This window comes from Klebsiella sp. 7-CIP_Kleb., assembly GCF_050378655.1.
Taxonomy (GTDB): Bacteria; Pseudomonadota; Gammaproteobacteria; order Enterobacterales; family Enterobacteriaceae; genus Klebsiella; species Klebsiella quasipneumoniae.
The window spans coordinates 391,661-447,722 of the sequence record NZ_JBNRLJ010000001.1; the positions used below are offsets into that span (position 1 = coordinate 391,661).

54 protein-coding genes and 1 riboswitch (2 of these 55 cut by a window edge) are annotated in these 56,062 nt (G+C 60.5%); of the genes, 28 read left to right on the forward strand and 26 right to left on the reverse strand.

Annotated features, from left to right (window positions below; all coding sequences use genetic code 11):
* Both ACQUTI_RS01925 and ACQUTI_RS01930 read left to right on the forward strand, forming a co-directional pair.
* On the forward strand, positions 1–1,330 hold the 3' portion of the coding sequence (locus ACQUTI_RS01925; protein ID WP_025999270.1) for a pyridoxal phosphate-dependent decarboxylase family protein. It extends 152 nt beyond the left edge of the window; 1,330 of the gene's 1,482 nt are visible here — the last part of the coding sequence; its start codon lies beyond the left edge, outside the window; the stop codon is at positions 1,328–1,330.
* Positions 1,331–1,539: 209 nt separating this feature from the next.
* Complete coding sequence (locus ACQUTI_RS01930) at positions 1,540–2,433, forward strand: LysR substrate-binding domain-containing protein (protein ID WP_122542943.1); 894 nt, start codon at positions 1,540–1,542, stop codon at positions 2,431–2,433.
* A 228-nt stretch (positions 2,434–2,661) separates the two neighbouring features.
* Here ACQUTI_RS01930 and ACQUTI_RS01935 read toward each other — a convergent pair whose 3' ends face one another.
* The 4 genes from ACQUTI_RS01935 to ACQUTI_RS01950 form a co-directional block, all read right to left on the reverse strand.
* Positions 2,662–3,852, reverse strand: a complete 1,191-nt coding sequence (locus ACQUTI_RS01935) for a cytochrome c biogenesis protein/redoxin (protein WP_254465538.1) — start codon at positions 3,850–3,852, stop codon at positions 2,662–2,664.
* A 102-nt stretch (positions 3,853–3,954) separates the two neighbouring features.
* A complete protein-coding gene (locus tag ACQUTI_RS01940) occupies positions 3,955–5,298 on the reverse strand; it encodes a sensor histidine kinase (protein ID WP_064177790.1) in 1,344 nt (447 codons plus the stop codon).
* Positions 5,295–6,035 (reverse strand): response regulator, encoded by a 741-nt coding sequence (locus tag ACQUTI_RS01945; protein ID WP_428923184.1) that lies wholly within the window; start codon positions 6,033–6,035, stop codon positions 5,295–5,297. Before ACQUTI_RS01945 ends, ACQUTI_RS01940 begins: the two co-directional genes overlap by 4 nt.
* An 86-nt stretch (positions 6,036–6,121) precedes the next feature.
* Positions 6,122–7,114 (reverse strand): alpha/beta fold hydrolase, encoded by a 993-nt coding sequence (locus ACQUTI_RS01950; protein ID WP_254465539.1) that lies wholly within the window; start codon positions 7,112–7,114, stop codon positions 6,122–6,124.
* Positions 7,115–7,356: 242 nt separating this feature from the next.
* Between ACQUTI_RS01950 and ACQUTI_RS01955 the strand changes: the two genes are divergently transcribed.
* The 7 genes from ACQUTI_RS01955 (at position 7,357) to pqqF (ending at position 14,009) form a co-directional block, all read left to right on the forward strand.
* Positions 7,357–8,376 carry a dipeptidase gene (locus tag ACQUTI_RS01955; protein ID WP_428923185.1) on the forward strand — a complete coding sequence of 340 codons (1,020 nt, stop codon included), beginning with the start codon at positions 7,357–7,359 and terminating at the stop codon, positions 8,374–8,376.
* 136 nt (positions 8,377–8,512) lie between these two features.
* Positions 8,513–8,584 (forward strand): pyrroloquinoline quinone precursor peptide PqqA, encoded by a 72-nt coding sequence (pqqA, locus tag ACQUTI_RS01960; RefSeq protein ID WP_002905689.1) that lies wholly within the window; start codon positions 8,513–8,515, stop codon positions 8,582–8,584.
* A 54-nt stretch (positions 8,585–8,638) separates the two neighbouring features.
* Positions 8,639–9,565, forward strand: a complete 927-nt coding sequence (pqqB, locus tag ACQUTI_RS01965; protein ID WP_064189658.1) for a pyrroloquinoline quinone biosynthesis protein PqqB — start codon at positions 8,639–8,641, stop codon at positions 9,563–9,565.
* Positions 9,559–10,314, forward strand: a complete 756-nt coding sequence (pqqC, locus tag ACQUTI_RS01970) for a pyrroloquinoline-quinone synthase PqqC (RefSeq protein ID WP_004143685.1) — start codon at positions 9,559–9,561, stop codon at positions 10,312–10,314. The genes pqqB and pqqC overlap by 7 nt, the downstream gene beginning before the upstream one ends.
* 2 nt (positions 10,315–10,316) lie before the next feature.
* Positions 10,317–10,595 (forward strand): pyrroloquinoline quinone biosynthesis peptide chaperone PqqD, encoded by a 279-nt coding sequence (gene pqqD, locus ACQUTI_RS01975; protein ID WP_004202592.1) that lies wholly within the window; start codon positions 10,317–10,319, stop codon positions 10,593–10,595.
* A complete protein-coding gene (pqqE, locus tag ACQUTI_RS01980) occupies positions 10,582–11,724 on the forward strand; it encodes a pyrroloquinoline quinone biosynthesis protein PqqE (RefSeq protein ID WP_023318333.1) in 1,143 nt (380 codons plus the stop codon). Before pqqD ends, pqqE begins: the two co-directional genes overlap by 14 nt.
* Positions 11,724–14,009: a pyrroloquinoline quinone biosynthesis protein PqqF gene (gene pqqF / locus ACQUTI_RS01985; protein ID WP_428923186.1), complete on the forward strand. Its 2,286-nt coding sequence runs from the start codon at positions 11,724–11,726 to the stop codon at positions 14,007–14,009. The genes pqqE and pqqF overlap by 1 nt, the downstream gene beginning before the upstream one ends.
* Here the strand turns inward: pqqF and ACQUTI_RS01990 are convergent.
* The 3 genes from ACQUTI_RS01990 to ACQUTI_RS02000 all read right to left on the reverse strand — a co-directional run bounded on the left by ACQUTI_RS01990 (position 14,006) and on the right by ACQUTI_RS02000 (position 17,618).
* The gene (locus tag ACQUTI_RS01990) at positions 14,006–14,743 is read right to left on the reverse strand and encodes a glutamine amidotransferase (RefSeq protein WP_049092213.1); all 738 of its coding nucleotides are present in this window, start codon (positions 14,741–14,743) and stop codon (positions 14,006–14,008) included. The two genes, pqqF and ACQUTI_RS01990, sit on opposite strands and share 4 nt — an antisense overlap.
* 110 nt (positions 14,744–14,853) lie before the next feature.
* Positions 14,854–16,764, reverse strand: a complete 1,911-nt coding sequence (mrdA, locus tag ACQUTI_RS01995; RefSeq protein WP_017900544.1) for a penicillin-binding protein 2 — start codon at positions 16,762–16,764, stop codon at positions 14,854–14,856.
* A gap of 221 nt (positions 16,765–16,985) precedes the next feature.
* Positions 16,986–17,618: a LysE family translocator gene (locus ACQUTI_RS02000; protein ID WP_004202603.1), complete on the reverse strand. Its 633-nt coding sequence runs from the start codon at positions 17,616–17,618 to the stop codon at positions 16,986–16,988.
* 17 nt (positions 17,619–17,635) lie between these two features.
* Positions 17,636–17,715: riboswitch (ZMP/ZTP riboswitch) on the reverse strand.
* A 343-nt stretch (positions 17,716–18,058) separates the two neighbouring features.
* Here ACQUTI_RS02000 and katG point away from each other — a divergent pair.
* Complete coding sequence (katG, locus tag ACQUTI_RS02005; protein WP_243826956.1) at positions 18,059–20,236, forward strand: catalase/peroxidase HPI; 2,178 nt, start codon at positions 18,059–18,061, stop codon at positions 20,234–20,236.
* Between the two features lie 33 nt (positions 20,237–20,269).
* Here katG and zapE read toward each other — a convergent pair whose 3' ends face one another.
* Together zapE and ACQUTI_RS02015 are read right to left on the reverse strand one after the other, a co-directional pair.
* The gene (gene zapE / locus ACQUTI_RS02010) at positions 20,270–21,331 is read right to left on the reverse strand and encodes a cell division protein ZapE (RefSeq protein WP_243826957.1); all 1,062 of its coding nucleotides are present in this window, start codon (positions 21,329–21,331) and stop codon (positions 20,270–20,272) included.
* A gap of 96 nt (positions 21,332–21,427) precedes the next feature.
* Complete coding sequence (locus tag ACQUTI_RS02015; RefSeq protein WP_004202612.1) at positions 21,428–22,108, reverse strand: MgtC family protein; 681 nt, start codon at positions 22,106–22,108, stop codon at positions 21,428–21,430.
* A gap of 599 nt (positions 22,109–22,707) precedes the next feature.
* On the opposite strand from ACQUTI_RS02015, the gene ACQUTI_RS02020 reads away from it, so the two are divergent.
* Positions 22,708–24,114: an MFS transporter gene (locus tag ACQUTI_RS02020; RefSeq protein ID WP_043519626.1), complete on the forward strand. Its 1,407-nt coding sequence runs from the start codon at positions 22,708–22,710 to the stop codon at positions 24,112–24,114.
* A gap of 8 nt (positions 24,115–24,122) precedes the next feature.
* Here ACQUTI_RS02020 and ACQUTI_RS02025 read toward each other — a convergent pair whose 3' ends face one another.
* The 4 genes from ACQUTI_RS02025 to ACQUTI_RS02040 form a co-directional block, all read right to left on the reverse strand.
* Positions 24,123–25,004 (reverse strand): LysR family transcriptional regulator, encoded by an 882-nt coding sequence (locus ACQUTI_RS02025; RefSeq protein WP_004202617.1) that lies wholly within the window; start codon positions 25,002–25,004, stop codon positions 24,123–24,125.
* 146 nt (positions 25,005–25,150) lie between these two features.
* Positions 25,151–27,451: an FdhF/YdeP family oxidoreductase gene (locus tag ACQUTI_RS02030; RefSeq protein ID WP_064177782.1), complete on the reverse strand. Its 2,301-nt coding sequence runs from the start codon at positions 27,449–27,451 to the stop codon at positions 25,151–25,153.
* Positions 27,452–27,772: 321 nt separating this feature from the next.
* Positions 27,773–28,690: a bestrophin family protein gene (locus ACQUTI_RS02035; protein WP_017900541.1), complete on the reverse strand. Its 918-nt coding sequence runs from the start codon at positions 28,688–28,690 to the stop codon at positions 27,773–27,775.
* 242 nt (positions 28,691–28,932) lie between these two features.
* Entirely contained in the window at positions 28,933–29,874 is a 942-nt protein-coding gene (locus ACQUTI_RS02040; RefSeq protein WP_017900540.1) for a cation diffusion facilitator family transporter, read from the reverse strand.
* Positions 29,875–30,096: 222 nt separating this feature from the next.
* On the opposite strand from ACQUTI_RS02040, the gene ACQUTI_RS02045 reads away from it, so the two are divergent.
* On the forward strand, positions 30,097–30,783 hold the full coding sequence (locus ACQUTI_RS02045) for an ABC transporter substrate-binding protein (RefSeq protein WP_049116415.1): 687 nt from the start codon (positions 30,097–30,099) through the stop codon (positions 30,781–30,783).
* A gap of 1 nt (position 30,784) precedes the next feature.
* On the opposite strand, the gene ACQUTI_RS02050 is transcribed toward ACQUTI_RS02045, so the two are convergent.
* From ACQUTI_RS02050 to ACQUTI_RS02065, 4 genes are all read right to left on the reverse strand, one after another.
* Positions 30,785–31,654: an oxygenase MpaB family protein gene (locus ACQUTI_RS02050; protein ID WP_017900538.1), complete on the reverse strand. Its 870-nt coding sequence runs from the start codon at positions 31,652–31,654 to the stop codon at positions 30,785–30,787.
* A gap of 113 nt (positions 31,655–31,767) precedes the next feature.
* A complete protein-coding gene (locus ACQUTI_RS02055; RefSeq protein ID WP_004202630.1) occupies positions 31,768–32,199 on the reverse strand; it encodes an OsmC family protein in 432 nt (143 codons plus the stop codon).
* A 114-nt stretch (positions 32,200–32,313) separates the two neighbouring features.
* The gene (locus tag ACQUTI_RS02060; RefSeq protein ID WP_017900537.1) at positions 32,314–32,460 is read right to left on the reverse strand and encodes a hypothetical protein; all 147 of its coding nucleotides are present in this window, start codon (positions 32,458–32,460) and stop codon (positions 32,314–32,316) included.
* 15 nt (positions 32,461–32,475) lie between these two features.
* A complete protein-coding gene (locus tag ACQUTI_RS02065) occupies positions 32,476–32,880 on the reverse strand; it encodes a YdeI family stress tolerance OB fold protein (RefSeq protein WP_004202632.1) in 405 nt (134 codons plus the stop codon).
* Positions 32,881–33,024: 144 nt separating this feature from the next.
* On the opposite strand from ACQUTI_RS02065, the gene ACQUTI_RS02070 reads away from it, so the two are divergent.
* From ACQUTI_RS02070 to ACQUTI_RS02080, 3 genes are all read left to right on the forward strand, one after another.
* Positions 33,025–33,528, forward strand: coding sequence for a hypothetical protein (locus ACQUTI_RS02070; protein ID WP_428923187.1), 504 nt, complete (start codon positions 33,025–33,027; stop codon positions 33,526–33,528).
* Positions 33,529–33,536: 8 nt separating this feature from the next.
* On the forward strand, positions 33,537–33,983 hold the full coding sequence (locus ACQUTI_RS02075; protein WP_004202634.1) for a DUF421 domain-containing protein: 447 nt from the start codon (positions 33,537–33,539) through the stop codon (positions 33,981–33,983).
* Positions 33,984–34,303: 320 nt separating this feature from the next.
* Positions 34,304–35,299 carry an SDR family oxidoreductase gene (locus ACQUTI_RS02080; RefSeq protein WP_065904322.1) on the forward strand — a complete coding sequence of 332 codons (996 nt, stop codon included), beginning with the start codon at positions 34,304–34,306 and terminating at the stop codon, positions 35,297–35,299.
* Here the strand turns inward: ACQUTI_RS02080 and ACQUTI_RS02085 are convergent.
* The 5 genes from ACQUTI_RS02085 to ACQUTI_RS02105 form a co-directional block, all read right to left on the reverse strand.
* Positions 35,296–36,921 carry an alpha-amylase family protein gene (locus ACQUTI_RS02085; RefSeq protein ID WP_428923188.1) on the reverse strand — a complete coding sequence of 542 codons (1,626 nt, stop codon included), beginning with the start codon at positions 36,919–36,921 and terminating at the stop codon, positions 35,296–35,298. The genes ACQUTI_RS02080 and ACQUTI_RS02085 overlap by 4 nt on opposite strands.
* Positions 36,922–36,960: 39 nt before the next feature.
* Entirely contained in the window at positions 36,961–37,134 is a 174-nt protein-coding gene (locus tag ACQUTI_RS02090) for a hypothetical protein (RefSeq protein ID WP_043519631.1), read from the reverse strand.
* A 16-nt stretch (positions 37,135–37,150) separates the two neighbouring features.
* Complete coding sequence (locus ACQUTI_RS02095) at positions 37,151–37,657, reverse strand: ferritin-like domain-containing protein (protein WP_004202639.1); 507 nt, start codon at positions 37,655–37,657, stop codon at positions 37,151–37,153.
* 23 nt (positions 37,658–37,680) lie between these two features.
* Complete coding sequence (locus tag ACQUTI_RS02100) at positions 37,681–37,896, reverse strand: hypothetical protein (RefSeq protein WP_004202641.1); 216 nt, start codon at positions 37,894–37,896, stop codon at positions 37,681–37,683.
* A 366-nt stretch (positions 37,897–38,262) separates the two neighbouring features.
* Positions 38,263–38,448, reverse strand: coding sequence for a general stress protein (locus tag ACQUTI_RS02105; RefSeq protein WP_004143718.1), 186 nt, complete (start codon positions 38,446–38,448; stop codon positions 38,263–38,265).
* Between the two features lie 658 nt (positions 38,449–39,106).
* On the opposite strand from ACQUTI_RS02105, the gene ACQUTI_RS02110 reads away from it, so the two are divergent.
* Together ACQUTI_RS02110 and ACQUTI_RS02115 are read left to right on the forward strand one after the other, a co-directional pair.
* Positions 39,107–40,021 (forward strand): SDR family oxidoreductase, encoded by a 915-nt coding sequence (locus ACQUTI_RS02110; RefSeq protein ID WP_004202642.1) that lies wholly within the window; start codon positions 39,107–39,109, stop codon positions 40,019–40,021.
* A 190-nt stretch (positions 40,022–40,211) separates the two neighbouring features.
* A complete protein-coding gene (locus tag ACQUTI_RS02115; RefSeq protein WP_004202643.1) occupies positions 40,212–40,457 on the forward strand; it encodes a YmjA family protein in 246 nt (81 codons plus the stop codon).
* A gap of 67 nt (positions 40,458–40,524) precedes the next feature.
* On the opposite strand, the gene ACQUTI_RS02120 is transcribed toward ACQUTI_RS02115, so the two are convergent.
* The gene (locus ACQUTI_RS02120; RefSeq protein WP_153245162.1) at positions 40,525–41,418 is read right to left on the reverse strand and encodes a LysR family transcriptional regulator; all 894 of its coding nucleotides are present in this window, start codon (positions 41,416–41,418) and stop codon (positions 40,525–40,527) included.
* 114 nt (positions 41,419–41,532) lie between these two features.
* Between ACQUTI_RS02120 and ACQUTI_RS02125 the strand changes: the two genes are divergently transcribed.
* Both ACQUTI_RS02125 and sra read left to right on the forward strand, forming a co-directional pair.
* A complete protein-coding gene (locus ACQUTI_RS02125; protein ID WP_428923189.1) occupies positions 41,533–42,384 on the forward strand; it encodes a Vmh family MBL fold metallo-hydrolase in 852 nt (283 codons plus the stop codon).
* 177 nt (positions 42,385–42,561) lie between these two features.
* Entirely contained in the window at positions 42,562–42,702 is a 141-nt protein-coding gene (sra, locus tag ACQUTI_RS02130; RefSeq protein WP_004202647.1) for a stationary-phase-induced ribosome-associated protein, read from the forward strand.
* Here the strand turns inward: sra and ACQUTI_RS02135 are convergent.
* Positions 42,699–42,806: a hypothetical protein gene (locus ACQUTI_RS02135; RefSeq protein WP_032425875.1), complete on the reverse strand. Its 108-nt coding sequence runs from the start codon at positions 42,804–42,806 to the stop codon at positions 42,699–42,701. The genes sra and ACQUTI_RS02135 overlap by 4 nt on opposite strands.
* Positions 42,807–42,884: 78 nt before the next feature.
* On the opposite strand from ACQUTI_RS02135, the gene ACQUTI_RS02140 reads away from it, so the two are divergent.
* From ACQUTI_RS02140 to ACQUTI_RS02155, 4 genes are all read left to right on the forward strand, one after another.
* The gene (locus tag ACQUTI_RS02140; protein WP_004202648.1) at positions 42,885–44,582 is read left to right on the forward strand and encodes an NAD-dependent malic enzyme; all 1,698 of its coding nucleotides are present in this window, start codon (positions 42,885–42,887) and stop codon (positions 44,580–44,582) included.
* A gap of 183 nt (positions 44,583–44,765) precedes the next feature.
* Positions 44,766–45,473, forward strand: coding sequence for a glycosyl transferase (locus ACQUTI_RS02145; protein ID WP_200592553.1), 708 nt, complete (start codon positions 44,766–44,768; stop codon positions 45,471–45,473).
* Entirely contained in the window at positions 45,474–46,160 is a 687-nt protein-coding gene (locus ACQUTI_RS02150) for a hypothetical protein (RefSeq protein WP_153245161.1), read from the forward strand.
* Between the two features lie 359 nt (positions 46,161–46,519).
* A complete protein-coding gene (locus tag ACQUTI_RS02155; protein ID WP_428923190.1) occupies positions 46,520–48,232 on the forward strand; it encodes an ABC-F family ATP-binding cassette domain-containing protein in 1,713 nt (570 codons plus the stop codon).
* Positions 48,233–48,267: 35 nt separating this feature from the next.
* On the opposite strand, the gene ACQUTI_RS02160 is transcribed toward ACQUTI_RS02155, so the two are convergent.
* Both ACQUTI_RS02160 and ACQUTI_RS02165 read right to left on the reverse strand, forming a co-directional pair.
* Entirely contained in the window at positions 48,268–49,221 is a 954-nt protein-coding gene (locus ACQUTI_RS02160) for a bifunctional helix-turn-helix transcriptional regulator/GNAT family N-acetyltransferase (protein ID WP_154041073.1), read from the reverse strand.
* 143 nt (positions 49,222–49,364) lie between these two features.
* Complete coding sequence (locus ACQUTI_RS02165; protein ID WP_428923191.1) at positions 49,365–49,964, reverse strand: inorganic diphosphatase; 600 nt, start codon at positions 49,962–49,964, stop codon at positions 49,365–49,367.
* Positions 49,965–50,217: 253 nt separating this feature from the next.
* Between ACQUTI_RS02165 and adhP the strand changes: the two genes are divergently transcribed.
* The 5 genes from adhP to ACQUTI_RS02190 form a co-directional block, all read left to right on the forward strand.
* Positions 50,218–51,228: an alcohol dehydrogenase AdhP gene (adhP, locus tag ACQUTI_RS02170; protein WP_004202657.1), complete on the forward strand. Its 1,011-nt coding sequence runs from the start codon at positions 50,218–50,220 to the stop codon at positions 51,226–51,228.
* A gap of 157 nt (positions 51,229–51,385) precedes the next feature.
* Positions 51,386–53,008 (forward strand): TIGR04028 family ABC transporter substrate-binding protein, encoded by a 1,623-nt coding sequence (locus tag ACQUTI_RS02175; RefSeq protein WP_048324359.1) that lies wholly within the window; start codon positions 51,386–51,388, stop codon positions 53,006–53,008.
* A gap of 10 nt (positions 53,009–53,018) precedes the next feature.
* Positions 53,019–53,963, forward strand: a complete 945-nt coding sequence (locus ACQUTI_RS02180) for an ABC transporter permease (RefSeq protein WP_004202661.1) — start codon at positions 53,019–53,021, stop codon at positions 53,961–53,963.
* A complete protein-coding gene (locus ACQUTI_RS02185) occupies positions 53,960–54,808 on the forward strand; it encodes an ABC transporter permease (protein WP_017900524.1) in 849 nt (282 codons plus the stop codon). The genes ACQUTI_RS02180 and ACQUTI_RS02185 overlap by 4 nt, the downstream gene beginning before the upstream one ends.
* A protein-coding gene (locus tag ACQUTI_RS02190; RefSeq protein WP_017900523.1) for a dipeptide ABC transporter ATP-binding protein crosses the window boundary here: on the forward strand, positions 54,805–56,062 show its 5' portion. It continues 359 nt past the right edge of the window; only the first 1,258 of its 1,617 coding nucleotides appear in the window; the start codon lies at positions 54,805–54,807; its stop codon lies beyond the right edge, outside the window. Before ACQUTI_RS02185 ends, ACQUTI_RS02190 begins: the two co-directional genes overlap by 4 nt.

Consider the following 56,062-nt stretch of genomic DNA (forward strand, 5'->3'; position numbering starts at 1 on the left):
TGAGCGTATCTCCCTTGAGTTTAACGAACAGGGTTTGGGTAACCAGGCGGCGATTGACCGTGCAATCGAGTACTTCCTGAAAGACAGTCTGTCGGTGCATCACCCGCAGTGCGTGGCGCACCTGCACTGCCCGAGCCTGGTGATTAGCCAGGCGGCGGAAGTGTTGATCAACGCCACCAACCAGAGCATGGACTCCTGGGACCAGAGCCCGTCGGCGACCATCATTGAGATGAAGCTGATCGAGTGGCTGCGCGCCCGGGTCGGCTATCCGGCAGGCGACGCCGGCGTCTTCACCAGCGGCGGCACCCAGAGCAATCTGATGGGGCTGATGTTGGCGCGCGACGCCTTCTTCGCCCGTCAGGGACACTCCATCCAGCAGGATGGGCTGCCGGGGGATATCCGCAAGTACAAAGTACTGTGCTCCGAAAACGCCCACTTCTCGGTGCAGAAGAACATGGCGCTGATGGGGCTCGGCTACCGCTCGGTCACGCTGGTGAAAACCGACGAATTCGCGCGGATGGACGTGGCCGATCTGCAGGCGAAGATTGCGCAAGCGCAGGCTAACGGCGAGCAGATCATGGCGATCGTCGCCACCGCCGGGACCACCGACGCGGGGGCTATCGACCCGCTGCGCGACATCGCCGGTATCGCCGCGGAGCATCAGATCTGGCTGCACGTTGACGCAGCCTGGGGCGGCGCGCTGCTGCTGTCTGAGCAGTATCGCGACTATCTTGACGGTCTGGAGCTGGTGGATTCCGTTACCCTGGACTTCCACAAGCAGTTCTTCCAGACCATCAGCTGCGGCGCGTTCCTGCTGAAGGATGCCCGCCATTACGAGCTGATGCGTTATCAGGCGGCCTATCTCAACTCCGAGTTCGATGAAGAACACGGCGTGCCGAACCTGGTGTCCAAATCGCTGCAGACCACCCGCCGCTTCGATGCGCTGAAGCTGTGGATGGGCCTCGAAGCGCTGGGCCAGAAGCAGTATGCGGCGATCATCGATCACGGCGTCACCATGGCGAAAAACGTCGCGGAGTACGTGAAGTCTCAGCCGACGCTGGAGCTGGTGATGCAGCCGCAGCTGGCGAGCGTGCTGTTCCGTTCCCGTCCGGCGCAGATGGCGCAGAGCGACGCGGCGGCAATTGCCCTGCTCAACCAGCGCGTCGGCGACGCCCTGCTGGCTTCCGGCCGCGCTAACGTCGGCGTGACCGAGCACAACGGCGTTACCTGCCTGAAGCTGACCCTGCTGAACCCGGTGGTGACGCTGGATGATGTGAAGGTCCTGCTGAGCCTGGTGGAGCGCACCGCTCAGGAGCTGCTGGCGCAATAATCTGCCTGAGCGAGGCGGCGCCTGTCGCCCCGCTCAGCGGCCAGCCCAGCCTGCACTAAGCCGATAAGTTCTCTTATCGGCTTTTTTATGCCCGCCTGCGCTACCGACGCGCTTCTACGCTTCTCGCCGTAGGTCCGTTGACGCCTGCCCGCCGCGATGCCACAGTATGGTCCCGATAATGGCAATCGCCAGAATCTAACGTCCCGGTAATAAGGATGATAATGGAAAAACGCTTACCCGGCCTCGATCTCGACGCCCTGCGCAGCTTTGTGACCGGCATGGAGTGCGGCAGCTTCGCCCTGGCGGCGCAGCGTCTGGCGCGCTCCACCTCCGCCGTCAGCGCCCAGCTTAAAAAGCTGGAGGGCCAGTGCGGCGCCGCGCTGGTGGTTAAGCAGGGGCGGCACCTGGCGCTGACCGCGGAAGGCGAAAAGTTAATGAGCTACGCCAGACGGCTGCTGGCGCTCAATGATGAAACCCTGCGCGCGCTGCAGGGCGAGCGGCTCACCGGCGAAATTCACCTTGGCATGCAGGAAGATTTTGGCGAATCGCTGATGCCGGGGATCCTTGGGCAGTTTACCCGCCACCATCCGCAGGTACGGATAGTCGCGAGGGTGGATCGCAATAGTCCGCTGCGCCAGGCGCTGGCGGAGGAGACGCTGGATCTGGCGCTGCTGTGGCAAACCGAAGATCAGGGTCCGCGGCTGGGCCGCTGTCCGCTGGCGTGGATTGCGCATCCTGACTTTGACGTTCGCGCGCTGCTGGCGTCCGGCGAGCCGCTGCCGCTGGTGATGTTCGACAGCCCGTGCCTGATGCGTTCCCGCGCCATTGCCTGTCTCGATGCCGCTGGGATCCCCTGGCAGGTGGTGTTCGTCAGCCACAGCCTGAGCGGCATCTGGGCGGCGGTGCAGGCTGGCCTGGGGCTGACGGTTCGCACCCGCATCGGCATGCCCGGCAATCTGCGCCCCGCCGGCGGACTGCTGCCATCCCCTGGCAGTCTGGCCGTCAGTCTGCAACAAACCCCGCGTCAGGAACCCCATTCCGCCGCGGTCGCGCTGCTCGGCGAACTGATGACCGAGGCCCTACAGGAGTGGGTTGAAAGGTGACAGTGTCACGATAACTCCCCTAACCCTCTCCCGAAGGGAGAGGGAACCGTTCGGCAGTCACCGGCAAGGGGTATTCTGCGCCGTTCCCGCTTCAGTGCCCGGTGGCGGCTGCGCCTTACCGGGCCTACATTCTTCCTACGCGCTCCCGTAGGCCGGGCAAGCGCAGCGCCGCCCGGCATCAGGTATAAGGCCTGGAGGGATCCATCCGCCAGAGGCCTGCGCCGCGGGTCAGGCTCTGCTCTCCTGCAACAGCTGCTGGATCACCTGCTCCTGGCGGGCATAATCCCCTTCGCCGAAGGCGGTATAGCGAAGCTGCCCGCGAGCGTCGAAAATGTAATGCGCCGGCCAGTATTGATTGCCGAAGGCGTTCCAGATGCTGTACTCATTATCCGCTACCACCGGGTAGGTTATTCGCCACTCCTTCACCGCCTGGCGCAGCATCGGCAGCGAACGCTCCCAGGGATATTCAGGAGTATGCACGCCAATCACCACCAGCCCGGCCGCGCGGTATTTGTTCGCCCAGTCGCGCACGTAAGGCAGGGTATGCTGGCAGTTGATGCACTCCCGGGTCCAGAAATCCACCAGCACCACTTTGCCCTTCAGACGCTCCGGGGTTAACGCCGGGCTATTGAGCCATGCGCTGCCCCCCACCAGCGAAGGCATGGCGCTGCTGGGCTCGGGCATAGCGATCGGTTGCAGAACCGTTTTCTGCGTCGGCTGCGGCAGACGGGCGGCCAGCCGCTGCTCCAGCGCCTGACTCCACCCTCCCGCGCTTTGCAAATAGCGGTCGCCGCCGCTGGCGATCAGCGCCACCGAGGCCAGCATCGCCACCCCCGCCAGCCGGCGCAGCCGTTCGCCGAACGCCAGCCCGCGACGCAGACGGGCAATCAACGCCGCGCCGCACCACCCGAGCAGGAATAACATCACCGCCCCGCCGCTGCCGTAGGCCAGCAGCAACCCGCCGGTGGTCGCCTGGCCCGGATGCACAAAGCCCAGGCTCAGTATCGCCCCCAGTACCGGCCCGGCGCACGGCGCCCACAGCAGCCCCACCGCCAGCCCGGCCAGCAACGAACCGATCCAGCCGCGCTGGCGTGAGCTGGCGTCGTTAAGCTGATTCCCCAGCGCCACCAGCGGTGAAGTCAGCCGCTGTGCGATGCGCTGCGAAAGCAGACTCAGCCCGACAAGGGCGAAGAACGCCAGCGCCAGGCTGCGCCCAACCAGAGTCAGATTGACCACCCAGCCGCTGGCGACCGTCACCAGCCACGAGACAGCGCCGAACATCAGCGCCATTCCCGCCAGCATGATCGCCAGCTGCCCCCGGCGGCCCCGGACGCTGGCGAACAGCAGCGGGATCACCGGCAGCGTACAGGGGCTCAGTAGGGTTAACATCCCGCCGAAAAATGCAATTAATATCGACATCGCCTTCTCCTCATTGTGTCGTCGCTGCCGGGAGTGGCAGCCACGACATTACAGCAAGGAGATGTAGGGCGGATGTGTCAGGAAAGCGGGAGAATTGTCGGCTTAGTTTTCCAACTGCGCCGGAGATACAGCAGGATACAATCCCTGCGCGGCGAGACGCACGCTGGCGTCCAGGCCGCCCTGCGGGCGGTTGGACAGGCGCAGCGTGCCGTTCATCTGCCTGACCAGCTGCGCGGCGATCGCCAGTCCCAGACCGGTGCCGCCGGTATCGCGATTGCGCGAGTCCTCCAGGCGAAAAAAGGGCTGCAGCACCGCCTGCAGCGACGCCTCAGGGATCCCCGGCCCCTCATCCAGCACATGGATAGTGATATCCCCGGCGGCGTCGCGGGTCAGGGTTACCGTTACCGTGGCGCCGAATTTCAGCCCGTTATCGATAAGGTTAGTCATCACCCGGCGCAGGGCCTGCGGTGGGATCCACACCACCCCGGCGCTCTCCTCGGGGCAAAACCGCACCGGCCGGCCAACGTCGGCATAATCGCAGGCGATACTGTCGAGAAAGGCGTCAAGGTTCAGCCGCTGGCGCGCCTCCGCCAGCGGCTGCGAGGTGCGGGCGAAGGCGATACCTTCGCGCACCAGGCGGGTCATATTGTCGAGATCCTGCAGCAGTTTGTCGCGCAGTTCCGGCTGGTCGGCCATCTCCACCCGCAGCTTCATCCGGGTGATCGGCGTTTGCAGATCGTGGGAGATGGCGGCGAGGATCCGCGCCCGCTCCTGCAGATGATCGTGGATGCGGGTCTGCATCGCATTAAACGCGCGGGCGGCACGGCGCACCTCCTCCGGCCCCTGCTCGGCCATGGTTCCCGCCGTGTCGCTGGCCGGCTCAAGCGCATTCACCGCATGGGTAAAACGGGTGATGGGCAGCAGTACCTGGCGAACCGCGTACCAGGCGCAGGCCAGCAGGAGGACAAACTGAGCGATCAGCACCACCGGTAGCCAGCGGGCGATGGGCGGTAGCTTTGGCCACAGGTCGAGGGTCAAGGGGGCGCCATCGTGGAGGGTAATATGGGCCTGGATATGCTGACGCGGACCGGGGATCGCCACAATACTCACCGGATATTGCGCGCTCAGCGCCTCCTGCAGGGAGCGCGCCGCGTCCCGGGCGCGCCAGCTGTCCGGGTAGTCGCCGCGTTCGCCGGCGTCCAGCTGATAGCGGTAGTTGCCGCGCGCCAGCTTCGGCAGCCATTGCGGGCGTTCAGCGGGCGGCAGACGGTCGAGGATCGCCACGCTGGTGGCGACATCAGACGCCAGATTGCCCAGCATCACACTGCGGGCGCTGCTCATTCGCTCATAAAACAGCAGCGACAGGGTTAAGGTGTTCGCCAGCAGCAGCGCCAGAAACAGCAGCGCCATCAGCCTCGACTGCAGCGAGACGGGCCAGAACCTCATTCATGCCTCTCGCGGATGGAGACCGGGACCGACAGCACATAGCCTTCGCTGCGCACCGTCTTAATATAGGCCGGCTCCCGGGCATCCTCCCGCAGGCGCTGACGCAGTCGGCTCACCAGCAGGTCGATTGACCGTTCGAACAGTTCGGCGTCGCGTCCCTGGGTCAGATTGAGCAGCTGATCGCGGTTCAGCACCCGCTGGGGATGGTCGAGAAACACCCGCAGCAGTCGATATTCCGCCCCGCTGAGGGCGACAATCGCCCCGCTGTCGTCCAGCAGATGGCGGGCGGCGGTATCGAGCAGCCAGTCGCCAAACGCGATCAGCCTGCCCGCCTCGGTGATCTGCAGGTTGGGCGGCAGCGCCCGGGTGCGGCGTAAAATGGCCTTGATGCGCGCCAGCAGTTCGCGGGCCACAAAGGGCTTCACCAGATAGTCGTCCGCCCCCATCTCGAGGCCGAGGATCCGGTCGCTGTCGTCGGTGCGGGCGGTGAGCATCAGCACCGGAATGTCCTGCTGCGGGTTAGCGCGCAGCTGGCGACAGAGCGTTAAGCCATCCTCGCCCGGCATCATGATATCCAGCACAATCAGGTCGATTTGATGGTTTTTGAGCACCGACCACATGGTTTTGCCGTTCGCCGCGCCGCTGGCGCGGTATCCCGATTTTTCCAGATAGTCGACAATCAGTTCCCGGATGTCGCGGTCGTCATCGACGACCAGGATGTGGTCAATACGCTCCAAAGGCTGCTCCTGCGGCAAAATAAACTCTTCACAAGCATAAGCCGTGTTGCCGGAAGCGCAACGTCGCGCCGCCGGCAAGTCGCGGGTTACAACCGATCGGCGTCCACCACCGCATGCACAAACGCCGTCGGATCCTCCTGCGGCGGGTTATGGCCTACCGCCCCCGGCAGATCCCGGTGCTCATATTTACCGGTAAATTTGGCCCGGTAGCTGGCCGGAGCCGGATGCGGCGCGCCGTTATTCGCCCCTTCCAGAGTGATGGTGGGCACGGTTATCGGCGGCAGCGCCGCCAGCCGTTGTTCATAGCCGGCATACTTCGCTTCCCCCTTCTCCAGCCCCAGGCGCCAGCGGTAGTTGCTGATGGTGATCGCCACGTGGTCCGGGTTATCCAGCGCCCGGGCGGTTTTGGCAAAGGTCGCGTCGCTGAATTGCCACTGCGGAGACGCCTGATGCCAGATAAATTTCGCAAAGTCGTGGGTGTTCTGCCGGTAACCGGCTTCGCCGCGCGGGGTGGCAAAATAGAACTGATACCACCACGACAGCTCCGCCTGCGGCGGCAGCGGTTTTTCGCCAATCTGCTGACTGCTGATCAGATACCCGCTCACCGAGACCAGGGATTTCACCCGCTGCGGCCACAGCGCGGCGACGATATCCGCCGTGCGCGCCCCCCAGTCAAAGCCGGCCAGATCTGCCTGCCTGATGTTCAGGGCGTCCATCAAATGGACAATATCGGCCGCCATCGCCGACGGCTGACCATTACGCGGCGTTTTCGCCGACAGGAAACGGGTGGCGCCGTAGCCGCGCAGATACGGCACAATCACCCGGTAACCCTTCTGCGCTAAAGCCGGCGCCACCTGGGCATAGCTCTGAATATCGTAGGGCCAGCCGTGCAGCAGAATCACCGGCTGGCCGTCCCGCGGACCGATATCCACGTAGCCAATATTCAGATCGCCAGCGTGGATCTGGTGGATTTTGTCGAACGCCCCCGCGTCTTCAGCGGCGCAAATGGCGGCGGACCACAGGGTGGATAACCCCAGCGCCGCGGCGCTGGTATACCGGATCAGGGATAATCTGTTCATCGCTTTCTCACCTTTTATCTTCATCAAGAGAGTACGTGACCAGTTAAGCGGAAATTTGTATCCGCCATGTGCCCGACCGGGGCCATTTTTATCTCTTAATGTCAGGAACCCGCCGCGGGATACAGTGTGATACACCGTTCACGTTGGCAATTGTTGCGGGCTTGTGAATTTCTGCTTGCCCCCGGGCATAAATCCGCTACCGTGTCAGCCATTTTTACCACCTGATAACCCAGGAGCCCGCTATGGCGATTTTTGATGGTCACAATGACCTGCTGCTGAATCTCTGGCTTCACCATCGCGAGGATCCGGTGACCGCCTTCTTTGCCGGGATAGAGAACGGCCACCTCGATTATCCGCGTATTCTCCAGGGCGGTCTGGCCGGCGGCCTGTTCGCCCTCTTTGTGCCGCCGCAGGAGTACATCGCCCGTATGGCGCCGCAGTACGCCAGCCAGGCGTGGGATCCCTTAACGATCCTCTGGCAGCAGCTGGCTATTCTCAAGGCGATTTGCGCCCATGACGCCAGCCGCGCGCGGCTGTGCCTGAGCGCGGCGGATATCGAACGCTGTCGTCAGGATAAGGCGCTGGCGATGGTGGCGCACATCGAAGGCGCCGGCGGGTTCGACGCCCAAGGCGACGATCTGCAGGCCTTTTATCGCGCCGGGGTGCGCAGCATCGGTCTGTTCTGGAATATCGCTAATCGCTTCGGCTGCGGGGTCACCGGCGCCTTTCCCGGCAGCCCGGACAGCGGGCCGGGTCTTACCGGCGAGGGCATCGCGCTCATCGCCCAGGCCAACGCCCTGAAGATGCAGATCGATGTTTCGCACATGAATGAACAGGCTTTTTGGGATACCGCCCACCATTCCCCCGCCCCGCTGGTGGCCACCCACTCCAATGCCCACGCCCTGTGCCCGCAGCAGCGCAACCTGACCGATCGGCAACTGCGGGCGATCCGCGACAGCGGCGGCGTAGTGGGCGTCAATTTCGGCAACGCCTTCCTGCGCGCCGACGGACGGCGCGATAGCGACACGCCCATCGCCACCATCGTCCGGCATATCGACTATCTTATTAACATAATGGGTGAGGATCATGTGGCCCTCGGTTCGGATTTTGACGGCGTCACCCTGCCGGACGCGCTGGGGGATGTGGCCGGCTTACCGCTGCTAATCAATGCTTTGCGTGACAGCGGCTATGATCAATTGGTGCTGGATAAGCTGCTGTGGCGTAACTGGCTGCGGGTATTAAAACATGTTTGGCAACAATAGGTTATATTGTAAACATAAAGTTAAATCCTTACAGATTCCGGGTTGATCTCTCACCCGGTGAAGCGCAATATGCGGCGGCCGTCACAGATCCTGCATTATCCGTGAGGCCTGTCGTTATTTTTAAGAGGAACAAAACATGTGGAAGAAACCTGCTTTTATCGATTTACGTCTCGGTCTGGAAGTGACGCTGTACATTTCTAACCGCTAATCGCCCCGCCCGCCGTTCGCGCGGGCATCTTTTTACATTACCCGGTCCGTCTTCATGTTCATTAAAGTCCTCGGTTCCGCCGCCGGCGGCGGTTTCCCGCAATGGAACTGCAACTGCGCCAACTGCCAGGGTCTGCGCGACGGCACGATCCAGGCCAGCGCCCGCACCCAGTCGTCGATCATCGTCAGCGATAACGGTCAGGAGTGGGTGCTGTGCAACGCCTCGCCGGATATCAGTCAGCAGATCGCCCACACGCCCGAGTTAAATAAAGCCGGCGTGCTGCGCGGAACGCATATCGGCGGCATTATTCTCACCGACAGCCAGATCGACCACACCACCGGGTTACTGAGCCTGCGCGAAGGCTGCCCGCACCAGGTGTGGTGCACCCCGGAGGTCCATGAGGATCTCTCCACCGGTTTCCCGGTGTTTACCATGCTTCGACACTGGAACGGCGGCCTGGTGCATCACCCCATCGCGCCGCAGCAGCCTTTTACCGTTGACGCCTGTCCTGATTTGCAGTTTACCGCGGTGCCTATCGCCAGCAACGCGCCGCCCTATTCGCCGTATCGCGACCGGCCGCTGCCGGGCCATAACGTGGCGCTGTTTATCGAAAACCGCCGCAACGGGCAGACGCTGTTCTACGCACCGGGGCTCGGTGAACCGGATAAGACCATTCTGCCATGGCTGCAAAAAGCGGATTGTCTGCTGATCGATGGCACCGTCTGGCAGGATGACGAACTGCAGGCCGCCGGCGTTGGGCGCAATACCGGCCACGATATGGGCCACCTGGCGCTCGGTGATGAGCACGGGATGATGGCCCTGCTGGCCTCCCTGCCGGCAAAACGTAAAATTCTTATTCATATCAATAACACCAACCCGATCCTTAACGAGCGGTCTCCCCAGCGCCAGGCGCTGACGCAACAGGGGATTGAAGTGAGCTGGGACGGGATGGCTATCACCCTTCAGGATACCGCATGCTGATCACCGACACGCTGTCGCCGCAGGCCTTTGAAGAGGCCCTGCGGGCCAAAGGCGCCTTCTACCATATTCACCACCCTTACCACATTGCCATGCATAACGGCGACGCGACCCGCGAGCAAATTCAGGGCTGGGTGGCGAACCGGTTCTACTACCAGACCACCATTCCGCTGAAAGACGCGGCGATCATGGCCAACTGCCCGGACGCGCAGACCCGGCGCAAATGGGTACAGCGGATCCTCGACCACGATGGCAGCCATGGCGAGGACGGCGGGATTGAAGCCTGGCTGCGGCTGGGAGAAGCGGTCGGTCTGAGCCGCGACGATCTGCTCAGCGAGCGCCACGTCTTGCCCGGCGTGCGCTTCGCGGTGGATGCCTATCTTAACTTCGCCCGTCGCGCCTGCTGGCAGGAGGCGGCCTGCAGCTCTCTGACCGAGCTGTTCGCCCCGCAGATCCATCAGTCGCGCCTCGACAGCTGGCCGCAGCACTACCCGTGGATCAAAGAGGAAGGCTATTTTTACTTCCGCAGCCGTCTGAGCCAGGCCAACCGCGACGTGGAGCATGGCCTGGCGCTGGCGAAGGCCTACTGCGACAGCGCTGAAAAACAGAACCGGATGCTGGAGATCCTGCAGTTTAAGCTCGACATTTTATGGTCGATGCTTGACGCCATGACCATGGCCTATGCCCTGCAGCGCCCGCCCTATCATACGGTCACCGACAAGGCGGCCTGGCACACGACCCGACTGGTGTAACCATGCAAAAAACCTCCATCGTCGCCTTTCGTCGCGGCTACCGTCTGCAGTGGGAAGCTGCCCAGGAGAGCCATGTGATCCTCTATCCGGAGGGAATGGCCAAACTCAATGAGACCGCCGCGGCGATCCTCGAGCTGGTCGATGGCCGGCGCGACGTCGCGGCAATTATCGCCGTGCTCAACGAACGCTTCCCGGAAGCCGGTGGCGTCGATGACGACGTCATCGAGTTCCTGCAGATAGCCTGTCAACAGAAGTGGATCACCTGCCGTGAGCCAGAGTAAACCCGCCGTCAATCCGCCGCTGTGGCTGCTGGCGGAGCTAACCTATCGCTGCCCGCTGCAGTGCCCCTACTGTTCGAATCCGCTGGACTTCGCCCAACAGGACAAGGAGCTGACCACCGAACAATGGATCGAGGTCTTTCGCCAGGCGCGGGCGATGGGCAGCGTACAGCTGGGCTTTTCCGGCGGCGAGCCGCTGACCCGTAAAGATCTGCCAGAGCTGATCCGCGCCGCGCGCGACCTCGGATTCTATACCAACCTGATCACCTCCGGCATAGGGCTGACGGAGAGCAAACTTGACGCCTTCAGCGAGGCCGGGCTGGACCATATCCAGATTAGCTTCCAGGCCAGCGATGAGGTGCTCAACGCTGCGCTGGCCGGTAACAAAAAAGCCTTCCAGCAGAAGCTGGCGATGGCCAGGGCGGTAAAAGCGCGCGACTACCCGATGGTGCTCAACTTCGTTCTTCACCGGCACAACATCGATCAGCTGGATAAAATTATCGCGCTGTGCATTGAGCTGGAAGCGGATGACGTTGAGCTGGCCACCTGCCAGTTCTACGGTTGGGCGTTCCTCAATCGCGAGGGGCTGCTGCCGACCCGGGAACAGATCGCCCGCGCCGAGCAGGTGGTCGCCGACTACCGGCAGAAAATGGCCGCCAGCGGCAATCTCACCAACCTGCTGTTTGTCACCCCGGACTATTACGAAGAGCGGCCGAAAGGCTGCATGGGCGGCTGGGGATCGATTTTCCTCAGCGTTACCCCGGAAGGCACCGCCCTGCCGTGCCACAGCGCGCGTCAGCTGCCGGTGGCGTTTCCGTCGGTGCTGGAGCAGAGCCTGGAGTCGATCTGGTATGACTCGTTCGGCTTCAATCGCTACCGCGGGTATGACTGGATGCCGGAGCCGTGCCGCTCATGTGATGAAAAAGAGAAAGACTTCGGCGGCTGCCGCTGCCAGGCCTTTATGCTGACCGGCAGCGCCGATAACGCCGACCCGGTGTGCAGCAAATCGCCGCATCATCACAAAATCCTCGACGCCCGGCGCGAAGCGGCCTGCAGCGACATAAAAGTCAGCCAGCTGCAGTTCCGCAACCGTACCCGCTCGCAGCTGATCTACAAAACCCGGGACCTGTAATGACGCTGGCGACACGCACCGTCACGCTGCCGGGCGGCCTGCAGGCCACCCTGGTCCATCAGCCGCATGCCGATCGCGCCGCGGCCCTGGCGCGGGTCGCCGCCGGCAGCCACCACGAACCATCGCGCTTTCCCGGTCTGGCGCACCTGCTGGAGCATCTGCTGTTTTACGGCGGTGAGCGCTACCGGGATGATGACCGGCTGATGGGCTGGGTGCAGCGCCAGGGCGGAAGCGTGAATGCCACCACCCTGGCCCGCCACAGCGCGTTCTTTTTCGAGGTCGCCGCCGATGGTCTGGCTGACGGTGTCGCGCGTCTACAGGAGATGCTGCAGGCGCCGCGGCTGCTCAGGGAAGATATTCAGCGTGAAGTGGCGGTGATTGACGCCGAGTACCGCCTGATCCAGCAGCATGAGCCGTCGCGCCGGGAAGCCGCCGTGCGCCACGCCGCCAGCGCGCCCGCGGCCTTTCGCCGCTTTCAGGTAGGCAATGCCGACGCGCTGGCGGGCGATCTCCCTGCACTGCAGGCGGCGTTACGTGATTTTCACCGAGCCCATTACGTCGCCCGGCGGATGCAGCTCTGGCTGCAAGGGCCGCAGTCGCTGGAGGCGCTCGGCGAGCTGGCGGCCCGTTTCGCCACCGGGCTTGACGCAGGCGAGGCTCCGCCGCCGGCGCCGCCGCTGCGCCTGGGCGAATCCACTGCACTGCAGCTGGCGGTCTCCAGCCAGCCCGCGCTGTGGCGCTGCCCGCTGATCGCCTTAAGTGACAACGTCACGTTAGTGCGCGAGTTTTTGCTTGATGAAGCCCCTGGCAGCCTGATGTCCGGGCTGCGCCAGCGTGGCCAGGCGCAAGAGGTGGCGCTGAGCTGGCTGTATCAGGATCGGCACGTCGGCTGGCTGGCGCTGGTCTTCGCCAGCGACCGGCCGGAACAGGTCGACCAGCAGATAACCCACTGGCTGCAGGCGCTACGGCAGACGACGCCAGACCAGCAGCAACACTACTATCAGCTGTCCTGGCGCCGTTTTCAAACGCTGTCGCCCCTCGATCAGCTGCGCCAGCGGGCATTCGGCTTTGCCCCCGGCGGGCCGCCCGTCGGGTTCACCGATTTTTGCGCCGCCCTGCAGGCCGCCCCCACGGTCAGCCTGGCCTGCCAGACCATTTCCCCAGGGGAGCCTGTTGCCACCCAGGGCTTTAGCCTGCCGCTTAGCCGGTGGTGGCGCCGCCCGGTCTCTGACCCGGCGCTGGAATTCGCTTTTTATCCGCAAGCCGCTGGCGGCCTCGCCGCGGAAAACCCGGAGAAAGCTGCGCCGCTGCTCCATCTCCCGTCACCGGGCGAGCCGCCGAGGCTCCTGCTCCGACCGCCCTTCTACTGCTCGTCCGATCTGGCCGAAGGGCTGGCGCGCGGGGAACAGCTGCGCCCGCTGCTCGCCGCGCTGCGCCACGCCGGGGGCCGCGGCGAGTGGCATCGCGTCGACGGCAGCTGGCAGTTGCTCCTGCAGTGGCCAGCGTCCGGCCAACGGCCGGCGGCGATTCTGCAGGCCATTGTGCGGCAGCTCGCGCTCCCGGTCGCCCCGCTGGCCCCGCCGCCGGAGAGTATTGCTATCCGTCATCTCATGGCTTTGCTCCCCGATCGGTTGGGCGCATCAGAGCATCAGGAAGGTTGGCTGGCGGCCCTGACCGGCGGCAGCGCAGAGGATGCGCAGTGGATCGCGCGCCAGCTGAGCCTGCTTAGCGCCCGGGTTAACCCGCCGGGCAACCTCTCTGGCCCCTGCCGCCGCGGCGTCGAACGGCTGACTTTCCCCGGAGGCGATACAGCGCTGCTGGTCTTTATTCCGCTGCCGGAAGGCGCCTCGCTGGCGGCCCTGCGGGTGCTGGCGCAGCGCTGTGAGCCACTCTTTTTCCAGCGCCTGCGGGTGGAGCAGCAGATCGGCTATGTGGTGAGCTGCCGCTATCAGCGCGTCGCCGATCGCGACGGGCTGCTGATGGCGCTCCAGTCCCCGGATCGCCGCGCCGTGGCGCTGCTGCGCTGTTGCAACACCTTTTTGCGCCAGCTGCCGCCGCTGGATGAAGCGACCTTCAGGCCGCTACAGCAGCGCCTGGCCGCACAGGTTCGCACCCGGACGCCGCCCGAGGCGCAAGCGCTGGCCGTCCTGCGTCAGAAGTATGGTTTAGCGGAGCTGACGCCGCAGGCGGCTGACGCGCTGCGCGTTGAAGAGGTCGACGACCTGGCCTACGAGATGTCCCGCCGTCGTCGCCGCTGGCGGGTACTGTTCACTGCCGGGGATTAATGGCCGGGGGCATCAGGGGTCAGATAGGCACTGACGAAGCGCGAGAGGATCGCCGCGGCCTGCGGGCTCTCCTGCACTTCATCGTGTAATCGCTTCGCGTCGATGCCCTCCGTCTGCAGCACCGCCTCCCGGTAGCGGATCAGCGAGCGGGCAATCGGCGCGGTGAATTCCGGGTGAAACTGCGTGGAGACCGCGTGCGGCCCGTAGCGCACGATCTGGTGGGGATCGTGGGAGGATGCGGCCAGCACCGTGGCCCCCTCCGGCAGACGGGTCACGGTTTGCAAATGGCTCAGATGCGCGGGAAATGCGGCCGGCAGGCCCCGCAGCAGCGGGTCGTCGACACCCCACGGCGATAGCGAAACGGTCTGGCTGCCGCTTTCCCGTCCGGCGGAATGATACGCCACCTCGCCGCCCAGGGCATGAGCCATCAGCTGATGGCCATAGCAAACGCCGAACAGCGGCATGCCGATAGCCACCGCCTGACGGACCCAGTCGGCGGTCCGTTCGCTCCATACCAGACGGTCGGTCACCATCGCCCAGGAGCCGGTCAGCACCGCCACCGTCTGGCGATCCGGCGCCGGCAGCGGCTCGTCCTCAAACACCCGTACCGCGGTGAGCTGCGCCTGCCACGGCGCCAGCAGCGTGCGGAACCAGCGCGGCAGATCGCCATGCTCCTCACGGATGGCTGCCGGCGGCGTCCCGGTCTGAACCAGCAATAATCGGTTACGTGTCACCCTTCCTCCTCGCTCGTCATGTTCCCTGGAAAATACTATGCCGCCTGGAAGATGACGGGACAAATAACCAATTTCTATGAACGATGCGCCTGCGGAATAAGTCCAGCCGCTTACTGGGCGTCCGCGCTCTCCCGCTGCGGCACGTCGGCTGCGGCCGCCGGCGCCTGCTGCGGGACAAATATATGGTCCAGAATGGCGCGCGCCGTCGGTCCGGCCACCACCCCATCCCCGCCGCCGTTCTCCAGGATTAGCGCCATCGCCACCTTCGGATGCTGATAAGGGGCAAACAGCGTATAGAAGATGTGATCCCGCAGACGCACCGGGATCATTTTGGCGTTATAGGTCTGGTTTTGCTTCAGACTGAACACCTGCGAAGTCCCGGACTTCGCCGCAATCTGGTACGGCGCGGTATGGAACAGCTTGTAGCCGGTGCCGTTGGGCAGATTCGCCATCCCATACATACCGTTGCGCACAATGCCCCAGTACGGGGATTTTGGATCGCCCACCTGCGGCAGGTTCGCCGGCTGCTGATAGCGTTCCACATGATTGCCCTGCTTCATCGAATAGAGCAGATGCGGGTCCTGCACCTTACCGTTGTTCAGGAGCGTGGTGAGCGCTTTCACCATCTGGATGGGGGTGGCGATCCAGTATCCCTGGCCGATACCGACGGAGATGGTATCCCCCTGGTACCAGGGCTTTTTATGCACTCGCTGTTTCCACTCCCGGCTGGGCAGCACCCCGCTATACTCCTCATTGAGATCGATGCCGGTGGACTGGCCGTAGCCGAATTTGCTCAGCCACTCATGGATCCGGTCGATGCCCATCTCGAAGGCAACCTGGTAGAAAAAGGTGTCCGCCGACTCTTCAATGGCTTTGGTCACGTTGAGCATGCCGTGGCCGGTTTTCAGCCAGTCGCGGTAGCGACGCTGCGTGCCCGGCAGGGTCCACGTCGGCGCCCCGAAGAAGGTGGTGTTCGGCGTGATCACGCCGGCGGAGAGCGCCGACAGCGCCATATAGGGCTTCACCGTCGAGGCCGGGGGATACAGCCCCTGGGTGACGCGGTTGATCAGCGGCCGGTCCGGGTTATCCAGCAGCGATTTATAGGCCTGATAGCCGATACCTTTGACGAACGGGTTAGGATCATAGCTGGGGCTGGAGACCATCGCCAGCACCCCGCCATCCCGGGGATCGACCACCACCACCGCCGCGCGCTGCCCCTTCAGCACCGACTCAATATACTGCTGCAGGTGCAGGTCAAGGGTCAGGTAGAGGTTTTTCCCGGCCACCGGCGGTACTTCTTTCAACAGACGCACCACCCGGCCGTGGTTGTCCACTTCCACCTCCTGGTAGCCGGTGGTGCCGTGGAGCGCTTTTTCGTAATAACCCTCGATCCCCTGCTTGCCGATATTGTGGTCGGCAGCATAGTTCTCCTCTTCGCCATCTTTCGCCAGCCGCTGCAGGTCGCTGTCGTTGATTTTCGACACATAGCCCACCACGTGCGCCAGCTCTGCGCCGTAGGGGTATTCACGCTGCTGATAGCTCTCCACCGTCACCCCGGGGAAACGGAATTCGTTGACCGCGAAGCGGGCCACCTCCACGTCGCTGAGGTCGGATTTGAGGGTAACCGCTTTATAGCGGCTGCTGTGGTGCATATCGTCGCGGAAGCTGGCGATGTCGTCCGGCGTCAGGTCGACAATCGGCGTCAGGGTTTGCAGCAGCGCGGCCATATCGGGAATTTTGCTCGGGATCACCTGCAGGCGATACAGGGTAATATTCTGCACCAGCGGTATGCCGTTGCGATCGAATATCAGCCCGCGGCTGGGGGCGATGGGCAGCATTTTAATATCGTTTTGGTTGGAACGGGTCTGGTAGAAATCGTGCTGCTCCACCTGCAGATGGTAGAGGTTGAAAATCAGCACGCCAAAGCAGACCACCACCAGCAGAAAGGCGATTGCGGCCCGGCGGATAAACAGCATCTCTTCCGCGGAGTGGTCGCGAATTTCATCTCTCAAAAGGGGCATTAGCGGTACATCACCTGGATCACGGGAAAAGCCAACGGCGTAACGGCCGGGAAGCATAGCCTTATCGCGGCGTTAGCCCTACTGAAAGGTTGCTAATGATCTGGCAGAAATGTTTCAGCATGTTAGAGCCTGGAGAGCCTTTCTCTGTGGCAGAAAGGCATCAGGGTGCGAGGTTAGCCAGCGACGGATATCGCTGGCCTCCCTTTTCCCGACAAACCCGGTTATTTTCTGGCCTCAAAAGCGATCTTAACCGCCATTCCGGCCAGTACCGTCGCCATCAGCCAGCGTTGAAATTGTTGCCAGCCCGGCCGCCGGCTAAGAAATAACGCCACCTGCCCGGCCAGCAAGATAATCAGGCCGTTCACCGCCACACTGATTAATACCTGAGTACAGCCTAACATTAACGACTGGCTGAGCACGCTACCGAGTCCGGGGGTGATAAACTGCGGCAGCAGGGACAAATAGAGGATAGCAACCTTGGGGTTCGCCAGGCTGGTGATAAATCCCATCAGAAACAGCTTACGCCCACTGTCCGCAGGTAATTCACGCACCGCGAATATCGGCCTCCCTCCTGGTTTTATCGCCTGCCACGCCAGATAGAGCAAATAAGCGACCCCGCATAAACGCAAGGCATCGTAGGCATAAGGGACCGCGAAAACCAACGCGGTAATGCCGAAAGCGGCACACAGCATATAGAAGAAAAAGCCCACGGCAACCCCGGCAAGGGAGATAAAGCCAGCGCGTTTTCCCTGGCAAATCGAACGCGAAGTGAGATACATCATATTGGGGCCGGGGGTTAACACTAATCCCAGCGCCACCGCGGCAAAGGCCATTAATGAAGCGAATTCAGGCATAACTTATCTCCAGATAGCGGTAATGCCCAGGCGCGCGGCGACGTCGACCATGCTCCCCAACAGTATTCTGTCTTTAGCGCCAGTCACATGGTGTCTAAGTATTAGCTTATTCTGTGTCCGCCAACAACCCCTGCGCCGGGCATTCGTTACGCTCGCTCAGCGGAAAACCCTCATCCTTTTCTCATAGTAAAATTGTCATATCTCAAACAATTAGCATTCCTTCGGCCCGATTGACGCAGATCGTTTCCTTTGCCGTCTCGTTACGTCTATGGTTAATGGTGAGGTGTATTTTTTACCCCTGGATCCGCCAGGTCATATAAGAGGGTGTTTCGCCCTTCGTTGAACGGAATTAGCTATTAAATCCGTAGACTCATTCAAATATCGCTTATTGGTAGCAGTGTATATCGTAACGGCATTCACAAAAGCAAACGGAGCCTGATATGAGCACGTCTAACGACCCATCCAACAACGCATCCGCCGGAAAGTGCCCTTTCCACGCCGAGACGCCCAAGCAGAGCGCCGGCAGCGGCACCGGCAACCGCGACTGGTGGCCTAACCAGCTGCGTGTCGATCTGCTGAACCAGCACTCCAGTCGTTCCAACCCGTTGGGTGAGGATTTTAACTACAGGGAAGAGTTTAAAAAGCTCGATTACTCCGCGCTGAAGGCTGACCTCAGAGCGCTGCTGACCGATTCGCAAGAGTGGTGGCCAGCAGACTGGGGCAGCTATATCGGTCTGTTTATTCGTATGGCCTGGCACGGCGCCGGCACCTACCGCACCGTTGACGGTCGCGGCGGCGCGGGTCGTGGGCAGCAGCGCTTTGCGCCGCTTAACTCCTGGCCTGACAACGTCAGCCTAGATAAGGCCCGCCGTCTGCTGTGGCCGGTGAAACAGAAATATGGCCAGAAAATCTCCTGGGCCGACCTTTACATGCTGGCGGGTAACGTGGCGCTGGAAAACGCCGGCTTCCGCACCTTCGGTTTTGGCGCCGGTCGTGAAGATGTCTGGGAACCGGATCTGGACGTTGACTGGGGTGATGAGAAAGAGTGGCTGGCCCACCGTCACCCGGAAAGCCTGGCGAAACAGGCCATCGGCGCCACCGAAATGGGGCTGATTTACGTTAACCCGGAAGGACCGAACGCCAGCGGCGAGCCGCTGTCCGCCGCCGCGGCCATTCGCGCCACCTTCGGCAATATGGCGATGGACGATGAAGAAATAGTCGCGCTGATCGCCGGCGGCCACACGCTGGGTAAAACCCATGGCGCCGCAGAAACCAGCCACGTCGGCGCCGAGCCGGAAGCCGCGCCGCTGGAAGCACAGGGCCTGGGCTGGCACTCCAGCTACGGCAGCGGCGCAGGCGCGGATGCCATTACCTCCGGTCTGGAAGTGGTCTGGACGCAGACGCCCACCCAGTGGAGCAACTACTTTTTCGAGAACCTGTTCAAATACGAATGGGTGCAGACCCGCAGCCCGGCGGGCGCTATCCAGTTCGAAGCCAAAGACGCGCCGGAAATTATCCCGGATCCGTTTAACCCGGGGAAAAAGCGCAAACCGACCATGCTGGTCACCGACCTGACCCTGCGCTTCGACCCGGAGTTTGAGAAGATCTCCCGTCGCTTCCTCAACGACCCGCAGGCTTTTAACGAGGCCTTCGCCCGGGCGTGGTTCAAGCTGACCCACCGCGATATGGGGCCGAAATCCCGTTACCTCGGGCCGGAAGTGCCAAAAGAAGATCTGATTTGGCAGGATCCGCTGCCGGCGGCCATCCATCAGCCGAGCGCGGAAGACATCGCCAGCCTGAAAACCGCCATCGCCGGCGCCGGCCTGTCGGTGAGTGAGCTGGTATCGGTAGCCTGGGCCTCCGCCTCCACTTTCCGCGGCGGCGATAAGCGCGGCGGCGCCAACGGCGCGCGTCTGGCGCTGGCCCCGCAGAAGGACTGGCCGGTCAATGCTATCGCCAGCCGGGTGCTGCCGACCCTGCAGGCGATCCAGCGCGCCTCCGGCAAAGCGTCGCTGGCCGATATCATCGTGCTGGCTGGCGTGGTCGGCGTTGAGCAGGCAGCGGCGGCGGCTGGCGTCAGCGTCAACGTGCCGTTTACCCCTGGCCGCGTCGACGCCCTGCCTGAGCAGACCGACGTCGAGTCGTTTGACCTGCTGCAGCCGCTGGCGGATGGCTTCCGCAACTACCGTCGCATCGAGGGCGGTGTGTCGACGGAAACGCTGCTGATCGATAAAGCGCAGCAGCTGACCTTAACCGCTCCGGAAATGACGGTTCTGGTGGGTGGACTGCGCGTGCTGGGCGCCAACTACGACGGCAGCAAACACGGGGTGTTTACCGACCGCGTCGGCGTGCTCAGCAATGACTTCTTCGTCAACCTGCTGGATATGGCCACCGTCTGGAAACCGGCCGATGATCGGGCGGAGCTGTTTACCGGCAGCGACCGTAAAACCGGCGAAGCGAAGTACAGCGCCACCCGCGTGGATCTGGTGTTTGGCTCCAACTCGGTCCTTCGCGCCCTGGCGGAAGTGTACGCCTGCGCCGACGGGCAGCAGAAGCTGGTGCATGACTTTGTCGCCGCCTGGACCAAGGTGATGAACCTCGACCGTTTCGACCTGTGATCCCCTCGCCCCGGCACCCGCCGGGGCTTTTTTTTATACCGCCCGCGGCAGCTGTTGCAGGCGGCTCCGCGTTCGCTGAATATCCTCCAGTTCCACCCCGGCCACCAGCGTCTCCAGGTCGCAGCGGGTCACCAGCAGCAGGCGGATCTGCTTTTCATACAACACATCAATCACGTTGATAAAGCGCTGCTGGGCCGCCGGCCCAACCGTGGCTAGCGGCGGCACCTCGTCCAGCAACCAGACGGCATAACGTTCGCTGAGCGCCAGATAGTCCATCACAGCCGTGGCGGCCTGGCAGAGCTGGGCAAAAGAGAAATGGAGCAAGGCGGGTGACGCCGCGGCCGCCTGCAGCGTGCGGTAGCCTACCTCCAGCGGGACCGGTTCGGCAGGCAGCGAGGGCAGCTCGTACAGCTGACGCTGTGATTCGCCCGGGTTAACCCATAGCCGCCCGCTGCAGAAGGCGTTATCCTGGCTCAGATGCCGTTCGCGATAATCCTCCTCGCCGTTAAGCGCGACGACCGCCAGGTGGGCGCGGATCAGCGCGATCGACGGTAAAAAGCGATCGTGATACAGCGGATTAGGCAGCAGCATCTCCGGCGGGTAGTTAGAGGTTGCCAGCAGCACGATGCCCCGTTGAAAAAGGTGTTCCAGCAGCGCCTTCATCAGCATGGCGTCGCCGGGGTCGTGAAGATGAAATTCGTCGAAACACAGCAGGCGGCAGCCGGAGGTCATCTGCATCATCACCGTCTGCAGGCCAGGCGCGCCGGGGGTATTCAGCCGCTGGTGCAGTTCGCGGAAGAAGTGATGAAAATGGACCCGACGCCGGGCGGCAAGCGGCAGGCTGGCAAAAAAGTGATCGAGAATATAGCTTTTCCCTCGCCCGGTGCGTCCCCAGACGTACAGTCCCTGCGGCGTGCCGGGCGCGGACAACAGCTGCTGGCCCAGGGCGTCCAGGCGAGCGATGAGCGACAGCTGATCGTTGTCCAGCGTCAGACGGGCACGCGCCGCCTGCTCGGCCATCACGCGGGTAAAGCGAAAATCAGCCGTCGTCATAGTCTGGCCAGATTCCGACGGCACACATCCATTATTTAACATTCTTATAACCTCCGGCAGGAGGCCATTCTAGCCGCTTTCCCACGGGTTGGCGAATCGCGCGGCCAGCGGCCGTTTCCGCTGCCCCACCGCCTGTCTCTACGCTTCTCCGACGCGCCAGTGTACCGAGGTGACGTTCTGCTGAACGCCCACTTGCGCCATAATCTGCGCCAGCGTTTTCTGATGCTGCTTATGGCTAATCAGCTCCGCGCAAATCTCCAGCTGATCAGCCGTGTCTGCTGCCGCCGACTGTAATCCCTGCAGGGTGAACCTCTGCTGCTGAGCAATATTCAGCAGCAGCTGACGCACGGCCTTTTCATGCTCGCGCAAACAGGTGACGCGTAAGATATAGCGTTTTTCTTCGTCACCGGCGCCCGGCAAGGCATGAATACGCTGCGCCGCTTCGCGGAGCAGGATGTTGGCGCACAGAATAATCAGCGTCGCCGCCGTCGCGTTCCAGAACTGCCCCAGGCCGCAAAGGACACCGATACCGGCCGAGCACCACAGGGTGGCGGCGGTATTGAGGCCGCGAACGTTCATGCCATCGCGCATAATCACTCCCGCCCCAAGGAAGCCGATACCGGAGACGATCTGCGCCGCAATGCGCCCCGGGCTGTCCGGCGAGGCCGACATCGCGCTAAGAATAAACACCGCCGCGCCGGTGGCCACCAGCGCATTGGTCCGCAAACCGGCCATACGTTGCCGCCATTGTCTTTCCGCGCCGATCAGCGCTCCCAGCAGCATTGCCGCGAGTAAATGTGTCATATAAGGAAATACCATCGCGCCTTCCTCCAGATAACAGAAAGCAATAAAAATGTATTGATGTCGCGCTCAGCCGCGCCGGGCAATTAGCGGGCGGGTGATGGTGGAGGAAATAAGGTGGTGGGAAACAGAAACATAACGATGCCTCTCGCGTTCGGTCGCGAATCACTACATTCAGGGAGGCAATCCGGTAATCAAAGATTGCTGCCCGCCGGTTCGGCAAGCAGCGAAAATAGTCGCGTTAACTTGCCGGAGAATAACAATAAGGATGACTGTCCAACGCATGACTCCTGTATGAAAGTGGGCACATTATAGCCCGGCGCAATAGCGGGTAAAGCGGGAAAACGCCGCCAGTGAGGATTCGTTTACTCTGTCTGGCCCTGGGCCTGGCCCTGCACAGCGCGACATCGCCTGGCGGAGAACATTGCCCCCCACGGTGATTTACTTCAATTCTTCCCTCAGCGTGCGGCGAAAAGCAGCAGAAATATCATCTTTTACCCTGCATGGCGCGATCTTGCGCTAAAGATTGCCGTTAACGCTAAAGATTAAAAATTTAAAACTATTAACAATCACTTAACATTAGCAGGCAAACCATTCTTCCTGAGGAACACAACACCATGTCTACCACCCAGGTTCTCGGCGAATCGCCCTATGCATCGCCAGGACAACCGCACGCCAGCTTAACCGGACGCATTGACGCGCTGCCCGCCTCCTTCGGGTTATGGTCGTTTATCACCCTACTCTCCCTCGGCGGCTTCTTTGAGCTCTACGATTTGTTCCAGACCGGGTACATCAGCGCGGGCCTGCTGGCGGAGGGTATTTTCCACACCGGCGCGGCGGGGATCTTTGGCATCGCCGATCAGGCGGCCTTTGCCTCCGCCACCTTTATGGGGTTGTTTATCGGCGCGAGTCTGCTGGCGCCGCTGGCGGACAAGCTAGGGCGCCGCCTGACCTTTATGGTGGCGCTCGCCTGGTACGGCTTTTTCTCGCTGCTGATGGCGACCCAGAGCAGTGCGGAAGGGGTGATCTTCTTCCGCTTTCTGGTGGGAATCGGCCTCGGCATTGAGCTGGTGACCATTGACACCTACCTCAGCGAATGGGTACCTACCCACCTGCGCAATAAAGCCTTCGCCTTTGCCTTCTTTATTCAGTTCTTGTCGGTTCCGGCGGTAGCGCTGATGTCCTGGATATTGGTGCCAACCACCCTCTTCGGCCTCAGCGGCTGGCGCTGGGTGATCATCTTCGGTGCGCTGTTCTCGCTGGCGATCTGGTTTATCCGCAAAAAGCTGCCGGAGTCAGCCCGCTGGCTGGAAACCAAAGGGCGGCATGATGAAGCGCATGCGGTGATGTGCGCCATGGAAGCCCGCTGCGGCCTGACGCCGTCGCCGAAGCATGCGCAGGCGGCACAGAGCGTCGTCAAACGCGGCACCTTCGGCGAAATCTGGGCGCCGCAGTATCGGCAGCGCACCCTGATGCTGATGGTGATGAATTTCTTCCAGGCGATCGGTTTCTTCGGCTTTGGCAACTGGCTGCCGGCGCTGCTCTCCGGTCAGGGGGCCAGTATCACCCACAGTCTGCTGTACGCCTTCTTTATCACCCTCGCCTATCCGCTGGGCTGCCTGTTCTGCACCCGCTTCGTGCATCGCTTTGAGAACAAGTGGCAGATCGTACTCTCCGCGCTGATGACCGTCATCTTCGGCACCCTGTTTGCGCTGCAAAACAATCCTATCCTGCTGGTGATCTGCGGGTTTATGATCACCTGGTCCAACGCCTGGCTGACCATCAGCTACCACGCCTACCAGGCCGAGGTATTCCCGACCCATATTCGCGCCCGCGCCGTCGGCTTCTGCTACTCGTTCAGTCGTCTCTCGACGGCGGTGACCAGCATCCTGATCGGCATTATTCTGCAATATGCCGGCACGCCGGGGGTGATTAGCTTTATCGTCGTCAGTATGCTGATGGTGATGCTGTCGGTGGGGATCTTCGGCCCGAGAACCCGAGGCATTCGACTGGAGAATATCTGAGGCTGGCCTCAGCCAAAAATCCCCTGCGCCTCGGCGAAGCATTTTTCCGCCAGGGACGAGACCGGCTCCTGCTGGCGCATAATCAGCGCCAGCTGCGAATCGACCTGGGTTTCGGCGATCGGCAGAATTTCAAGATTATCGCTCAGCGCTTCGAGGCCGTTGTTAAGCGGCATAATGGCGCAGCAGATCCCCGCCTGCACCGCCTGGATAATCTGAAACGTTGAATCGCTTTCAAAGACAGACGTCGGGGTTAGCCCTTTGGCCTTAAAGCTGATTTCAATGGATTCCCGGTAGTACATTCCCTTGGTCAGAAAGCCAAGGGGCAGCGCCGCCAGCGTATCCCAGCCCGGCGTCCCGGCGCTGAAGTCGAAATGGCGTTTATCGTGCAGCAGTCCCATCCGGGTTTGCGGCAGCCGGGCGATCTTAAACAGGCGTTCATCCAGATGCTGCAGGTAACAGATCCCCAGGTCCAGCTGGTTGCGGCTGACGCCATCGATAATCTGCTCCGAGGTCATTGACAGCAGGCTGAACTGCAGCGCCGGGTATTTCTCCGCGAGGGGTTTAATCAGCTGCATCGGGTTGAGGCTCGCCAGTGGCACCATACCAACCCGCAGCTGGCCGACCATCTGCCCGCGACAGATGGCCGCCTCCGCCGCCAGGCCGTCATGGGCGGCAAGCACCGCCCGCGCCCACGCGAGGATCCGCTCCCCCTCAGGGGTAAAACCCTCAAAGCGCTGCCCGCGCTGGATAAGGGTCAGGTTCAGCTCCTCTTCCAGATTACGAATGCGCATGGAGAGGGTTGGCTGGGTAATATGGCAGGCTGCCGCCGCCTGGCCAAAATGGCGCGTCTGATCGAGCGCGATCAAATACTTGAGTTGCTTAATATCCATTCTCTTTCCCGTTTGAACCCCGCCGTTCACCCCCGGGGCCGCGCACAGGTTACCAGAATGTTAGTTTCATCACCGATAAATTCAAGCGAGGACAGGAGGGGCGACGGGGCGCAGGACGGCGCGACGCCGCCCAACGCCCTGCTTCTTTAACGCGCGCTGGCCAGCGGGCGAATCTCTTTCGAGCGCAGCGTCAGGCGGACAGGGACTGACTTATAGGAGGGCGTACCGCTCTCTTCATCCAGATAGTTCAAGGGCACCAGCACGTTGGCTTCCGGATAATAGGCGCCGACGGTGCCGGGCGCGATGCCGTAGGCCACCACGGTGATATCTCTGAGCGTCAACGCGCTGCCCGGCAGCGCGGTGTGGATATCCACCCGATCGCCATGCTCCAGGCCCTGGTCGGCCATATCCTGCTCGTTCATAAACAGCACGTCGCGACGGCCAAAAACGCCGCGGTAACGGTCATCCATAGCGTAGATGGTGGTGTTGTACTGGTCGTGGCTGCGCAGGGTCACTAAGCGCATCACATCCTCGCCCTCCACCACCACGTTCTCATGCACGCCTTTGAAAACCGAGAACATGGCTTTGCCGGTGGCGGTAGGCCAGATGCGCTCGGTCGGCGGCAGCGGCATGCGAAAGCCCCCTGGGTGACGAATGCGCTGGTTGTAATCCTCGAACCCCGGAATGGTCTGTTCGATCAGATCGCGAATGCGGTCGTAATCTTCCACCAGATACAGCCAGTCGACTTTGCTGGCCGGCAGTGTGGCCTTCGCCAGACCGGCGACAATCGCCGGCTCCGAGCGCAGCGTCGGCGAGGCGGGCTTAAGCTTGCCTGAGGAGGCATGTACCATCGACATCGAATCCTCGACGGTGATCGACTGTCGGCCGCTGGCCTGCAGGTCAAGCTCGGTGCGGCCCAGACACGGCAGAATAAAGGTCTCTTTCGCCGTCAGCAGGTGCGAGCGGTTGAGCTTGGTGCCGACATGAACGCTGAGCTCAAGGTTGCGCATCGCCGGGAAAGCGCGTTCGTGATCCGGCATCGCCACGGCGAAGTTGCCCCCGAGGCAGATCAGGGCTTTGGCGTCGCCAGCGATCATGGCCTCCAGCGCCTTCACCGCATCGTGACCATGATGCCGCGGCGGCACGATCCCCATCACCCGCTGCAGGCTGTCAAGGAAGGCGGCGGTGGGTTTTTCGCTGATCCCGACGGTGCGGTTTCCCTGCACGTTTGAATGGCCGCGTAATGGGCAGATCCCGGCTCCTGGCTTGCCGATATTACCGCGCATCAGCAGCAGGTCGGCAATCAACCGGACGTTGGAGGTCCCTTTATTATGCTGGGTGATGCCCATGCCGTAGGTGACGATGGTGGCCGTGGATTTGGCGTAGGCCACGGCGACCTGGGTTAGCGACTCGCGCGTCAGGCCGGACTCCTGCTCAATATCCTGCCAGCGGGTGGCGTGCAGATCCTCGGCGAAGGCGGCGAACCCCTGGGTATGTTGCGCAATAAACGCGTGGTCGAGCACCTGGCCCTGCTCTTCCTCCAGCTGCAGCAGCGCTTTGGCGATCCCTTTCAGCGCCGCCGCGTCGCCGCCGGCCCGTACCTGGTAGTAAGTCGACGCGATCGGCGTCGAGCGATATGTCGCCATCTCCATCACGTTCTGCGGGTCGGCAAAACGCTCCAGCGCCCGCTCACGCAATGGGTTAAAAACGATAATCGGCACACCCCGGCGGGAAAGCTCATGCAGAGTGCCCATCATCCGCGGATGGTTGGTGCCCGGATTATGGCCGATGGAGATCACCAGTTCGGTCTGGTCAAAATCATCGAGGGAGACGGTGCCTTTGCCAATGCCGATCGACTGCGGCAGGCCCACGCTGGTAGATTCATGGCACATGTTAGAGCAGTCGGGAAAGTTATTGGTGCCGTACTCGCGGGCAAACAGCTGAAACAGCCACGCCGCTTCATTGGAGGCCCGTCCGGAGGTGTAGAATTCAACTTCATCTGGCTGCAGGCCGCGAAGGATCTCGCCGATACGGGCGAAGGCCGCCTCCCACGCCACCGGTCGCAGGGTATCGCTGGCGCGGTCGTAGACCAAAGGATGGGTTAAGCGGCCATAGCCCTCCAGTTCAAAATCGCTTTTCGCCAGCAGGGAGGTCACGGTGTTAGCCGCGAGGAACGCTGGCGTCACCCGTTTGGTGGTCGCCTCCCAGGTAACGGCTTTGGCGCCATTTTCGCAAAACTGAAAAGTGGATTTATGCTCTTTATCCGGCCAGGCGCAGCCCGGGCAGTCAAACCCATCCGGCTGGTTAGTTCGCAGCAGCGTGGCGGGCGCCTCGAAGGCATCCATCTGGGTACGCACGGCAATGGCCGTGGCCTTCAGCGCGCCCCACCCGCCTGCCGGACCGTCATAGGGGTGAACACCGGGAACCGCGCGTCTTTTATTGGTCATCTTTTTACTCCTGCTGCTCTGTTCTGGCCGCCGCCGGCCGAAAAAAAGCGTGCGACGACCCCGGCGACGAGGCGTGGTGTGCGCGGCGTCACCTGATAAGAATGCTGTTTCTCAAGGATAGTACGATGGGAAAGCGTAGGTACTGCGTTTGTTAACCGAATAATAACATACGCCACAAATCTGTATAATTGATGTTATCTATCGGGTGTTAAATTTAACTTATTTGCAAATTTTGCCTTTATCGCCGCCCTCTGCGCGGCGGGTCACGCGGGGACGGGAAAGTGATGACCGGGCAGCGGAAACTGCCCGGCGCGCAGGGGTTCAGGTCAGGTTGAAGTAACGGTCCGGACGCAGCGTCTCCGGCAGCGGATGTTGACCGGTCATGTCGAGCAGATTGCGCTCAATGGTGTTGCACATCGCGTTCAGCGGCAGGTCGTTGGCGGCGGTGCCGAAAGGATCCTCCAGCTCTTCCGCCAGCGAATCCCAGGATAAAAAGGTGTAGGAGATAAAGACCGAGACAAACGGCGTCATGTAGTGCAGATCCCCGACCAGGGCAAACGGCAGCAGCGTGCAGAACAGGTACACGGTGCGCTGCAGGATCAGGGTATAGGCGAACGGCACCGGGGTGGTGGCCAGCCTTTCGCAGCCGCCCAGCACGTGCGCCAGCTCATCGAGCTTATTGTCCATCAGCCCGTAGGTGATGTCGCTCAGCTTGCCCGCCTCGCGCAGCTGGCCAATTTCGTTACCGGCCAGCAGCAGGATCCGGTTGGTGGGCATCGAACTGGCGAGGATCTCCGTCACCCTCTCCTCGGGCAGCAGCCGCTGCAGGTCAGCCGTCGGATCGGTTTTGCGCAGCTGGTGCTTCAGGCTCCAGCTGAAGGCCACGAGATAGCTGACGATGCGCTGATGGGCATCGTGTTCCGCCGGCAGGATATTGCGCAGCTGGCGCACCAGGGTACGTTCGGCGATAAGCACCGTCCCCCACAGATTGCGCGCCTCGACGAAGCGGCTATAGCTGGCGCTGTTGCGAAAGCCGAGGAAAATCGCTATCGCGATGCCCAGCAGACTGAACGGCGCCACCGTTAAGTGGATCCCCAGCTGCGCGTACCATTGATAGCTGATAATGGCGATGATGGACATCAGCACATTAAGCAGCAGACGAAAGATGATTTTTGACAGCACGGAGCCGTGCCAGTCAAATAGGCGAAGAAACCAGTGTTGTTCTGGCCGAATGATCATTGTCTGACTTCCTGAATTACCGCTCTGGTCATTATCTCGAAATAAAGAATAGAGATTATCTATGAACCGATTGGTTTATTTTATCGTTAACTGCAACGGGCAGATCTGCGCCATTATTTAGCGATGGTAATGGCCGGCTCAGTATGAGCCTTATTTATCGTTCAGGCAATCAATGCGCGGGCGGAAGGGGCGAGGAATAATGGCTCAGGGATAAAATAACCGCTGAGCCAGTCTATTTCCGCTTATGACGTCAGGCAGTTTGCCTCCTCCGGCGAACTGGCAACCGCCGCGCAGGGATCGAGATGCACCATCACATTAAGCACCGGATGCTGCGCCATGACCCGCTCCCGCGCCTGCCGGGCAATCTGATGCCCTTCAGCGACCGACAGCTCTCCGGCTACCTCGAGATGGACATCCACCAGCACCAGATCCCCCGCCTTACGGGTTTTCAAATCGTGCAGACCCGCCACGCCCGGCGTGGCCCGCAGCGTGCCGGCGATTGCCCGCTGCGTCTCTTCATCGACAGCGCGGTCCATTAAATCGTGCAGCGCGGTGGCGGCGAAACGATAGCCCATCCGCGTAATCACCAGCCCTACCGCCAGCGCGGCGAGCGGGTCGAACCAGGCGAACCCGGCCAGATTACCGATAATCCCCAGCGCCACCACCAGGGATGACGCGGCGTCGGAGCGGGCATGCCAGGCGTTGGCGATGAGCAGCGAGGAGTTCAGCCGCCTGGCGGCCGCCAGCATATAGCGAAACAGCCCCTCTTTGACCACCAGCGCCGTCAGCGCCATCCACAGCGCCACGCTGTGCACCGGCGGAATCGTCTGCGGTTGCGCGAGATGACCCGCGGCAGACCACAGCATACCGACCCCGACCAGCACCAGGATCGCGCCGAGGACCAGAGAGGCGCCGTTCTCATAACGCCAGTGGCCATAATGGTGATCGTGGTCAGACGGTCGGCGACTCTTTTTATTCGCCACCAGCACGACGCCATCGGCGAGCAGATCGGAAAAAGAGTGCATGCCATCGGCAATTAACCCCTGGGAACCAGAATATATTCCCACCGCAATCTGCAACGCGGAGAGAAAAATATTGACCACCACGCTAACCAGGGTACTCCTTCGCGCCTGCTCAGAACGCTGATGATATTTATTATCATTTTCAAAATTATGTTGTGCCATTATTTCTCTCCCTCAGTGAGCGGGAAGAATAAACTGACAAGCTGAGTTTATGCTTAACAATATAAAAGCCATTGCCTTGCTGTTTAACGAAATCGCTGCGGTCGTTAATTACTGTATTCTGAAAGTGTGGCCCCGGAGGTACAACCGCGCGCGGATGGACTATCTTTTCACTGGCGACCAACAGGTCGGGCCACCTTCTCTTAGCCACCACAGGAGTCAGCGATGTCAGCAATCACACCATCCCGGCTGCGTTTTGCCATTAATCTGGGCAATGCGGTACTGGCCCATCCTGGAGAAAACGGCGAGCCGACAGGCATTACCCCCGAGCTCAGCCATCGACTGGCGCAGCGCTGGGGCGTCGTCGCCGAGTTCGTCACCTATCCTGCCGCCGGTAAAGTGGTGGCCGACGCCGGCGGCGAACGCTGGGATATCGCCTTTCTGGCCATCGACCCGGCGAGGGAGGCGACCCTGCGCTTTACTTCTCCCTATATCACCATTCAGGGGACCGCACTGGTGAGAGCCGGTTCTCCCTGCCAGAGCGTGGCCGATATGGATCGCCCGGCAACCACGATTAACGTCGGGCAAAACGCCGCCTACGATCTGTGGCTCACCCGCCATCTGCAGCACGCCAGCCTGAATCGTCTCCCCTCCTCGCAGGAGGCCATCGACGCCTTCCTCGCCGGTGAAGGGGATATGGTCGCTGGCATCCGTCAGCCGCTGGAGGCGACAGCGCGCCACCATCCGGGGGTGCGGGTCTTAGCGGATAATTTTACCGAGATCCAGCAGGCCATCTGCGTCGCCCGGGATGATGTGGTCCGCTTTAACGCGGTAAATGACGCGTTGGACGAATGGCGGGCGGACGGTAGCCTGGAGGCGCTGATTGCCCGGCACCTGGGCAAGGCGGGCTGAATCACGCCTCCGCCATCCGGCGCATGGCGCAATGCCAGGCGCCGTTACGTACCGAGGCGCGCAGCACGCGGGCGATGGCCAGTACCATCAGACGCGTCGTGCGCCGCTGCAGCGGCGTCAGCGACAGTCCCAGCATCTCCTGCGCCCATGGCGGCAGAAGATCGATCCCGGCCCGCATCATCACCTGGCCAACCGGCTGACTCAGGCGACCCGGCAGACGGGTGGTGAGCAGCACCTCGGCTACCTCCCGGGTACGTTCGTCACAGCGCAGCTGCGGCCGCATCGCCTCAAGATAGTCCGCGACCTCATTCGGCGTCTGGGGAATATCTTTGGCTCCCAGCCGACGAGCGATCTCCGCCGACTCGCGAAAATAGTCCTCCTGGCGCTGGACGCTGACCACCGTCCGCTTGTAGCGCAGGTGGGAGGCCATAAAGCGGCTGCACTCAGCGACATGCACCCAGGTCAACAGCGCCGGGTCGCTTGCCTGATACGGCGTGCCGTCCTTGTCCACCCCGGCGATCCGCTGATGGATCCCCTGCACTTTGGCGATCAACCGCTCGGCGTCGGGGGTGGCGGCGAAGGTGGTAGCGGAGATAAACTGACTGGTGCGACGCAGGCGGCCAAAGATATCCTCGCGGAAACGGGAGTGGTCCCAGACGCCGGCCAGCGCCAGGGGGTGCAGCATCTGCAGCAACAGCGCGCTAATGCCGCCGCACAGCATTGAGGTAAAATCGCCATGCACCTGCCAGATGGCTGATTGCGGACCAAAAAGCCCCGGCTCCCCTTTGGGCTGTTCAAAATCAATCTCTTTTAGCGCCATGCCGGTCAGGCCGAGCACCTGCGCCTCGATCATTCCGCGAATGCCGATCATGCTGGAGTCCCTTACGTTTACCAAAGGACCAAAGATACCACTATTGCGCAACGGAGGCAGTGACAGGGAGAGAGATCGCGGGAACGGTGCCCGCAGAGTGCGGGCACAACAGCTTATGGATTCAGCTGGTAGTCAAGGGTGATATTGGCTTTCAGCACCTGTGATACCGGGCAGCCGGCCTTCGCTTTCTGGATGATCTCATCGAACGCCGCCGGCGCAACGCCGGGCAGGACAATCTGGCTTTGCAACGCGATGTCGGTTATTGCAAACCCACCGTCGGTTTTATTAAGGGTGACCACTGCGGTGGTGTCGATGGACGTCGCGGTATAGCCCTCTTCGCTGAGCATCAACGATAGGGCCATCGAGAAGCAGGCGGCATGTGCGGCGCCGATCAGCTCTTCGGGGTTGGTGCCTTTCACCCCTTCAAAACGGGTATTAAAGCCGTAGGGCTGCTGGCTCAGCGCCCCGCTCTCCGTCGACACGGTGCCTTTGCCATGCTTGAGATCGCCTTCCCAGTGCGCCAGCCCTTTCTTATGAATCGCCATATGACTCCTCCTGTGATGATGTCGAACAAAAAGTATAGTGCCTGATGCTGAACCTGCTTCTATTCTGCGGCCCGCCGCATCAGCGTTCCCAAAAAGTTCCCGTTGCGAATGACGCTAACGGCCATCGTGAGGATGGTAAGGATCGGTTTTGTCATCCTCGCTGTCGTCCCGTTTACGCGGCACTTCGCCATGTTCGTCAGGCGCCTCGCGCGCAGGGTGCTTCCCGCGCTCCTCGTCATGCGGGTGGGATGTTGTGCTCATACCGGTAAGCTCCCCTTACTTAGGCGACTGTTTGAGCAGGCGATCGATACGTACTACCGGAGGCGTCATTTTGCGATCAAGGCTGCCGTTAATACTGACCAGATCGTCAGGCTCTACGTGCTGTTCATTAAACGCGGCAACCGGAATAATGGCGGTGATGGTGCCGCTTTTATCGCGAAACTGATAACGGTCATCCCCCTGTCGGGTGAGCAGATTGCCGCGCAGGGAAACCGTGGCGCCGTCGTGCATGGTTTTCGCCTGCTCAACGGTCATGATCCGCCCCTCCTCGACGCCGCGATAGCCGTCATCGAGTTTGTGCGGCGGCGGCGGCGCGGCATCCTGGCTAAAACCGCCTTTATCGTCCGCCTGCGCGACCGCGGCGGCAAACAAACAGGCCATGGCCAAGGCTAATTTTTTCATCATGCCTCCTTGTTTTTGCTGATGAACAGATTAAAGCCTGGCTGAGGCTGGCCATTTTTACAAAGTCAATTGTTCTGATATCGTCTAATATAAGAATGTCCTTATCGTTACGCTGATGGCGAAACGAAACGCGGGGAAATAATAATGACTGAGAATCAACAACCTTGTCACATCGTCGACGAGAATGAACAGGCCCTCCGCTTTGAATATCGCTTCAGGCGCTATGGGATAATTGTTCTCAGCCTCATCATCCTTACCGCATTGAGCGGCCTGTGGTCCTCCGGATATTTCAGTGAGGCGCACCGGGAAAGCCCTAATGGTGAATTACGCGTCGATTACCAGCGTTATGCCAGACTGATGAGTGAAACCGAACTGAATATTCAGATCAAACCCACGCAGGAAAATGACACGACGATCAGTTTCGCCGCCACGTTATTAACCCGTTACCCGGTTGGCGATATCCGCCCGCAGCCGGATAAGATGTACAGTGCCGACGGGAAATTACATCTGGTGTATCAGCGGACAACCAGCCGCTCGCCGCAATCGGTATGGTTATCTATTACCCCCAAAACGATAGGCAATATTTCCCTGCAGGCGGCAGTCAACGATCGCCCTGCCGTCAGCTGGCAACAGTTTGTCTATCCGTAGGAGTCGCGATGGAAATGGTCCTCAGAGCCGCAGCAATCTATCTGATCCTGCTGATTATTTTCAAGATTGCCGGTAGACGAACCCTGATGCAGTTAACCAATTTTGACCTGATACTGCTGCTGATTATCAGTGAAGCGACCCAGCAGGCGATGCTCAGCACAGACTATTCCGTTACCGGTTCGATGCTGACTATCGTCACCCTGGTCAGTATTGATATTTTATTCGGCTATATTAAGAAAAAATTTGCCCAGGCGGAAAATTTTCTGGATGGCACGCCGGTTATCGTAGTGGAAAATGGTGCTGTCATCGATGAGAAAATGAAGCTCGTCAATATTTCTGTCGATGATATCCTGCTGGCGGCCAGGCAGCACCATGGGATTTATGAACTGAAAGCGATAAAATTCGCTATTCTCGAACGTAACGGCCAGATATCCATTATTCCGGAACAGGAATAACACCGGCTTAGCTATTTATCGCGCTCCGGTTGTTTATCCCCCGATTCCGGGGCGCGGGTGGCGTCGTCCTCTTCTTTTTCAACGCTACGCGTGTTTACTGTCAACATTTTTCCTCCTCGCGGGTTGTCAAGTATCTTACAGATTATAGAACCTTAACGCCTGCTTATGCAGAAACAGGCCAGAGTCATCAGGATATGTCGCCTGATTCACACTGCGCTTATTCCAGGATATTTCCCACCTCACCGTCGTTATTTATGCTTAATAATGATTCGATCCGTGCAGCTTAAATTTACGATAGCGAAACAATTAATGAGGTCACTATGTCCGTGATGGTTATTACCGGCGGAACCGCCGGGGCAGGAAAAGCCACCGCGCTGCGTTTCGCCCGCGCAGGGTATCACGTGGCGCTGATCGCCCGCGATGAAACGGGTCTGCAGGAGACGCAGCAGGCTTGTGAACGTTTCGGCGTCAAAACGCTGGCGATTAGCGCCGATGTCGCCGATGCCGGGGCCGTGCAGCGCGCCGCCGCCGAGGTGGAAGCCACCCTCGGCGCCATCGACGTCTGGATCAATAACGCCATGACCACCGTGCTGGCGCCCTTTCGGCAGATGAGCGACGACGAATTTCGCCGGGTGACGGAGGTGACCTATCTCGGCTATGTCAACGGTACCCGCGCGGCGCTCGAGGTCATGACGCCCCGGGATCGGGGGGTGATTATTCAGGCTGGATCGGCGCTGGCCTGGCGCTCGATCCCCCTGCAGTCGGCCTATTGCGGCGCGAAAGCGGCGATCCGCGGCTTCACCGATGCCGTGCGCACCGAGCTAATGCATGAGAAAAGCCACATCCAGTTGACCATGGTCCAGCTGCCGGGGATGAACACTGCTCAGTTTGGCTGGGCGCGCAACAAAATGGAGCAGGCCATGCAGCCGGTACCGCCGGTCTATCAGCCGGAGGTCGCCGCTGAGGCCATCTACAGCGTGATCCAGCGGCCGGTGAACGAGCTGTGGGTGGGGAAAAGCACCATCCAGTCGATCCTCGGCCAGGTCTTCTTCCCTCGTCTGCTCGATCGGCTGATGGTGAAAAAAGCGTGGGAGGGACAGTTTACCGGCCAGCCGAAGCCGGCAGAACATCAGGACGACCTGTTCACGCCAGTGCGCGGCAATCATCCCGGACACGGCCCCTTTAACGATGGCGCGCGGCGTAAAGCGGTGACCATCAGCGCCGATCTTCCGGGTAAAGTGGCTGCCGGCGTCGGTGTGGCGGTGGCGACGATGGCCCTGCGGGCGTTGTTCCGCCGACCAGGAAGACGGCGCTAAAGCAGGCTGCGGCTGAACCAGCGGTAACCATAGCCGGAGAGCGCCAGCCGCGCCTTTTCCCCGCCGTATAGCCCGTCCTGGTAGAACTTATCTTCCAGGATCGGGCTCCAGTAACCCTCGGCCAGCGGCGGGAGCTGGACCTCCACCGCCTGCTGGCTGCAGTTCGCCAGCATCAGCACCTCCCGCGATTCGCTGCGATAGCACAAGCCCAGCACCGCGGCTGGCTTCACCGTAATAAGGGTAAAAGGGATGGATCCCGGTTCAGTATATTCCGTGCACGCCAGCACCATATTGCGTACCCGATGCAGTAGCGACCGGGGGTGGCGCAACGCCGCTTCGACATTGATCCGCTGGTAGCGAAACCGTCCACTGGCCACCGGTTTCACCGGCAAATCATCCGGCGCCGCCCGGGAAAAGCCGCCGTTGGGCGCGCCCGACCACTGCATCGGCGTTCGGACCGCGTAGCGCTCCGGTAAGCGCAGATCGTCGCCCATACCAATCTCGTCGCCATAGCGCATCACCGGCACGCCAGGCAGCGCGAGCAGGATGGCATGAGCCAGCGCGATGCGTCGGGTATCGCCATCCAGCATCGGCGCCAGCCGCCGGCGCACGCCGCGCTGGTAAACCGACATCGATTTATCAGGGGCAAAGGTGCGGATAACCTGGCGTTTGTTGCGTTCGCCAATCCCCTCAAGGTCCAGTTCATCATGGTTACGCAGCCAGTTGACGAAGCAGCATCCGTCCGGCGGGGCCACCATTGCCTGCAACGCCTTCACTACCGGGGTGGCGCGCTGCTGCGCCAGGCTGACATAGAGATATTTATTAAGCCAAAAATTGAGCACCATCTGCAGCCGATCGCCGCGGCCGAAATAATGGCGATAATCTTCCACTTCCACGTCCACTTCACCCAACAGTATCGCGTCGGGATTGAGGCGCTGCACGACCTGCCGGAGATGCGTCAACAGCGGGTAGCCCCGCGCCTCGTCGCCCTTCCCGGCCTGCTTCACCAGATGTGACGCCGCATCGAGGCGAAATCCTGACACCCCGGCCTGCAGCCAGAAGGTGATGATGTTTTCAATTTCAGCGATCACCGGCGGATGAGCGAGATTCAGGTCGGGCTCATGGCGATAAAACAAGTGGCGATAGTATTGTCCGGCCTGGTCGTCCCAGCTCCAGACGCTCTCCTCGACGCCGGGAAACATGGGAGGATCGTCGTTCTCCGGGGGCCGATCGGCCCAAAGATAGTATGGCCGCCACGGCGACCGGGGATCGCGTCGCGCCGCCTGAAACCACGGGTGCTGGGCAGAAGTATGCTGGATAACCAGCTCAACAATCACCCGCAGCCCCAGCTCCCGGGCGCGGGCAATCAGCTCAATCACGTCGGCGATGGTCCCGAAACGGGGATCGGGCTGCAAATGGTCGCTGATATCATAGCCATCATCCTGCAGTGGGGTAAGATAGAAAGGGGTCAGCCAGAGCACCGTCGCCCCCAGGCTACGAATGTAGTGCAGCTTTTGGCGTATACCGGCAAGATCGCCAAACCCATCGCCGTTGGCGTCGTAAAACAGAGCACTGTCAACCTGATAGATGACCGCTCTGTGAAACCACTCTTCCTGTTGCATCACTATCACCTTGCGTTCTGCCCGCCACTGTCAGCGTCCTCAGCGCGCCCTGCTGGTTTTCGTGCGCGTTTTGTCGACTGGCGATACGGGGTCGTGCTCTGCAGGTGGCACCCTGTTCGCCACCGCGTCCACCAGCGCCTGCTGCCTGGCGGTTAATTTCAGCGGAACCGCTTTGTCTGTGGCGAGGATCGCGATGGTGTGGCGCTTAACCATGATTGACTCCGGCGGCTTATTGTCCGGACTCAACGCCGGGCAGAGAGTTATGCATCAGATATTGTCCGGTCAGCGCCGGCAGATGATGCAGCAGCCAGTCAGCCATCCCTCTCTCTTCGGCAAGGATCCCTTCCAGAGTCGGCATCGCGCTATGGTCCCCCACGCGCTTCGCCGCCGTTAATAAAGCGGTATAGCAGGCGACCTCAAAATGGGCAAAAACGTAGGCGGTGATAATGAGTTTAATGAGCTCATCGCCGGGTAGCATGATGCCGATAGTCTGGCCCAGGGCTGCGACCCGGCTCATCGCATCCTTCAGCGCCGAGCGGGAAATATGGTTGCGGGCGATAAGGTCCTGCAGAGCGGACAGTTGCCGACGAGTTTCATAAAGATGTTGTTCAAGGCGGGTTCGCAGTTGCGGTTCATTATCGAGGCGTCTGATGGTGGCCATAAGCAGTGACTCGGCCTGTTTTTCCATGGCATGGGCATCGCGAAGCCAGTTGTGGTAATTTTCACTATCCGTCATGTACACCTCTGATCGTTAATTATTTATTTTGACGGGGAATCTTCATTCTCTTCCGCCGCCTGGTCAGCTCGCGCTGCGCTATATCCGGATAAATGTCCAACAATATTGGCATAAATACTGATGAGAATGACCCACAGGACGCTGTCTTTCCACCAGATTAACGAGGGTATCGCCAGGCCCACCCACATAACGGCGGCCACAAGATGACAGCGCTTAATAAATACCGGCGTCAGTTTCATTTTATTACCTTAGATCTGAACAATATTTAGCAAGCGGATGTGTTGCTACCCGCCCCTGGCGTCCGACGATTGACACCAGGCTTAAAATAGCTTACTTATGCACAGCGATAAAAAGCAGTACTGTTACGTATTGCTCCGAACCGTTATTTACTCACTCTTAGCGCTTCGCCGGCACAATGCCGTTGCGGTAATCAGTATTTAATTGTTAAGATGGCTGTAATTAAATTATTCTGCACCTCTTTTCCCGTCGCGGAGAATAGACAATAGCTGAGGGAAGCGTTTGCAAATAAACAGAAACCTGCGGACCCACAGGCCCACAGGTTTCTTTCCCGACACCGTCATAACGGCGTCACGGGTCATCAGTCATCAGCTGTCGCCGGATTTACGGCCGCCGCCATGGCTGTTCTTACCACCCTTTTTACCGGCTTCGGATGCACGCTCAGGATCATTTTTGAAGTTCCCGCCGCTGTGCTGCCCACCTTTACGCCCGGCTTCGGATGCTTTTTCACGATCTTCTGCAAAATTACCTGAACCGCCTCTATGCTCTGCCATAATTTTCACCTTTGGTTTGATCAATATCGGTTGGTAAATGGAAAATGACCCTGTTACAAATCATCGCCCTCGATATCTAACACTAGAGGAATACCCGCAGGAGTCAAATTAATTTTGGCCATCACCCAGCGCATCGACAAAATAAATTAACCACAGCGAAGCGGCAATAAAAATTAATTTTTACGCAACTCCCTTATTCGCTTTGGGTTATATGTACCTTGTGAACTGTACTGTGGACATTGGTTCACGTTTGTAAACTAATGAAAATAATCTGATGAATAAATGTTTCTACTAATCCCGGGCTGCCACCCTTCCAAAAATTAACACCAAAGAGGTATACCATTATTATCCATGCGTAGCGGATTACCCTATTATTCCCCTTTTCACTTTGTCTCCCTCTCTGCCTTTAAAAAATCTCCGCCGCGCAGCAAATAAAATAGCCAGCCCGCATTAAGTCATGATGGAATAATCCTAATTTAACCCCGGCAATGATAACGCAGCGCTATTTGCTTAAATACGCCGGGGATCAGTCGGTTAAGGAATAACAATGCGTCTTTTCGCGGCCATTCACTGGCCCTGGGTGAGTCATCCGGGGTCTGGCGATGGGGGAACCTGACCTATCCTTACAGCTGGCCCGTTCTGTCTGAAGGAGATGACTATGCAAGATGAAAAACCGCCCATGAAGAAACTACCCACCTCCATGTTGCCAGAAGAGACGGCTCCACGTCCGGAGTTCCCGGAGCAAGAACAGAACCCGCCGGGTCTGGATGCGGAGATGGAGCCGTCACCGGACCATGGGGAAACCAGCTACACCGGCACCGGGCGGCTGGCCGGTAAGAAAGCGCTAATTACCGGGGGCGACTCCGGCATTGGCCGCGCGGTGGCGATCGCCTTTGCCCGCGAAGGGGCCGATGTCGCCATAAGCTATCTGCCGGAGGAGCAAGAGGACGCCGATGAAGTCATCGCTCTGATCAAAGCCGAAGGCCGCACCGCGGTGGCCCTGCCGGGGGATATTCGCTCCGAGTCCTTCTGTCAGTCGCTGGTGGCCGACGCGGTGCAACAGCTGGGTGGCCTGAGCATCCTGGTCAATAACGCCGGACGTCAGCAATATTGTGAGACCCTTGAGGAGCTGACCACTGAAGACTTTGACGCCACCTTTAAGACCAATGTCTACGCGCCGTTCTGGATCACCCGCGCCGCGCTGCCCCATCTCCAGGCCGGGAGCGCGATCATCAACACCACCTCGGTGCAGGCCTATAAACCCAGTCCGATCCTCCTCGATTACGCCCAGACCAAAGCCTGCCTGGCGATCTTCACCAAATCGCTGGCCAAACAGGTGGCAAAACGCGGCATTCGCGTTAACGCCGTAGCCCCCGGCCCTTACTGGACGGTGCTGCAGTCCAGCGGCGGTCAGCCGGACGAGAAAGTGAAACAGTTCGGCAAAGACACGCCGATGGGGCGCCCGGGGCAGCCGGTCGAGATCGCCCCGCTGTACGTCACCCTGGCATCCGATGCCTGCTCATATACCTCCGGCCAGGTGTGGTGCTCTGATGGTGGAGATGGGGTAGTCTAAGCCTCCTGGCAGACCGGCGTGCGACATCGCGCGCCGGTTTTACCCTCCGTCCCCCGGGGAGCGATATCTGCCCTCTCGCCTCGCCGCCGCGGCGATTTTTCCTCTGCTGCAGCCGACCGGCTGCGTGCTATGATACCCGCCCGCCGCTGTGCGCTAACCCCGGCCCTGACGCCAATCCTGAGGACGACAGATGAGTAACGACATTCCCCTGAAATTTTATGACATCGTGGACGAATACGAGACCGAAGCGGCTGCCCCGGTTAAGGATGAGGAACGCGATGCGCTGGCGCGCTATTTTCAGCTGCTGATTGCGCGATTAACCAACAACGAAGAGATCGATGAAGAAGCGCAGCAGGAGATGGCCCGCGAGGCGGCCATTGACGAACGCCGTATTGACGATATCGCCAACTTCCTTAATCAGTGGGGTAATGAGTAAGGTTGATCCTCGGCTTTCCGGCAGGGCAACCGCCCGCCGGCGCTGCCGCTGAAGGCGACGCCGTTGCTCAGGCATCGGCGAGCGTTTTCCCCAGACGTCGCTGCAGCACATCCAGAAACAGCGGCAGCCCATCGGGCTGATAGTCGCGGGAAAGATAGATGCCGTAAACGCTCAGCGCCTTCGGCGTCCAGTCAGGAAGCACCACCTCCAGCGCGCCGCTGGCAATCGCGCTCCGCGCCTCCAGTTCGGGGAGCATCGCGATGCCGCACCCCGCGACCGCCGCCTCCAGCAGTAAGGAAGAGATCCCGGCGCTCAGATTACCGTTCACTGCCACCGACGCCTCCTGACCCTGTGCATCGCTGAATTGCCAGCGCTGGCCGGCAAAATGACTGTATAACAGGCAGTTATGCTGTTGCAGATCGTCAAGGGTCGTCAGCGGACCATGCTGGCGGATCCAGCGCGGCGCAGCGCAGAGTAGCGACCGGCACACGCCGAGGCGGCGAGCGATAGCCCCCGCCTCCGGATTATCGGTAATGCGAATAGCCACGTCGATGCGCTCGCCGATCAGGCTGACCGGATGGTTATTGATATCCAGCTCCAGACGCAACAGCGGATAACGGGCAAGAAAATCCGGCAGTAGCGGGGAGATCAGCTGCATCGCGGTAAAATGCGCGCACGCCACCCGCAGCGTGCCGCTGGGGTCGGCACGCTGGCGTTCGCCGGCGATTTCATCGGCGATCCGCGTCAGGCCGCGGGTCTTGAGCAATACCTTCTCCCCGGCCGGGGTCAGCGTCAGCCGCCGGGTTGAGCGATGGATCAGCCGGGCGCCGGCCCAGCTCTCCATCTGTTCCAGATAGCGGCTGACCATCGGGCGCGACATCCCCAGCGCGCGCGCCGCGGCGCTGAGGCTTCCCAGCTCGCAAATTCGCAGATACACCTGCGCCGCAATTACCCTGTCCATCACGCCCCCTTTATCTGCACGATTTATGAAACTCAGCATCTCTTATTTCAGGAATTCTATCAAATGGCGAAATCCGTACAATGCTACGCATTCCCCTGTCATTGAGAATGAATCATGAAATTATCTGCTCTTGCTATTGCCACCGCCCTGTTCAGCGGCGCGGTCTTCGCGGCGCCGCTGACGCTGCAGACTTACAACCCTCAGGAGAAAGGTCTTTTTGCCGTCAACTCCACCCTCGTTTCCGGCCCGCATGAAGCGGTGCTGTTTGACGCCCAGTTCAGCGTCAAAGACGGCGAAAAGCTGGTAGACATGATCAAGAAAAACGGCAAACCGCTGTCGCGGATTGTGATCACCTCCGGCGATCCTGACTTCTATTTTGGCCTTGAGCCGCTGGTGAAAGCCTTCCCGCAGGCGGAAGTGGTCGCCACGCCGGAAGTGGTTAAACATATTGAAGCCACCAAAGCGGCAAAGCTGGCGTACTGGGGACCACAGATGAAAGACGGCGCGCCGACGCAGGTATACGTCCCGCAGGCGCTGAAAGCCAACAGCTTTACCATCGATGGCGAAAAAGTGACGATTATGCAGCCTCATGACTACGCGGCGTTCGTTTGGATCCGGGCGAACAAAACGATCCTCGGCGGCACCGGCGTGGCGTGGGGCATGCATCTCTGGACCGCCGACACCCAGACGCCGGCCAGTCGACAGCAGTGGCGCACTACGCTGGACCAGATGATTGCTCTGCACCCGCAGCAGGTGATCCCGGGACATTACCTCGGCACGCCGCCGGTGGGTGACAGCGCGGTGCGCTTTACCAAAACCTACCTCCAGCAGTTTGAGCAAGCGCTGAAGACACATAAGGATTCCGCCGGGGTGATCAAGGCGATGGAGACACAGTGGCCAGGGCTGGCGGAAACCAGCTCGCTGGAGCTCAGCGCCAAAGTTAATACCGGCGAGATGAAGTGGTAACGCCGGCGCTGCGCGAGGGAGACTGTTCTTAATCTGGCACACTGAGGTTGCTATTGCCCTGAAAATGGACCACCCTACCTGTGGCCGCATAAAAAACGTGCGGCCAACTTTGGGTTACATTTCATCCGGTCACCACCGGGTTTGCCCTTGAAACCAGAACAGGATAAAGGAGTCAGAATGAAATCGAACCATCAGGCACGTCATCTTCTCGGTCTGAACTACAAGCTTTCCCAGCAGAAAAAAGTGGTGCTGGAAGGCGATGAAGCAACCACCCTCAACCATATCCATGCTACCGGCCGCAAACGCCGCGGTGGTTAATTTTCAGCCTGAGTGATGATAAACAACACCGTCCTGTTGCCAGGATGGTGTTTTTTTATGGCAATTGACGGCTTGTTTACCCGCTTGAAGACCTTCTGCTCTATACTCTGCCCGCTGCTTTTCCACCCGCCCTTCGCTTATCGCCGCGCCGGGACTGTGGACACGATCAAGGAGTTAGTGCGATGCAATTTACCCATAAGAAAAACCGTTCCCTGTACATCCCCTACGCGGGTCCCGTTCTGCTTGAATTCCCCCTGCTCAACAAGGGCAGCGCCTTCAGTATGGAAGAGCGCAGCAGTTTCAACCTTCTTGGCCTGCTGCCGGAAGTGGTTGAAACCATCGAAGAGCAAGCGGAACGCGCGTGGATCCAGTATCAGGGATTCAAAACAGAAATCGACAAACACATTTACCTGCGTAACATCCAGGACACCAACGAGACCCTTTTCTATCGCCTGATTGGCAACCATCTCGAAGAGATGATGCCGGTTATCTATACCCCGACGGTAGGCGCCGCCTGCGAACGTTTCTCCGAGATTTACCGTCGCGCCCGCGGCGTCTTTATCTCCTACCAGAATCGCCATAATCTTGACGACATTCTGCAGAACGTCCCGAACCATAACGTCAAAGTGATTGTGGTGACCGATGGCGAGCGTATCCTCGGCCTCGGCGACCAGGGCATCGGCGGGATGGGGATCCCGATCGGCAAACTGTCGCTGTACACCACTTGCGGCGGCATCAGTCCGGCTTACACCCTGCCCATCGTGCTGGACGTCGGAACAAACAACCAGCAGTTGCTGGACGATCCGCTGTATATGGGCTGGCGCCACCCGCGTATTACCGATGACGAGTACTACCAGTTCGTTGACGACGTGATCCAGGCGATTAAGGCCCGCTGGCCGGACGTGCTGCTGCAGTTTGAAGATTTTGCGCAGAAGAACGCCATGCCGCTGCTCAACCGCTACCGCAATGAGATCTGCTCCTTTAACGACGATATCCAGGGTACCGCGGCGGTGACCGTCGGGACGCTGATCGCCGCCAGCCGCGGCGCCGGCAGCCAGCTGAGCGAACAGAAAATTGTCTTCCTCGGGGCGGGCTCCGCCGGCTGCGGCATCGCCGAGCAAATTATCGCCCAGATCGTCCGCGAAGGACTCAGTGAAGAAGAGGCCCGCCAGCGCGTGTTCATGGTTGACCGCTTTGGCCTGTTAACCGACGGCATGCCTAATCTGCTGCCGTTCCAGAACAAGCTGGTGCAGAAACGCGAACATCTGCAGGGCTGGGATACCACTAACGATGTGCTCTCCCTGCTCGACGTGGTGCGCAACGTGAAACCGAACATCCTGATCGGCGTTTCCGGTCAGCCGGGGCTGTTCACGGAAGAGATTATCCGCGAAATGCACAAGCATTGCCCGCGGCCAATCGTGATGCCGCTCTCCAACCCAACGTCACGGGTGGAAGCCACGCCGCAGAATATCCTGAGCTGGACCGACGGCGAGGCGCTGGTCGCCACCGGCAGTCCGTTTGCCCCGGTTACCGTCAAAGGCAAACAGTACCCCATCGCCCAGTGCAACAACTCCTATATCTTCCCGGGCATTGGTCTGGGGGTGATCGCCTCCGGCGCGTCGCGGGTCACCGACGAGATGCTGATGGCCGCCAGCGAAACCCTGGCGAAACACTCGCCGCTGGTGAACAACGGTGAAGGTCCGGTGCTGCCGGAGCTGAAGGATATCCAGACCGTCTCGCGGGCGATCGCCTTCGCGGTCGGTAAGGTGGCTCAGGAGCAGGGCGTGGCGGTGAAAACCTCCGCAGAAGCGCTGCTGCAGTCCATCAGCGATAATTTCTGGCTGCCGGAATATCGTAATTACCGCCGCACCTCAATTTAATCGCGCTCACCGGGCCGAGCGATCGGCCCGGTTATTAATAGCGTCCGGATAATATTTCCCGCCACAGAAACGCCTTTTCCGCCCATATTCATTTATCGTAAAAATAGAAAACGGATAGCATTTGCCGCGCGCCCTCCGCTGTGCAAAATAGTTGTTTCTCACCCCCTCACAACGGAATGTGAAATGCAAAAATTAACCCCTGACGCGAATAAAGCGAAGGCTATTCTGATCCGGATTGTCTTACTCCTCACGGGTGGTATCGCCATCATCGCCGGCCTGTGCCTCTCTGGCGGCGATATGTGGATGCTCACCCCGCGCGCTGAGCAGTATCAGCCCGCTACCGGCGATCTGGTGGATATCGTCATCTATACGCCGAGTAAATTCTTCTTCGCCCTGCTCTACGTGTTGTTTCTGAGTCTGGTCTGGCTGTTGGCGGTGCGTAATATTCCCTGGCGGCCGATACAGCATCCGCTATTCCCGCTGATGGTACTGATTACCGCCGGGATCTTTATTTTCCTCCATCCGGAGGTCACCCCCGGACGGGATGCCAGTATTCAGTACGGGAAACACAACGTTTATTACACTGCTATTTTCTGGATGAAGACAAATTCTAACCAACGTATCACTCAGCCCTCTAAATATGAGATTTTTGTTGAAGCGAAAGATCCCCGCTGGCCTGTCGACAGGGATAATCTTCATCGCGCCTGGCGCTGTGAAGTGCAGCGGCACAGCCAGTTTTACACCCTGTCATTCAATGAGGGCTGGTTTCCGGACCGCGATCCGCAGGTCATGGCTCGCCAGTGCGCTCCGGTAAGCGATCTTAACGCACTCAGCGACACGGCAATCATGATTGCCCGCCCGATCGCCCCTCTCCCTGGTGAGGTAGCCTAAATGAGCCAGCAAAAAATCGTTCTGCAACCGCTATTACGGGTCTGGTTGGGGTTGTTTAGCGGGCTGCTGCTGGTGAGCGCCATCAGCGCCTTTCACGGCGAGTACTGGTATTTCGGCGATAAGCAGGCGCTTTACGCGGCAAAAGCCGGCGAGGTGTCGGTGCATGAACTCTACACGCCGGCGAAAATCCTCTTCGCTGTTATCGTCAGCCTGATCCCGCCGCTGCTGTGGCTGCTGCTGGTTAACCGTCTGGCGCCGCGGCTGCTGACCCACACTCTCCCACCGGTGTTACTGCTGCTGGCGGGGCTGATGTTCTTCTTCCTGAAGCCCAACCTTATTCCCGGCGGGGAGTCCACCATCTATCGCTACGGCGAGCGGGAGCGCTACTACCAGACGGTCCGCTGGCAGAAACCGGAGCCGGGCGCGTGGCGGGGTACCCGTTCTGAGTACAAAGTGTATATCGAATATCGCGATCCCAAGGGATATCGCAAAGCCGACAATATTAAAAACGCCTATACCTGTGAAACCCACCGGGAGTCTCGCTTTTTTACCTTAACCACCGAGGAAGATTGGTATCCGGATGCGTATCCGAATATTCTCGACGCCCCCTGCCAGGCGATAAAGGATCCCCAGGCGATGACGGAATATACCCGCGACCACGCCCGCTGGTTTCCCATCATGTTCTAGCAAACACATAAGTCCTCTGCGCCAACCCGGCTTCGTAGGCAAAAGTGGCGCAGGACAAAGCTGGCGGGGACGCCCCCTGCCAGTTTTGTCACTGGCGCATTTTTCCTTTCCCCACTACACTGCCGTCACCCATTCACTTACTGAATATAAAAGGAGGCCCCCATGCTGTATTGTGAAATGTTTATTGTTTCACATGCCTTAGGCAATGGCGCCAGCTCAAGCGTTATCGGTATCGTGCTGCGATAACTTTGGCTTGAGCGAAGACCCTTCACAGAATCCCTTCTCTCCGGCTTACCGGGTTATCGTCAGCGAGTTTTGACGAGGCATTCGCATGCCTGTAACTCTTGAGTAAGTTGACTATGAGTACATTACTAACTGCCCATGCGCTCCACGTGGAGACGGCTTTTGGGCCGCTGTTTAACACCCTCTCCTTCACTCTGAAGAAAGGCGACCGTATCGGTCTCATTGGCCATAACGGTTGCGGCAAAAGCACCCTGCTGCAGGTGCTGGACGGCACCCTCGCGCCCACCTCGGGCAGCGTCTCGCTCGCCGGTCAGTGTCTGATGGCCCGCGTTGAACAGCATCTGCCGGAGGCGCTGCGTTCGCAGTCACTGCTGCAGGCGGTGCTGGCCCCGTTACCCGCCGACGCCCGGGAAGCACAGCGCTGGCTGGCCGAACGCCTGCTGGCGCAGATGGGCTTCACGCCGGCGGTGATGGCGCAGCAAACCAGCACCTTAAGCGGCGGGCAGCACACACGCCTGCTGCTGGCCCGGGCGCTGATCCGCCAGCCTGACCTGCTGCTGCTGGATGAGCCCGGCAACCATCTCGATCTGCCCACTCTGCTGTGGCTGGAAAGCTTTCTGCAAACCTGGCAGGGGAGCTTCGTGCTGGTGTCACATGACAACACCTTACTGGATGCTGTAACTAATGCCAGTTGGATCCTTCGCGACCAGACGCTGCACAGCTTCGCCTTGCCCTGCAGCGCTGCCCGTCAGGCACTGCAGGAGCAGGATGAAAGCGCCGCATTACGTCATAAGGCCGAGCAAAAAGAGATCGACCGGGTCAGCGCCAGCGCCCGGCGGCTGGCCACCTGGGGTCGGGTGTATGACAACGAAGATCTCGCCCGCAAAGCCAAACAGATGGAGAAGCAGGTCGCCCGCCTGAAAGACGAGCAGACTGAGCTCAGCGTCGGCCCGCCGTGGCGCCTGGTGTTGCAAGGGGACGCTCTGCCGGCGGACCGCCTGCTGGAGATGGACAGGTTGCCGGTGGCCCCCGCGCCGGGACTGCCGGCCCTGTTTACCACCGGCGTGGCGCGACTGCGCAGCGGAGATCGCGTGGCCATCATGGGGCGCAACGGCGGCGGTAAATCGTCCTTGCTGCGCCTGCTGTGGCAGCAGATGAACGACGCATCGCCTCTTCCGGGGCTGCGTCTGCACCCCCGGCTTCACCCCGGGTATTACGACCAGACGCTGGCGCAGTTGCCGGACGATGCCAGCCTGCTCGACGCCCTGACGCCGTTCGCCCCGTCGGCGGACACCCGGAAACGGGCGCTGATCGCCGCTGGATTTGGCTGGGCGAGGCATGGTCAGAAGGTCAACACCCTCAGCGGCGGTGAGCGGTCGCGGTTGCTGTTCGTCGGCCTGTCGCTGGCGCGCTACAGCCTGCTGTTGCTGGATGAACCCACCAACCATCTTGATATGGAGGGCAAAGCGGCGCTGGCGCAGACGCTCCGCGACTACCCCGGCGGCGTGCTGCTGGTTAGTCATGACCGCCAGCTTATTAGCGAAAGCTGTAACCGCTTCTGGCTGATCGACAGCGCCGGGCTAACGGAGTGGCACAGTCTGGAAGAGGTTTATGCCCGTATGCAGGCGCAGCCCTCCACCCCGACGGTGGCCTACTCACCTCAGGAGCCGTCACTCGCGGCTGATGATGAAGAGGCGCTGCTGGCGCGCCTGATCGCTCTGGAGCAATGGCTGGCGGACGACATGGCCCGTAAGCCGAAACATCAAAAGCCTGCGCTGCAGGCGCAGTGGCGAGAGGAGATCGCCCGGCTGCTTAATCAACTGGGGTAATCTTCGCCCCCCCCGCCGGCTAAGGCACCCCGCCCTTAGCCGGCGTTGCCTGACCGGGTAAACTGCTGCTCGGTCATCACCTTTCCCCACTGATCCCCCTGCCATTCGCGGGTTAACGTGAAGCCAAAGGACTCATACAGTTTGCGGGCCGCGTCCAGACCTTTAAACGTCCACAGCTGAACGGCGCTGAACTGACGACTATCGCAGAAAGCCATCGCCTCACTGAGGAGCCGCCTGCCAATGCCGGTTCCCCGACAGCTGTCATCGAGAATGAACCAGCGTAGATGCGCCTGCTGCTGGCCGAGATCCTCGCCATCGATCGCCACCGAACCGACAATCTTCCCCTCGCGCATCGCCAGCCAGATCTGGTTGGCCGGCGAGGAAAGCCGGGTGGCAAATTCCGCCACGCCGCTGGCAACCTTGCCTTCAAAAAAAGCGCCGAAGTCATGGTGCCGGGCGTAATACTCCCCGTGCATCTGGGCTATCCGACCGATCATCCCCGGCTGATAGCCGGTCACCAGCGAAATCTGCGGGGTCGTATCCGCCAGCGCAGTATCCCGACACTGCGCCAGCGCCTGCGCATAGGCCGCCAGTCCGCTGGCGACGGTCCGCTGCTGCGGCTCATCCAGATGGCCTAACGCCTCCACCACCCGGCGGGTAGCCCAGGCGTTGATCATCGCCACCGTATCGTGCCCCTTGGCGGTCAGCGCCAGCGATTTAGACCGCGCATCCTCCGCGCAGGGACGCTCCTCCAGCTCCCCGGCCGCCAGCAGGCGGGCGACCATCCGGCTGACGCTCGATTTTTCCAGGCCGAGCAAGGTCACCAGCTGGGCGGCAGTCATCGCCCCTCTAACCGACACTTCGAGCAGGGTATGCACCGCCGACGGCGAATAGTGGGTGGCGGCCAGCGTGGTGTTCATAAAACCCAGCTCGCGCACCATTAACCGTGAGGCGGTACGGATCTGTTGGATTAAGGAGGTGTCAGCCATAGCGATGCGTCCAGATCAAGATATAGTTGTATCATACAACCATCTATTGCAGGACGCGTCAAGAGGATAAACCCTCCAGTACGGCTGGGTAGCGTATCGGATGATGGAATGCTGCGGGCGCCGGACTGCGCCCGCGATGAATATTATTGCGGGTTCTTCCCCTTCCAGGCTTCCCAGGCCGATTTGATCTCCTGCTTCGCGGCGGCGGCATCATTAAACCCGGCCAGCTCGACCTTTTTCCGCCCCTCCGGCAGTTCTTTATAGACCCGGAAGAAGGCCTCCAGCCGCTGCTGCTCGATTTTCGGCAAATCGGCGATGGTCTTTATATCGTCATAGGTGGGATCAATTTTACTGGCCGGCACGGCGATGATTTTGTCGTCTTTCTCACCGCCGTCTACCATCTTAAGGACGCCGATCGGCCGCAGCTTAATCAGCGTGCCCGGGGCCATTGGCGCGCGGGTGTAAAACACCACGTCCAGCGGGTCGCCATCCCCGGCCAGCGACTGGGTTAATGAACCGTAGTTTGCCGGGTAAGCCACCGGCATCGACTGAAAGCGGTCGGCGATGATAAATCCTGTTTTGGCGTCGGTTTCATACTTAATGGTCCCGCCAGCCGGGATCTCGGTAACCGCGTAAAACTCTTCGGGATTGTTTTCCGGCTGCGGGAATTCCAGCACATTGTGAGCCTGTGCGGCGGCGGAAAAAAGCAGACCGGCAGTGAGGAGCGTTTTGACCAGATGCATTGTTGTATCACTCTGTTGTTATAAGAAATTGATGCGCAAAACAATAGTGTTGAGTGATGAAGAAAACATGACCATTCAGTGACGCTATTATTACCTACCAAAATTAGAGGTATTGTCTGAATTTTGTGCTATCGTTGTAGCAAAAAACCACATCCTGTACTAAAGCGCCTTGTTTTTTTCCCCATAGCGTCTAATCCTTATTAGGTAGTATTGCATTAATAAAATTAATCATTCCCCTCACAAGGAGACAGGCATGAAGGCAGCTGTTGTTACCCACGACCATCAGGTTAACGTTACGGAAAAAACGCTGCGCCCGCTGGAATACGGCGAAGCGCTGTTGAAAATGGAATGCTGCGGCGTGTGTCATACTGACCTGCACGTGAAAAACGGCGATTTTGGCGATAAAACCGGCGTTATTCTTGGTCATGAAGGGATCGGGGTAGTACAAAAAGTCGGCCCTGGCGTCACCTCCCTGAAGCCGGGCGATCGCGCCAGCGTGGCGTGGTTCTTCGAAGGCTGCGGCCACTGCGAATACTGTAACAGCGGCAACGAGACGCTGTGCCGCTCGGTGAAAAACGCCGGTTATACCGTCGACGGCGGCATGGCGGAAGAGTGCATCGTCACCGCCAACTACGCGGTTAAAGTCCCGGACGGCCTCGACTCCGCCGCCGCCAGCAGCATCACCTGCGCCGGGGTCACCACCTACAAAGCCGTTAAGGTCTCCCACATCAAACCGGGCCAGTGGATCGCTATCTACGGCCTCGGCGGCCTGGGCAACCTGGCGCTGCAGTATGCCAAGAATGTCTTTAACGCCAAAGTGATCGCCATCGACGTCAACGACGGCCAGCTGGAGCTGGCGGCCTCGATGGGCGCCGATCTGACCATCAACTCGCGCAATGAAGATGCGGCGAAAGTGATTCAGGAAAAAACCGGCGGCGCGCATGCTGCCGTGGTGACCGCGGTTGCTAAAGCGGCCTTTAACTCGGCGGTGGATGCCGTTCGCGCCGGCGGCCGCGTGGTGGCGGTAGGCCTGCCGCCGGAAGCAATGAGCCTCGATATTCCACGTCTGGTGCTCGACGGCATCGAAGTGGTCGGCTCGCTGGTCGGTACCCGTCAGGATCTGGTGGAAGCCTTCCAGTTCGCCGCCGAAGGCAAAGTGGTGCCGAAAGTCACCCTGCGCCCGCTGGAAGATATCAACGCCATTTTTAAAGAGATGGAGCAGGGTCAGATCCGCGGCCGTATGGTTATCGATCTGCGTAGCTAATCGCCAGCGCCTCTCCCGCCCGGGAGAGGCGCTTCCCCTCGCTTCCCGCCGCGAAAAGTAAATGCAATTTCCGCAAATGCTTAGCGCAATTCCTTGGTTCCTTTGTTTTTAGTCGCGCCCGATGATGGCAACACAATAGATAACAAAGGAATTCACCATGCATCGTCATTTTCGCCTGCCCGCGCTGGCCGCGCTGTTTCTTTCCGGCGCCTTCTCCGTCTGGGCCGCCGACACGCCGGTTAAAGGCGGTACCTTAATTTATCTGGAGCAGCAACCGCACACCAATCTCTATCCACCCGCCGGCGGCTTTTATCCAAACGGCGGCATTCTCAATCAGATCACCGACAAGCTGACCTGGCAGAACCCGAAAACGCTGGAGATTGAGCCGTGGATCGCCGAGAGCTGGACCAGTAATGCCGATAAAACCGAGTACACTTTCCACCTGCGCAAAGGGGTCACCTTCTCGGACGGTACGCCGCTGGATGCCGCCGCCGTCGCCAAAAACTTCGACACCTATGGGCTGGGCGATAAAGCCCACCGCCTGCCTGTCTCGGAGGTGATCAATAACTACCAGCGCAGCGAAGTGATCGACCCGCTGACGGTGAAATTTTACTTCAACAAACCGTCGCCGGGCTTCCTGCAAGGGACCGCCACCATCGGCTCCGGTCTGGTGTCCCTCAGCACCCTGCAGCGCAATTTTGAGGAGCTGGGCGATGCCCGGCATATCATCGGCTCCGGTCCCTTTGTGGTGCAGGATGAAAAACCGGGCCGCGAGCTGACGCTGGTGGCGCGCAAGGATTATCAGTGGGGGCCGAAAAACATCGCCCAGCAGGGGCCCGCCAACCTCGACGGCATCACCTATATTGTGACCCCGGAAGACAGCGTGCGCATCGGCGCGCTGCTGGCCGGCCAGGCGGGCTTTATTCGCCAGGTGCAGGCCTACGATGAAAAGCAGGCGACCGATCAGGGATTTAAGGTCTACGCCGCCCCTACCCGCGGGGTCAACGACAGCCTGAGCTTCCGCCCGGATAACCCTCTGGTCGCCGACCTGCGGGTGCGCCAGGCCCTGCTCCATGCCACCAACGCCAAACAGGTGGTGGAGACGCTGTTCTCCGCTAACTACCCGCAAGCCACCTCCGTGCTGGCCAGCTCTGCCGCCGGCTATGTCAATCTGAGCGATAAACTGACCTTCGACCAGGCCAAAGCCCGGCAGTTGCTGGATGAGGCCGGCTGGAAAGCGGCCGCCGACGGGATTCGCAGCAAAGACGGGCAGCGGCTGGCGCTGACGGTCTATGAGTCGCTCCCGCAGCCGCAGAATAAAGAGGTGCTGCAGCTGATCGCCCAGCAATGGCGCCAGGTGGGAGTCGCGTTAACGGTCAAAGCCGGGGATGCCGGCAGCCGTACGCTTGACAACCTCGACCCGCAGAAAACGCCGCTCACCGTTTCGGAAGTGGGCCGCGCCGATCCGGATGTGGTAAAAAGCATGTTTTTCCCCAACAACCGCGACGCGCTGCTGCAGAAAGGCGGCTCCAGCGATAAAGTACAGCACTTCCGCGATGATAAGCTGAACGATCTGCTGACCGGCATCTCCGCGGCGGTGGAGCCACAGCAGCGCCTGCAGTTAACCGGCGATGCCCAGCGCTATCTGATCGATAACGCCTATGTGATCCCGATTTTCGAAGAGCCGCAGGTGTTCGCCGGCGCGCCGTGGGTGAAAGGCGTCAGCTTCGAGGCCGTCGGTCGTCCGTCGTTCTACAGCGCCTGGCTGGATAAACATTAAGAGGCCGGATATGAGCGCTTATCTTCTGCGACGGTTCGGTCAGGGGCTGCTGGTCCTGTGGGCGGCCTTTACCCTCACCTTTTTCCTGCTGCAGGTGCTGCCAGGGGATGCGGTGCTGATCAAGTTTCAGAACCCGGACCTCGGTCTGAGCCCGGCGCAAATCGCCGACATGCGGCTGGCCTACGGCGCCGACAGCCCGCTGTGGCGCCAGTACCTGCACACGCTGCTGGCAATGCTGCACGGCGACTTTGGCTATTCCCTGCAGGCGGGTCTGGCGGTCAGTAGCCTGATTGCCAGCAACCTGCCGGATACCTTAAGCCTCGCCCTGCCGGCCTTCCTGCTGGCCGTGATCCTGGCGTTCACCCTCGCCTTCGCCTCGCGTCTGCCGGGGCTGCGCTGGCTGAGCAACCTCCTGCAGTCGTTGCCGGTGCTGTTTATCTCGCTGCCCACCTTCTGGCTGGGTATCGCCCTGATCCAGCTCTTTTCGTTTCAGTTGCGCTGGATCCCGGTGATCAACCCCGGTCCGCTGGAAGGGCTGATTTTACCGGTTATCGCCGTCGCGCTGCCCATCTCCGCCCCGCTGGCGCAGATCCTGATGCGCAGCATGGATCAGGTGGCGGTTCAGCCCTTCGTCGCGGTCGCCCGCGCCAAGGGAATGAGCGAAACCGGCGTCCTCTGGCGCCATGTGATGGGTAACGCCCTGCTGCCTGCGCTGAACATAGCCGGGCTGCTGCTGGGCGAGCTGATTGCCGGGGCGCTGATCACCGAGACCGTCTTCGGCCGTAGCGGCCTCGGGCAGCTGACCCAGCAGGCGGTCAATAACCAGGATATTGCTGTGCTGCAGGCGGTGGTGATGATCTCCGCCCTCGGTTTCGTCCTGATCAACCTGCTGGTCGACCTGGTCATGCCGCGGCTGGATCCCCGACTCCAATTACAGACCGGAGGTGTGAAATGAGCCTGGTCGACTATGCCATCGCGGTTCGCCGCCGCCCGGAGTGGCGCAGAGTGCGTCTGCAGCCAGGCCTGTGGCTGGCGTGGGCGGTGATGATCACCGCCCTGTTAATGGCCCTTGCCCCACAGTGGTTTACCTCCGCTAACCCGCTGGAAGGGATCCCCGGCGCTCAGCGCCTGGCGCCGCAGGCGCACTACTGGCTGGGCACCGACCAGTTGGGCCGCGACCTGTGGACGCGGGTGGTTTACGGCGCGGTACATTCTCTGTCGGCGGCGCTAATCGCCGTCGCCATCGGCCTGGTGGTCGGCACCGCCCTTGGCACCCTCGCCGGGGCACTGGCCGGACGTGTGGAATCCACCCTCATGCGCCTGGTGGATGTCCTGCTGGCCATCCCCTCGCTGCTGCTGCAGCTGACGGTGATCATTCTGCTGGGTTTTGGCACGGTGAATGCGGCGGTGGCGGTCGGCGTCGCGGCTATCGCCAGCTTCGCGCGCCTGGCGCGGGCGGAAGTGGTGCGCGTGCGCCACAGCGATTACGTCGAAGCGGCCCGGGGCAGCGGCGGCACCTTTCTCGCCATCTTCTGGCGTCATATCCTGCCCAACTCGCTCACCGCGGTGCTCGCCTTCGCAACGCTGCAGTTTGGTCAGGCGATGCTGGCTCTGGCCACCCTCAGCTTCCTCGGCTACGGCACCCCGCCGCCGGTCCCGGAGTGGGGATTACTGATCGCCGAAGGTCGTAATTACCTGTCGACCGCCTGGTGGCTGACCACCTTCCCCGGCCTCGCCGTGGTCGCGGTGGTTCTTGCCGCCAATCGTCTTAGCCGCCAGTGGAGTGGAGTACGCCCATGAACGTTCTGTCTGTTGAAGATCTGCGCATCAGCTACCGCTCGCGGGGCGAATGGCGCGAAGTGGTGCATAACGTCAGCTTTTCCATTCAGCGCGGCGAAATGCTGGCCTTCGTCGGGGAATCCGGCTCGGGGAAAACCACTACCGCGCAGGCGATTATCGGCCTGCTGGCGGATAATGCCCGCCGCGACGCCGGGCGAATTATTCTCAATGGCGAAGTGATTAGCGACTGGTCGGCAAAACGCCTGAACCGCCTGCGCGGAGTGAGCATCAGCCTGGTGCCGCAGGACCCAGGCAATTCGCTTAACCCGGTAAAAACTATTGGTCAGCAGGTGGAAGAGATTCTGCAACTGCATCAGTCCCTCTCCGCCGCCGAACGCCGGCAGCAGGTCCTCAACCTGCTCGCTAAAGTCGGGCTCAGCCACCCGGAACAGCGTCTTGACCAGTACCCGCATCAGCTGTCGGGCGGGATGAAGCAGCGGGTGCTGATCGCCATCGCCATTGCCCTGCAGCCGGATTTGATTATTGCCGACGAGCCTACCAGCGCCCTTGACGTCACGGTGCAGAAGCGCATTCTCGACCTGCTCGATATCCTGCGTCGCGAGTCGGGAACCGCCGTGCTGTTTGTCACCCACGATCTGGCGCTGGCCGCCGAACGCGCCGACCGGATCATGGTGTTTCGCCAGGGCGAGATTCAGGAACAAGGCGCCACCGAGACGATTGTCCGGCGTCCGCAGCACCCTTACACCCGCCAGCTGCTCCGCGATCTGCAGGACGCGCCGCTGAGGCTGACGGCGGATCGTCCTCGTCCGCTGGCCACGCCGGCCATTCGCGTCGACGGGATCAGCAAACGCTTCTCGCTGGGCAAACAGGCGCTGCAGGCGCTCGACAGCGTCAGCTTTGAGGTCAGGCGCGGCAGCACCCATGCGCTGGTGGGCGAGTCCGGCTCCGGGAAAACCACCCTGGCGAGGATCCTGCTGGGCTTCGAGCGCGCCGACGCCGGACAGGTGACCATCGACGGTATTGACGCCGGGCATCTTAGCCGCGAGGCGCAGCGTCAGCTGCGGCGCAAAATCCAGTTCGTCTATCAGAACCCCTTCGCTTCGCTCGACCCGCGCCAGACGCTGTTCGCGATTATCGAAGAGCCATTAAAAAACTTTGAGCGCCTCAGCGCGGCGACGCGTCGCCAGCGTGTGGAGAGCGTCGCCGCGCGGGTGGCACTGGCCCCGGAGCTGCTGTCGCGGACGCCGCGGGAGC

Excerpts from the sequence above, each read along its gene's own strand:
- ACQUTI_RS01935 (WP_254465538.1), bottom strand. The coding sequence starts at position 3,852 with ATGTCGATATTAATTGCATTTTTCGGCGGGATGTTAACCCTACTGAGC.
- ACQUTI_RS01940 (WP_064177790.1), bottom strand. The coding sequence starts at position 5,298 with ATGAGGTTCTGGCCCGTCTCGCTGCAGTCGAGGCTGATGGCGCTGCTG.
- ACQUTI_RS01950 (WP_254465539.1), bottom strand. The coding sequence starts at position 7,114 with ATGAACAGATTATCCCTGATCCGGTATACCAGCGCCGCGGCGCTGGGG.
- ACQUTI_RS01955 (WP_428923185.1), top strand. The coding sequence starts at position 7,357 with ATGGCGATTTTTGATGGTCACAATGACCTGCTGCTGAATCTCTGGCTT.
- pqqB (WP_064189658.1), top strand. The coding sequence starts at position 8,639 with ATGTTCATTAAAGTCCTCGGTTCCGCCGCCGGCGGCGGTTTCCCGCAA.
- pqqC (WP_004143685.1), top strand. The coding sequence starts at position 9,559 with ATGCTGATCACCGACACGCTGTCGCCGCAGGCCTTTGAAGAGGCCCTG.
- pqqD (WP_004202592.1), top strand. The coding sequence starts at position 10,317 with ATGCAAAAAACCTCCATCGTCGCCTTTCGTCGCGGCTACCGTCTGCAG.
- pqqF (WP_428923186.1), top strand. The coding sequence starts at position 11,724 with ATGACGCTGGCGACACGCACCGTCACGCTGCCGGGCGGCCTGCAGGCC.
- mrdA (WP_017900544.1), bottom strand. The coding sequence starts at position 16,764 with ATGCCCCTTTTGAGAGATGAAATTCGCGACCACTCCGCGGAAGAGATG.
- ACQUTI_RS02000 (WP_004202603.1), bottom strand. The coding sequence starts at position 17,618 with ATGCCTGAATTCGCTTCATTAATGGCCTTTGCCGCGGTGGCGCTGGGA.
- katG (WP_243826956.1), top strand. The coding sequence starts at position 18,059 with ATGAGCACGTCTAACGACCCATCCAACAACGCATCCGCCGGAAAGTGC.
- zapE (WP_243826957.1), bottom strand. The coding sequence starts at position 21,331 with ATGTTAAATAATGGATGTGTGCCGTCGGAATCTGGCCAGACTATGACG.
- ACQUTI_RS02015 (WP_004202612.1), bottom strand. The coding sequence starts at position 22,108 with ATGGTATTTCCTTATATGACACATTTACTCGCGGCAATGCTGCTGGGA.
- ACQUTI_RS02020 (WP_043519626.1), top strand. The coding sequence starts at position 22,708 with ATGTCTACCACCCAGGTTCTCGGCGAATCGCCCTATGCATCGCCAGGA.
- ACQUTI_RS02025 (WP_004202617.1), bottom strand. The coding sequence starts at position 25,004 with ATGGATATTAAGCAACTCAAGTATTTGATCGCGCTCGATCAGACGCGC.
- ACQUTI_RS02030 (WP_064177782.1), bottom strand. The coding sequence starts at position 27,451 with ATGACCAATAAAAGACGCGCGGTTCCCGGTGTTCACCCCTATGACGGT.
- ACQUTI_RS02035 (WP_017900541.1), bottom strand. The coding sequence starts at position 28,690 with ATGATCATTCGGCCAGAACAACACTGGTTTCTTCGCCTATTTGACTGG.
- ACQUTI_RS02040 (WP_017900540.1), bottom strand. The coding sequence starts at position 29,874 with ATGGCACAACATAATTTTGAAAATGATAATAAATATCATCAGCGTTCT.
- ACQUTI_RS02045 (WP_049116415.1), top strand. The coding sequence starts at position 30,097 with ATGTCAGCAATCACACCATCCCGGCTGCGTTTTGCCATTAATCTGGGC.
- ACQUTI_RS02050 (WP_017900538.1), bottom strand. The coding sequence starts at position 31,654 with ATGATCGGCATTCGCGGAATGATCGAGGCGCAGGTGCTCGGCCTGACC.
- ACQUTI_RS02055 (WP_004202630.1), bottom strand. The coding sequence starts at position 32,199 with ATGGCGATTCATAAGAAAGGGCTGGCGCACTGGGAAGGCGATCTCAAG.
- ACQUTI_RS02060 (WP_017900537.1), bottom strand. The coding sequence starts at position 32,460 with ATGAGCACAACATCCCACCCGCATGACGAGGAGCGCGGGAAGCACCCT.
- ACQUTI_RS02065 (WP_004202632.1), bottom strand. The coding sequence starts at position 32,880 with ATGAAAAAATTAGCCTTGGCCATGGCCTGTTTGTTTGCCGCCGCGGTC.
- ACQUTI_RS02070 (WP_428923187.1), top strand. The coding sequence starts at position 33,025 with ATGACTGAGAATCAACAACCTTGTCACATCGTCGACGAGAATGAACAG.
- ACQUTI_RS02075 (WP_004202634.1), top strand. The coding sequence starts at position 33,537 with ATGGAAATGGTCCTCAGAGCCGCAGCAATCTATCTGATCCTGCTGATT.
- ACQUTI_RS02080 (WP_065904322.1), top strand. The coding sequence starts at position 34,304 with ATGTCCGTGATGGTTATTACCGGCGGAACCGCCGGGGCAGGAAAAGCC.
- ACQUTI_RS02085 (WP_428923188.1), bottom strand. The coding sequence starts at position 36,921 with ATGCAACAGGAAGAGTGGTTTCACAGAGCGGTCATCTATCAGGTTGAC.
- ACQUTI_RS02090 (WP_043519631.1), bottom strand. The coding sequence starts at position 37,134 with ATGGTTAAGCGCCACACCATCGCGATCCTCGCCACAGACAAAGCGGTT.
- ACQUTI_RS02095 (WP_004202639.1), bottom strand. The coding sequence starts at position 37,657 with ATGACGGATAGTGAAAATTACCACAACTGGCTTCGCGATGCCCATGCC.
- ACQUTI_RS02100 (WP_004202641.1), bottom strand. The coding sequence starts at position 37,896 with ATGAAACTGACGCCGGTATTTATTAAGCGCTGTCATCTTGTGGCCGCC.
- ACQUTI_RS02105 (WP_004143718.1), bottom strand. The coding sequence starts at position 38,448 with ATGGCAGAGCATAGAGGCGGTTCAGGTAATTTTGCAGAAGATCGTGAA.
- ACQUTI_RS02110 (WP_004202642.1), top strand. The coding sequence starts at position 39,107 with ATGCAAGATGAAAAACCGCCCATGAAGAAACTACCCACCTCCATGTTG.
- ACQUTI_RS02115 (WP_004202643.1), top strand. The coding sequence starts at position 40,212 with ATGAGTAACGACATTCCCCTGAAATTTTATGACATCGTGGACGAATAC.
- ACQUTI_RS02120 (WP_153245162.1), bottom strand. The coding sequence starts at position 41,418 with ATGGACAGGGTAATTGCGGCGCAGGTGTATCTGCGAATTTGCGAGCTG.
- ACQUTI_RS02125 (WP_428923189.1), top strand. The coding sequence starts at position 41,533 with ATGAAATTATCTGCTCTTGCTATTGCCACCGCCCTGTTCAGCGGCGCG.
- sra (WP_004202647.1), top strand. The coding sequence starts at position 42,562 with ATGAAATCGAACCATCAGGCACGTCATCTTCTCGGTCTGAACTACAAG.
- ACQUTI_RS02140 (WP_004202648.1), top strand. The coding sequence starts at position 42,885 with ATGCAATTTACCCATAAGAAAAACCGTTCCCTGTACATCCCCTACGCG.
- ACQUTI_RS02145 (WP_200592553.1), top strand. The coding sequence starts at position 44,766 with ATGCAAAAATTAACCCCTGACGCGAATAAAGCGAAGGCTATTCTGATC.
- ACQUTI_RS02150 (WP_153245161.1), top strand. The coding sequence starts at position 45,474 with ATGAGCCAGCAAAAAATCGTTCTGCAACCGCTATTACGGGTCTGGTTG.
- ACQUTI_RS02155 (WP_428923190.1), top strand. The coding sequence starts at position 46,520 with ATGAGTACATTACTAACTGCCCATGCGCTCCACGTGGAGACGGCTTTT.
- ACQUTI_RS02160 (WP_154041073.1), bottom strand. The coding sequence starts at position 49,221 with ATGGCTGACACCTCCTTAATCCAACAGATCCGTACCGCCTCACGGTTA.
- ACQUTI_RS02165 (WP_428923191.1), bottom strand. The coding sequence starts at position 49,964 with ATGCATCTGGTCAAAACGCTCCTCACTGCCGGTCTGCTTTTTTCCGCC.
- adhP (WP_004202657.1), top strand. The coding sequence starts at position 50,218 with ATGAAGGCAGCTGTTGTTACCCACGACCATCAGGTTAACGTTACGGAA.
- ACQUTI_RS02175 (WP_048324359.1), top strand. The coding sequence starts at position 51,386 with ATGCATCGTCATTTTCGCCTGCCCGCGCTGGCCGCGCTGTTTCTTTCC.
- ACQUTI_RS02180 (WP_004202661.1), top strand. The coding sequence starts at position 53,019 with ATGAGCGCTTATCTTCTGCGACGGTTCGGTCAGGGGCTGCTGGTCCTG.
- ACQUTI_RS02185 (WP_017900524.1), top strand. The coding sequence starts at position 53,960 with ATGAGCCTGGTCGACTATGCCATCGCGGTTCGCCGCCGCCCGGAGTGG.